The sequence below is a fragment of the Thalassospira sp. CA1 genome, from assembly GCF_059052855.1.
On record NZ_JBZCIA010000014.1, the window covers coordinates 57672 to 109220 of the forward strand.

General features: G+C 55.7%; 43 protein-coding genes (1 of these 43 cut by a window edge). 30 read left to right on the forward strand and 13 right to left on the reverse strand.

Annotated elements, in window-relative coordinates:
• Positions 1-827, reverse strand: the 5' portion of a protein-coding gene (locus tag AC5Q5A_RS18770) for an O-antigen ligase family protein (protein ID WP_493896224.1). Its footprint begins 259 nt before the window's first position; the window shows 827 of its 1086 coding nt (coding positions 1-827); the start codon lies at positions 825-827; its stop codon lies off the left edge, out of view.
• A gap of 89 nt (positions 828-916) precedes the next feature.
• On the opposite strand from AC5Q5A_RS18770, the gene AC5Q5A_RS18775 reads away from it, so the two are divergent.
• A complete protein-coding gene (locus AC5Q5A_RS18775) occupies positions 917-2239 on the forward strand; it encodes an O-antigen ligase family protein (protein WP_493896254.1) in 1323 nt (440 codons plus the stop codon).
• Positions 2240-2500: 261 nt separating this feature from the next.
• Here the strand turns inward: AC5Q5A_RS18775 and AC5Q5A_RS18780 are convergent, their stop codons facing one another.
• Together AC5Q5A_RS18780 and AC5Q5A_RS18785 are read right to left on the reverse strand one after the other, a co-directional pair.
• On the reverse strand, positions 2501-4621 hold the full coding sequence (locus AC5Q5A_RS18780; RefSeq protein ID WP_493896225.1) for a GumC family protein: 2121 nt from the start codon (positions 4619-4621) through the stop codon (positions 2501-2503).
• On the reverse strand, positions 4618-6081 hold the full coding sequence (locus AC5Q5A_RS18785; RefSeq protein ID WP_493896226.1) for a WecB/TagA/CpsF family glycosyltransferase: 1464 nt from the start codon (positions 6079-6081) through the stop codon (positions 4618-4620). The genes AC5Q5A_RS18780 and AC5Q5A_RS18785 overlap by 4 nt, the downstream gene beginning before the upstream one ends.
• Before the next feature lie 176 nt (positions 6082-6257).
• Between AC5Q5A_RS18785 and AC5Q5A_RS18790 the strand changes: the two genes are divergently transcribed.
• The 9 genes from AC5Q5A_RS18790 to AC5Q5A_RS18830 all read left to right on the forward strand — a co-directional run bounded on the left by AC5Q5A_RS18790 (position 6258) and on the right by AC5Q5A_RS18830 (position 15281).
• Positions 6258-7382, forward strand: coding sequence for a glycosyltransferase family 4 protein (locus AC5Q5A_RS18790; RefSeq protein ID WP_493896227.1), 1125 nt, complete (start codon positions 6258-6260; stop codon positions 7380-7382).
• A complete protein-coding gene (locus AC5Q5A_RS18795; protein WP_493896228.1) occupies positions 7379-8587 on the forward strand; it encodes a glycosyltransferase family 4 protein in 1209 nt (402 codons plus the stop codon). The genes AC5Q5A_RS18790 and AC5Q5A_RS18795 overlap by 4 nt, the downstream gene beginning before the upstream one ends.
• Before the next feature lie 43 nt (positions 8588-8630).
• Positions 8631-9734 carry a hypothetical protein gene (locus AC5Q5A_RS18800; RefSeq protein WP_493896229.1) on the forward strand — a complete coding sequence of 368 codons (1104 nt, stop codon included), beginning with the start codon at positions 8631-8633 and terminating at the stop codon, positions 9732-9734.
• Positions 9731-10474 carry a hypothetical protein gene (locus AC5Q5A_RS18805; protein ID WP_493896230.1) on the forward strand — a complete coding sequence of 248 codons (744 nt, stop codon included), beginning with the start codon at positions 9731-9733 and terminating at the stop codon, positions 10472-10474. Before AC5Q5A_RS18800 ends, AC5Q5A_RS18805 begins: the two co-directional genes overlap by 4 nt.
• The gene (locus AC5Q5A_RS18810; protein ID WP_493896231.1) at positions 10459-11976 is read left to right on the forward strand and encodes a hypothetical protein; all 1518 of its coding nucleotides are present in this window, start codon (positions 10459-10461) and stop codon (positions 11974-11976) included. Before AC5Q5A_RS18805 ends, AC5Q5A_RS18810 begins: the two co-directional genes overlap by 16 nt.
• Positions 11969-12721, forward strand: a complete 753-nt coding sequence (locus AC5Q5A_RS18815) for a glycosyltransferase (RefSeq protein WP_493896232.1) — start codon at positions 11969-11971, stop codon at positions 12719-12721. Before AC5Q5A_RS18810 ends, AC5Q5A_RS18815 begins: the two co-directional genes overlap by 8 nt.
• On the forward strand, positions 12718-13818 hold the full coding sequence (locus tag AC5Q5A_RS18820; protein WP_493896233.1) for a glycosyltransferase family 4 protein: 1101 nt from the start codon (positions 12718-12720) through the stop codon (positions 13816-13818). The genes AC5Q5A_RS18815 and AC5Q5A_RS18820 overlap by 4 nt, the downstream gene beginning before the upstream one ends.
• A 62-nt stretch (positions 13819-13880) precedes the next feature.
• Positions 13881-14249: an MmcQ/YjbR family DNA-binding protein gene (locus tag AC5Q5A_RS18825; protein WP_493896234.1), complete on the forward strand. Its 369-nt coding sequence runs from the start codon at positions 13881-13883 to the stop codon at positions 14247-14249.
• Positions 14250-14501: 252 nt separating this feature from the next.
• On the forward strand, positions 14502-15281 hold the full coding sequence (locus tag AC5Q5A_RS18830; RefSeq protein ID WP_493896235.1) for a substrate-binding periplasmic protein: 780 nt from the start codon (positions 14502-14504) through the stop codon (positions 15279-15281).
• Between the two features lie 74 nt (positions 15282-15355).
• On the opposite strand, the gene leuS is transcribed toward AC5Q5A_RS18830, so the two are convergent.
• Positions 15356-18358, reverse strand: coding sequence for a leucine--tRNA ligase (gene leuS / locus AC5Q5A_RS18835; protein WP_493896236.1), 3003 nt, complete (start codon positions 18356-18358; stop codon positions 15356-15358).
• A gap of 424 nt (positions 18359-18782) precedes the next feature.
• Between leuS and AC5Q5A_RS18840 the strand changes: the two genes are divergently transcribed.
• Entirely contained in the window at positions 18783-19457 is a 675-nt protein-coding gene (locus AC5Q5A_RS18840) for a DUF5610 domain-containing protein (protein ID WP_493896237.1), read from the forward strand.
• Positions 19458-19523: 66 nt separating this feature from the next.
• On the opposite strand, the gene AC5Q5A_RS18845 is transcribed toward AC5Q5A_RS18840, so the two are convergent.
• Positions 19524-21008: a hypothetical protein gene (locus tag AC5Q5A_RS18845; RefSeq protein WP_493896238.1), complete on the reverse strand. Its 1485-nt coding sequence runs from the start codon at positions 21006-21008 to the stop codon at positions 19524-19526.
• 303 nt (positions 21009-21311) lie between these two features.
• Between AC5Q5A_RS18845 and AC5Q5A_RS18850 the strand changes: the two genes are divergently transcribed.
• From AC5Q5A_RS18850 to AC5Q5A_RS18875, 6 genes are all read left to right on the forward strand, one after another.
• Positions 21312-22649: a flagellin N-terminal helical domain-containing protein gene (locus AC5Q5A_RS18850; protein ID WP_493896239.1), complete on the forward strand. Its 1338-nt coding sequence runs from the start codon at positions 21312-21314 to the stop codon at positions 22647-22649.
• A gap of 141 nt (positions 22650-22790) precedes the next feature.
• Positions 22791-23705, forward strand: coding sequence for a class I SAM-dependent methyltransferase (locus AC5Q5A_RS18855; RefSeq protein WP_296993045.1), 915 nt, complete (start codon positions 22791-22793; stop codon positions 23703-23705).
• Between the two features lie 183 nt (positions 23706-23888).
• Positions 23889-24632 carry a 7-cyano-7-deazaguanine synthase QueC gene (queC, locus tag AC5Q5A_RS18860; RefSeq protein WP_296993047.1) on the forward strand — a complete coding sequence of 248 codons (744 nt, stop codon included), beginning with the start codon at positions 23889-23891 and terminating at the stop codon, positions 24630-24632.
• 135 nt (positions 24633-24767) lie between these two features.
• Complete coding sequence (gene queD / locus AC5Q5A_RS18865; RefSeq protein WP_296993049.1) at positions 24768-25148, forward strand: 6-carboxytetrahydropterin synthase QueD; 381 nt, start codon at positions 24768-24770, stop codon at positions 25146-25148.
• Positions 25145-25927 carry a 7-carboxy-7-deazaguanine synthase QueE gene (gene queE / locus AC5Q5A_RS18870; protein WP_296993051.1) on the forward strand — a complete coding sequence of 261 codons (783 nt, stop codon included), beginning with the start codon at positions 25145-25147 and terminating at the stop codon, positions 25925-25927. Before queD ends, queE begins: the two co-directional genes overlap by 4 nt.
• Positions 25928-26231: 304 nt before the next feature.
• A complete protein-coding gene (locus AC5Q5A_RS18875; protein WP_493896240.1) occupies positions 26232-26564 on the forward strand; it encodes a hypothetical protein in 333 nt (110 codons plus the stop codon).
• Positions 26565-26655: 91 nt separating this feature from the next.
• Here AC5Q5A_RS18875 and AC5Q5A_RS18880 read toward each other — a convergent pair whose 3' ends face one another.
• Together AC5Q5A_RS18880 and AC5Q5A_RS18885 are read right to left on the reverse strand one after the other, a co-directional pair.
• A complete protein-coding gene (locus tag AC5Q5A_RS18880) occupies positions 26656-27327 on the reverse strand; it encodes a methyltransferase family protein (RefSeq protein WP_493896241.1) in 672 nt (223 codons plus the stop codon).
• Positions 27328-27366: 39 nt separating this feature from the next.
• On the reverse strand, positions 27367-28662 hold the full coding sequence (locus tag AC5Q5A_RS18885) for a helix-turn-helix domain-containing protein (protein ID WP_493896242.1): 1296 nt from the start codon (positions 28660-28662) through the stop codon (positions 27367-27369).
• 398 nt (positions 28663-29060) lie between these two features.
• Between AC5Q5A_RS18885 and AC5Q5A_RS18890 the strand changes: the two genes are divergently transcribed.
• The 4 genes from AC5Q5A_RS18890 (at position 29061) to AC5Q5A_RS18905 (ending at position 35357) form a co-directional block, all read left to right on the forward strand.
• Complete coding sequence (locus AC5Q5A_RS18890) at positions 29061-29645, forward strand: PadR family transcriptional regulator (RefSeq protein ID WP_197146942.1); 585 nt, start codon at positions 29061-29063, stop codon at positions 29643-29645.
• A gap of 84 nt (positions 29646-29729) precedes the next feature.
• A complete protein-coding gene (locus tag AC5Q5A_RS18895) occupies positions 29730-30905 on the forward strand; it encodes an efflux RND transporter periplasmic adaptor subunit (protein WP_493896243.1) in 1176 nt (391 codons plus the stop codon).
• A 23-nt stretch (positions 30906-30928) separates the two neighbouring features.
• Positions 30929-34138, forward strand: coding sequence for an efflux RND transporter permease subunit (locus tag AC5Q5A_RS18900; RefSeq protein ID WP_493896244.1), 3210 nt, complete (start codon positions 30929-30931; stop codon positions 34136-34138).
• 382 nt (positions 34139-34520) lie between these two features.
• Entirely contained in the window at positions 34521-35357 is an 837-nt protein-coding gene (locus tag AC5Q5A_RS18905; protein WP_336233427.1) for a transporter substrate-binding domain-containing protein, read from the forward strand.
• Positions 35358-35401: 44 nt separating this feature from the next.
• On the opposite strand, the gene pssA is transcribed toward AC5Q5A_RS18905, so the two are convergent.
• The 4 genes from pssA to AC5Q5A_RS18925 all read right to left on the reverse strand — a co-directional run bounded on the left by pssA (position 35402) and on the right by AC5Q5A_RS18925 (position 39451).
• On the reverse strand, positions 35402-36262 hold the full coding sequence (gene pssA, locus AC5Q5A_RS18910; protein ID WP_064788528.1) for a CDP-diacylglycerol--serine O-phosphatidyltransferase: 861 nt from the start codon (positions 36260-36262) through the stop codon (positions 35402-35404).
• The gene (locus AC5Q5A_RS18915; RefSeq protein WP_083952836.1) at positions 36262-36990 is read right to left on the reverse strand and encodes a phosphatidylserine decarboxylase; all 729 of its coding nucleotides are present in this window, start codon (positions 36988-36990) and stop codon (positions 36262-36264) included. The genes pssA and AC5Q5A_RS18915 overlap by 1 nt, the downstream gene beginning before the upstream one ends.
• 148 nt (positions 36991-37138) lie before the next feature.
• Entirely contained in the window at positions 37139-38254 is a 1116-nt protein-coding gene (locus tag AC5Q5A_RS18920) for an Ig-like domain-containing protein (protein WP_493896245.1), read from the reverse strand.
• Positions 38255-38473: 219 nt separating this feature from the next.
• Positions 38474-39451: a hypothetical protein gene (locus AC5Q5A_RS18925; protein WP_493896246.1), complete on the reverse strand. Its 978-nt coding sequence runs from the start codon at positions 39449-39451 to the stop codon at positions 38474-38476.
• A gap of 339 nt (positions 39452-39790) precedes the next feature.
• Here AC5Q5A_RS18925 and AC5Q5A_RS18930 point away from each other — a divergent pair, with 339 nt between their 5' ends.
• Positions 39791-40375, forward strand: coding sequence for an LOG family protein (locus AC5Q5A_RS18930; protein ID WP_493896247.1), 585 nt, complete (start codon positions 39791-39793; stop codon positions 40373-40375).
• A gap of 106 nt (positions 40376-40481) precedes the next feature.
• On the opposite strand, the gene AC5Q5A_RS18935 is transcribed toward AC5Q5A_RS18930, so the two are convergent.
• Complete coding sequence (locus AC5Q5A_RS18935; protein ID WP_008890312.1) at positions 40482-40940, reverse strand: Rrf2 family transcriptional regulator; 459 nt, start codon at positions 40938-40940, stop codon at positions 40482-40484.
• 151 nt (positions 40941-41091) lie between these two features.
• Here AC5Q5A_RS18935 and AC5Q5A_RS18940 point away from each other — a divergent pair, with 151 nt between their 5' ends.
• The 6 genes from AC5Q5A_RS18940 to AC5Q5A_RS18965 all read left to right on the forward strand — a co-directional run bounded on the left by AC5Q5A_RS18940 (position 41092) and on the right by AC5Q5A_RS18965 (position 47345).
• A complete protein-coding gene (locus AC5Q5A_RS18940) occupies positions 41092-42054 on the forward strand; it encodes an NAD(P)/FAD-dependent oxidoreductase (protein ID WP_493896248.1) in 963 nt (320 codons plus the stop codon).
• Between the two features lie 262 nt (positions 42055-42316).
• A complete protein-coding gene (locus tag AC5Q5A_RS18945) occupies positions 42317-43102 on the forward strand; it encodes a DeoR/GlpR family DNA-binding transcription regulator (protein ID WP_338178669.1) in 786 nt (261 codons plus the stop codon).
• Positions 43099-44223, forward strand: a complete 1125-nt coding sequence (locus tag AC5Q5A_RS18950; protein ID WP_493896249.1) for an ABC transporter ATP-binding protein — start codon at positions 43099-43101, stop codon at positions 44221-44223. Before AC5Q5A_RS18945 ends, AC5Q5A_RS18950 begins: the two co-directional genes overlap by 4 nt.
• Before the next feature lie 16 nt (positions 44224-44239).
• Positions 44240-45505 (forward strand): ABC transporter substrate-binding protein, encoded by a 1266-nt coding sequence (locus AC5Q5A_RS18955; RefSeq protein WP_493896250.1) that lies wholly within the window; start codon positions 44240-44242, stop codon positions 45503-45505.
• A 101-nt stretch (positions 45506-45606) separates the two neighbouring features.
• On the forward strand, positions 45607-46500 hold the full coding sequence (locus tag AC5Q5A_RS18960) for a carbohydrate ABC transporter permease (RefSeq protein WP_064781728.1): 894 nt from the start codon (positions 45607-45609) through the stop codon (positions 46498-46500).
• Positions 46497-47345, forward strand: a complete 849-nt coding sequence (locus AC5Q5A_RS18965) for a carbohydrate ABC transporter permease (protein ID WP_493896251.1) — start codon at positions 46497-46499, stop codon at positions 47343-47345. The genes AC5Q5A_RS18960 and AC5Q5A_RS18965 overlap by 4 nt, the downstream gene beginning before the upstream one ends.
• A gap of 18 nt (positions 47346-47363) precedes the next feature.
• Here AC5Q5A_RS18965 and AC5Q5A_RS18970 read toward each other — a convergent pair whose 3' ends face one another.
• Positions 47364-48275: a LysR family transcriptional regulator gene (locus AC5Q5A_RS18970; RefSeq protein ID WP_493896252.1), complete on the reverse strand. Its 912-nt coding sequence runs from the start codon at positions 48273-48275 to the stop codon at positions 47364-47366.
• 215 nt (positions 48276-48490) lie between these two features.
• Here AC5Q5A_RS18970 and AC5Q5A_RS18975 point away from each other — a divergent pair, with 215 nt between their 5' ends.
• Together AC5Q5A_RS18975 and AC5Q5A_RS18980 are read left to right on the forward strand one after the other, a co-directional pair.
• Complete coding sequence (locus tag AC5Q5A_RS18975; protein WP_493896253.1) at positions 48491-50155, forward strand: GMC family oxidoreductase; 1665 nt, start codon at positions 48491-48493, stop codon at positions 50153-50155.
• A gap of 151 nt (positions 50156-50306) precedes the next feature.
• Positions 50307-51284, forward strand: coding sequence for an EamA family transporter (locus tag AC5Q5A_RS18980; RefSeq protein WP_064788539.1), 978 nt, complete (start codon positions 50307-50309; stop codon positions 51282-51284).
• The last annotated feature ends 265 nt before the right edge of the window (positions 51285-51549 follow it).

Below are 51549 nucleotides of genomic sequence, written 5' to 3' on the forward strand. Positions count from 1 at the left end.
TGATAGCCGGACAGGATTTCCTCCACCGAACCGGCCCCGAAACCAAGCCATCTTTGCCCGACAGAGCCGCCCTGCCACATCTCCCAGAAGTCCTGCCAGAACGCCAACCGCCCGCTGCCATGGGTCAGAAACAGGCGCGGTAGATGGGACATCGCAAACCAGCCAGCCACGGCCAACGCGGCCATACCAACAATCCACGTCATCGCCCGCGAAAACCGGATCATCCCGATCAGATTGACCAACATCGCCAACACCGCAATCCGCGTTTGACTGAGCAACACCGCCAAGGCCGATCCCGCGGCAAGCAGCCGACAGCCCCGCCACCGGGCCACCGAACAGAGCGCAAAAAGCCCCAGAAACAAGAACGGTTGATTAAGGCGCATGCCTTCATGGGTCATCTGAAACGAACTAAACAGCAGCAGATAAACCACCAGAACCGGCATCATCACCCGAAGGCTGTCCCGACCAATCACAAGCCCGACCAACAGCCCAACGGGCAGCATCAAAAGGTTACCGATCAGACGGAGTTTTTCGAGGCTTGCCCCATTGCCAGTGGCAATGACACCAATCAGCCCGGCAAAAAACAAACTGCCCACAAGCAAACCCGGCGTAATTCGAACCGGACGGGCGTAAGCGCACAGCATCACAATCCAGAAACCAAGCAGAATAAGCTTGGCGGCCATCCCGCCCGCTGCAATCAGCCAGAGAGAAGTGCCCATTAAAAGATTACCCGCAAGCACCAGCCAGATCGGCAGTAATACTGCTTGGCTGGCGGTTCCCTGCCCCTGCCCGGCGTATTGCACAACCCCAGACTCAATAGCATTCATCACTCAACCCCCTGCGCAAGCAGCGCGACAGGGTGCGAAAATTCGGCTAGGCTGAAGCTCTTGATTTCAAAGCAGATTGGCTGACCTTGATGCTCTGGCTGGCGCAAACCTGTCTGATGGTGCAGATCATTCTGGCCCCGCTGTTGCTCGGCGGATTGCGGCCATGGGCGCTTGCCCTTCTGTCGATCCTGACCGGTATCGGCATGCTTGCGATTTCCCTGCGCCCCGGTCCCGTGCAAATCGGCAAGTACCTGCTTTATCTTTGGATCGGGATCGCTGCCCTGATTGGTTGGGCGATCCTGCAAAGCCTGCCGATCTGGCCAGTTCAAGTTTATCCGTTCAATGCACCGCACATCGCACTTGCCCCGTATGGTTGGCTGAATATCGCGGCGTATCTGATCTGGATGGGCGGTGTTGCGAGCCTGACAGCACTTTTGGCGCGCCTTAACAACCATCTGAATATCACGATCGCCCGCACCATTGTCATCACATGTGCGCTTCAAGTGGCGCTTGCAGCAGGTGCCGATGTGATGGGATGGCAGACGACATTCTGGTTTGCCAAACAGGCCCATCTTGGCGACAGGTCCGGCAGCTTCGCCAATCGTACAGCGTTCGGAACTCTGATGGGGTTGGGTATTCTGGCCTGCCTGTTTTTGTATGATCAAAGCCGGGTACTGAACACGGCCAAGCGCCTTGATCAGGCGGGTGGCTGGCTGGCGATTGCTGTGTTGTTTGCAGCGGCCATTATCGAAAGCCATTCGCGGCTGGCCTTTGTCATGGCGCTGGTTGGCGGGGCACTGTTTATCATCCTGAACCCGCGCGAAAACGTGCAAAGCCTTAAACGGCTGATTGTGATCGCGCTTGGCATTATCGCGGCCATCACCATCGCAATCATCGCATCGCCGGAACTTTTCGACCGCTTCACCAACCTTGCCCGCAGTGATCTGATCCAGCGCGATGATTTGTGGATCACCGCCCTGCACGCGATTGCAGAACGACCATTGACCGGATGGGGTGCCGACAGCATTGGACTGGTCATTGCTCATTTCGCCACCCCGGACCTGAACGCCCATGCCCACTGGTTTAGCAGCCATAACCTGTGGCTTGATGGCGCAATCATGTTTGGTGTTCCGGTCATGCTGATCCTCGCAACAGCACTTATACTCGCGATCAAAACGGTGCTTGCCACCTGCCAGCAACCCGACACGCGCGCGCTTTTGATCTCCCTTTTTGCGGTGGCAATGCTTGGCAGCATGGGTGATTGGGTCATGCTCATGCCGGCCCTTATTCTGCCGATGGTGATGCTGGGAATGGCAAGCTTTGAAGCCGCATTTGCAGCCCATCGCGCAATGCCTGCACGCGGGGATCACGCGGGGCAATCGCCTGCGCCTGATCGAGAAGCTTTGCGCTAAGCACCAAATCATCCGCGGCCACTATTCCCGCCTTCAGCCCCAGCAAAACCGGATCAAACGGCCAATCGATCAGCCGCTGTTTAAGCTGTTCGTCAAGCGCTGTGCCATCGTCCACCATCGCATCACGCTCTGCACCAAAGCCGTCTCCGTTGGCAAAGGCTGCACGTTTGTTTTCAAGCTGCGATAGCGCCCCGCCTTCCGAAACCAGGGTCACGCCGCCGGAGCCAAGTAACAGCAGGGCAATCACAATCAGGGCAGCCTTCATGACGTCGCCCCCTCGGTTGCCAGTGCCGTCTGTGGCTTGCCATAGGCGGCACGCGGCTTGGCACCGTTCAAAACAATACCCTCCGGCACAATATTGGCTGCACGCAGTTGCGACAGGGCCTGGGTGATATCGCGGCGCTTGCTGTGGCCGCAGCGCAGGGCAAACAGCCTGACATCGGCCAGTCCCAGCGCAATCACACCATCGGCAACCGACAGAATAGGCGGCGTATCAATAATCACATGATCAAACCGGGTGCGCAGGTGTTTGATCAAATCGGACAATTGCCCGTCAATCATGCCTGTTGCGATATTTCCCGGCACTCGCATACGCGCACCAAGATATCGATACCCCTCGCCGTTCTCTGCTCCGCTAAGGGCGGCATCCAGATCCACAATCCCCGACATCACATCTGTCAGATCGGCAGTCAGTTCACCGTCATGCCACGTTTGGGGTGGCGGTGCCGGGTCATGCAAATCCGCATCGAGAACCATCACTGATGCCCCCAGGCCGGCCAGCTTTTCAGCCAGCGCATGAACGATGTGACTTTTGCCATCGCCCGAGAGTGCTGAGCCAATTGCAACCACCTGCCCGTCCTTGTGATGTTGATTTGCGACATCCCTGCCCTGCACCATGATCCGCATCAGAACTGCCAGATGGCCTGCGGCCTCGTCATGGGCTGAGGTGGTGGCGGCCTTGGTCGCCCTCGAACGTTCCGGAATACGGGCAAATAACGGGATGCCCAACGTCGTCTGAGGATCAAAGTCGTCATCAATGCTTTGATCGAAATAGTGACGCAGCATTGCCGCGACAACAGCGGCAAACACCGCCATCATGACCGCCAGCATGGCAAGATCGCGCTTGGCCGGAAATTCGGTTGTCGCTGGCAAAGTAGGCGCACGCAGGATCGCAGCATCCCCCTGAAAGGCCGCCATTTCGCGCCGCAAGGCTTGCACCTGCTGGCCCAGTTCCTGAACATTGGCGCGCGCCATGGCGACAGATCGCACCAAGGCTGCCTGACCCTGAACGCTTGTATTGCGGAGCGCCATACGTTCCTGCCAGCGATCCCGTTGGGCCGTAATCAGACGCAGCTTTTCTTCCGCGCCGGCAAGGGTCATATCCATTTGACCAGCGATGTTGCTGGCAACTGCCGTCAGTTGGTTATGCAGATCATCCAGTTCTTGCTGCTTGCCCTGCATGGTCGGATGCTTGGGGCCGTAACGCTGATCAAGCCTGACAAATTCCTGTTTTGTCGTCTCGAACTGGGCCGAGATTTGCCGCACCATTGGGTGGCTTGCCACATCGTCAATCGCCAGCAGTTCATCAAGGTTTGCCGCCTCATTGCGGCTTTGGCGCGCAAGCCTGAGGCTGACAACCTCCTGCCCCAGTTTTTCAGCCTGCTCATCGAGTGCATAGATGCGATCCAGCATCCGCGCATTCTCATCCGGGTCCAGAATACCGGCGCTGTTTTGCAAGCTGGCCAGATCCCCTTCCAGACCATCCAAGTCAGTTTGTGCAGTTTGAAATTGCGCCTCCGCCTCGGCAAGTTGTCTTCGAATGGCTGCTTTTTGCCGGTCTTCACGCTGCCACAGATAACTTTCAACAACGGCCATTAACGCCTTTTGCGCTGTTTCCGGCTGGCTTGCGGTGAACGCCAATTCAATCACCGCCGCATTGCCAACCCGGGCGGTTTCCAAAGCATTGCGAAGATGAGAGATCCCGTCTGTTTCGAGATCACTGGATATGGGCGTATCCGTCAGCGAGACACCCTCTCCGCGCAAAACCGAAAGTGCGGTGGAAAGTGTTCCTTGCCCTTTGATTTCGGCGATTGCCGTTTCGATTTCCTGGGCGGTCACAACGCGCCGGTCACTGTTGAATGCCGCTGGCATCTGGCGTTCCGCGATTTCCACATTCGCAGAAAGCCCGATTTCGGTGACTGATCGATAATCCCCCTGCCAATTGGCGATCCCGCTCAGAAGCGCGATCAGGACCACAACAAAGGTCAGTGCCACAACCCCGCGCCGTTGCCAAAGAATGCTCAACAAATCGCGCAGGGACGGATCAAACCGTTCTTGCGCGACGCTGGTAATCGCGACGGGATGGTTGGGATGCTCTGTCATCTCGGGCTTGCATCCTCAAGCTCTGGAATTCCAATTGGTTCCTGATAATCCTCAACACCCCAATAGCTATCGACGACGGGGTTTCGCGGGCCACCAACGAAAAGAAGCGAATAACGCAGCGCCCGTTCGGTTTCAGGTAGTCGCACCGAACCGACAACACGCGGTGCTACTTCGGGCTCGATGCTTGCGGTAAATGATTGCTGTTCGCCTGCGAATATCCGTGCTTGATTGGCATTGCGTTCAAACAGGCGCTCTGCCAAATCCGAAGAATTACCCCGGACGATTTCCGAAAGGCGCCCCGGGTCGGGATGAAGATCAAGCAGACGCAGGACCACCCCACCCAGCACGGTCTCTAGCAAAAAACGGCTACTACCACCGCCCAGAACCACATCAAACAGACCAAGCAGCACTTTAAGGCTTGCCTCCGCCACCTGCCAATTGATGTCAGATTGTTGGTTGGTGCGATCCTCTGACAGCACAGCTCCGACAAGTGCGTCAATCAATTTGGCCACGTCTTCGGTGGCTTCGACCTTCGCGATTTCGGCTTCAATCCAACTGATCGCCGCCTGCCGGTTTTCTAAATCAAATGCTGCTGTGGTTGTCGGCTGCGCCTGTAAATCGGCGGCCGTTGTCAGCATCATAAAGATGACCGAAATGGTTGCCGCTTTCTGCAATGCACGCCAAATGCGCCGGATTTGAGAACTCACAATCCTTGGCCCGACAAGGCGGGCAAATGCCCAAAGCCCGCGCCCATAGCGCGGGATCATGTAACGTGGCTGACACAAGACACGCCAAAGGAACTCCAACCCGCACCGCTGCCAGACAACCGGGGCGCGTCGGACATTCCCAGCCAGAACATCAAACGCCCCGCCAACACCCATGGCAAAACGGCATCCGGTCTTGGCCGCATACTGATCAACGAACAGCTCCTTGCGCGGGGATGGCAAGGCGACAAAAACGGCATCTGGTCTGGCCTGCGCAACACAATCGGCCAACTTTTCATCATCGGGCTCATAACCGTGATGGGTACCCGCGATGATCAAACCGGGGAAACGTGCAGGCAATGTCCCCTGCAACTGATCCAACACATCCTGACGCGCCCCCAACAGGAAAACCCGCGTGCCATCCTGAGCGAACTGCGCCAGAAGATCGGCCATAAGATCAATGCCCGTCACACGCTCGGCAACCCTGATCCCCAACAGGCGGGCTACCCACACAATCCCCATGCCATCCGCCGACAGGCAATCTGCGCGCGAAAGTGCTGCAAACAACTGATCATCGCGCACGGCTGCGGGCAGTTTGGTCGCATTCAGGCACTGATGACGAAAACAGGCTTGGTTGGCAGTCGCCGTACCTTCGCGAAGCCTCAAGGCGATATCGGCACAGACGAGACGGCGTCGTCTCGTATCGAGCGGCAACCCGAAGAAGGCAGCTTTGTGCCCTTTGAGTTCGTCACGCATGTGCCACCCCTGTCACCCCGGCCGGACACTTGAAAACGGCAGAAACACAAAGTTCCTGCTGTTGGCATCCGTCTTTCGCCGCCGTCAACGATTTAAGTCACGGCTAATTGGTTGAATTGAATGGTAACTTATGATTGAGTTGCAGGCAATATTAGCATCTCAAGGTGATCGCCGCGGTGAGGGTGACTTTACTGACAAACCTTGTGCCACCCTACCGATCTGATGCCTATAACGCGCTTCATCATCGCGCGGCGGCCGCAGGCGGAGGTTTGCGTGTACTATGTACCCAACATCGCGAACCACAACGCAACTGGTCAATCACAACACCCGCATTTGACTATATGACCTTGCCGGGCGTGCGAATTCCCCTTGGTGAAAACCGAACCCTATCACTTCCGTTTGGCGTCACACGGGCTGTTTGCCGGGAACCAAGTGATGCGTTGATTTTGAACGGTTTTGGCATCGCGCAATGGCAGGCGCAAAACCAAGCGCTGAAACACCGAGTTCCAACCGTTCTGCAATTCGATGGCTGGGCAGGCTCCGATGCCACCTATGACAATCCGCTTCGGCGCAGATTACGCCGGGTCATGATCGCCCGTGCCGACAGCTTTGTCGCCGCAAGTTCGCGCGGTGCGGCGTGGTTCGAAGGCCATGCCGCATCGCCTGATCATATTTGGATCGCCCCCATCCCACCGTCATTTCCCTTGCCCGATATTTCCGCCAATCAAAACTTGGCGGAACGACAATACGACATCATCTGGTGTGGTCGCACGACAGTCTCAAAGGGCTTTGACGTCTTCATGCGGATCGCATCAGAACTGTCTCAAGCAGGCATTGCAAAACGCATCGCCATCGTTGGCAGTACCAACATTAAAAACACCACAAGGCTCACACAGTCTTCCGGCCTTGGTGACCCGGTGGATGTATTCGGACAACTTCCCGCCGATCAACTCCCAGCCATTCTGACCAACAGCAAGATCGCCCTTTTCCCAAGCCGAAATGATGCCTATGGCGTTGGTGTAATTGATGCGATTGCCTGTGGTGCGGTGGCGCTGGCAAGTTCACTCATCGGGTGCGCCCCGGATATTTTGCGCGGCCCCGAAATCCTGCCGATCGATAATTCACAAGATTGGATCACGGCCTGCAAACACCTTCTTGATGCTCCGCAACTTCTGGAGGACACGCGCCTGCATCAAGCAAGGGCAATTGCCAATAACACCCCCGCCCATCACAGCGACACCATGTGGCAGGCAGTTCATCAGGCGGTTAATCATAACCCGGACATGCGGCGGTGGGGATGATCACGCCAAACCGCAATCGCAGCTTGAAATCCGAACCTTCGGTCTGGATGATCAGCCGTGTCGATCAGGCCAGAATTCTGGCCAAGCACCTCGCCGATCAGGATCGGCTGGTGCGTTGGGACAGTTTTTGGCGCCATGACGGTACGGGTCTTATCCGCCCGCCATCACGCCATGTTGACACTGCACTTTGCAATATCCCCGGCCGCCACCTTCTGCCCGATCTGCTTGGCAAAACGGCCCAAAAGCTTCGGTTACCGGCGTGCAATCTTTATTCTGATATTCCCCTATCGCTGCTGGCTGCCTTTAACATGCCGAACGCTGACATCCTGCATGGGCAGGGCAATTACAGCCTGCCTGCGATGCGTCGCGCAAAGGCACGCAATATGATCACGATTTCCGATGTCACCGGCCAACTGGCTGAAACCCGCCATGTTCAGCTTGTCGGCGAATATGCATCCCACGGCCGCACCCACCGCGAGATATCCGCCTTCCTTGCCGGTCGACGCACGGCCGAAGCCCGATTTGCCGATGCGGTATTTGCGCCCTCGGATACGGTCGCGGACGGTCTGCAAAGAACTGGCATAGCACCTGACAAGATATATCTGGTCCCCTTCACATCACCCCATTGTCAGGCGCTATTGGATCGGAAACGTTTCGCGCGCGATGATACGGTCATTAGGCTTCTTTATGTTGGCAACATGTCGCTTGCCAAGGGCACAGCCCATCTTCTGGCGGCTTGGAAAACCATCCGCCGCCAGTTCCGCTTAAGGGTCGAGCTTACCCTGATCGGCGCGGCACAATCCTGTGCCAAGGGCCTGCTTTCAAATATGCCCGACGGCGTGAAGTGGTTTGGGCCTCTGCCGCACGATCAGGTTGCCAATCACATGTTGTCTTCCGACATCTTTGTCTTTCCCAGCCTGACGGAGGGCAGCAGCCTTGCCACCATGGAGGCGATGGCAGCCGGTTGTGCCGTCATCACCACGTTCGATGCCGGAAGTCCGGTCATCAATCATCAAAGCGGCCTTATCATCCCGCCAAGGGATCAGGATGCGCTTGTAACAGCCGCGTCCACACTGATCACCCTGGCCGAGATGCGCCGAACCATCGGCCAAACGGCGCGTGATCAAATCGCCCGCGATCTTCGCCACGCTTATGGCACGCGGGTTGATCATGCATATGAAACCATTCTGTCGCGCCATGGTTAGATGGTCAGCCCTACTAAAATCAGCGGGTTTTCGGCTATATCCAGTGTGGATGATCGGCGCCAATATGATTGCGCGGCTGGGCGGTATGGCAATCCTTGTTCTGATCGGTCATGCCTATTCAGAGGCCGATCTTGGCACCTATTTCCAATTGCTCGCCATGGTCGGTCTTGCGGTTACGGCAACACAGGCTGGCAGTGGTCCGCTTCTGGTGCGACTGGCACAAAATGCGGCCTTTGGACTGGCCATGCATGTTGTCGGAACAAGGTTCCTGATTTCAGGGTTCGCCTCGATCCTGATCGTCGCGACAACCAGCGTTCCGCTTGCGCAATATTGGCCACTAATCCTGATACCGGTTGCTGCGGCCCTTTCGCCCGACTGGATGATTGCAGCCAAAACCCGCTTTTCACGGCTTGGCATGATTGCGGTTATTGGCCAGGCATGCGGGATAATGGTGGCGGTTTGGGCATCGCTCAACCATTCAGATGTAGCACTTTACCTCATTTCACCTGCGGTTTCTCTGGCAAGCCTTGCCCTCGCAACAGCATTTGCATTTGAACAAACGCCAAGTCATTCCACCAACGCCGAGCCTGCCCGCAAGTCCAGCGCATTCGGCCTTGTCGGCTTTACCCTGCTCGCCGGGTTCCTGCCAAACCTCGACTTTGTCCTGTTGGGCACAGACAACGATCCGCTGTTTCTGGCCCAGCGCGTTTTCCTGTTTTGCGCCGGGCTGATTGCGGCCATTACCTCAACCCTGTTTGCCAAAAACGAGGTGGGCCAAATACGTGACATCTGGCTTTTGGCACCAATGGTATTGATCGCAGGCCTGCTGTTGTTCCTGCCAGGCAAATTGGCCGATCTTTTTTATACCAGCCCGTCAGATGATCTGATCACGGTCCTTCAGTTTGGTGCAGCCTGGCCGGTATTGATGGCTTTCATCGCCCGACAAATCCTGATCTTGCAGGAAATCTCATCGGTGAAATGGCTGGGTTGGGGATGCCTTGCACTGATGATCATCTCGTCATCGGCCATGCCGACCAGCGAACTCGCACCCGACATTATGATGCTGATCGAATTTCGCCTGGCCTGTCTGGTTCTGATCCTGCTGGCCTGCCAAAAAGTCGCAACAAGACGGCAGGTCATGGCATGACGAAACCGACCGTCACCATCACAAATAATAAGCTGATCAGCGGCCAATATGGTGACATCACCTTTGGCCCGTGGGGGCTGGAATGTTCGGACCAGCATTCCTTCGTGACACTCACCGACCAACCGCGAAACGCCAAACAGGTCGGCGACATCTGGCACCTTTCTGGGGGGCGAATACGTATCGCGTACGAAACCCGTAAGCCCACCTCAAACACAGTCGGGCTTAAGCTACGCATTCAGGCACTAGACGACATCCTGCTGCAAGACGCCGTCATCCGGCTGGTTTTTGACAAAACCGCCATCAGACACGGGCGCATCGCAGACAAAACAGTTCAACACACCAACAGCGACAAATACCGTCTTTATCCGACCAATGAGGCCGAACTGATCGGGCAGGATGGCGCAACAATTTCCGTGACACTGGATCACGTCGATGGGGTGGGCCGGTTTGATCCCTACATGTATCTGCGCGATCGCGACGATCACTGGATCATCCATGCCCGCCTGCTGCCCCATGATCCGGTTGATCAGGTCTGGCTGCGCTGGGCAAACCGATTTTTCACGCTATCGGCACCGGGTTGGTTTTCAGCTTTGCTCTGGCGTATGCCGGCTTTCAAAAGGCTGATCTGGCGTTTGCGCGAACGCATGGGCCGTCACTGCCCTGAAATTCAGGCCGTACCCCTGAACTGCCTCAAAGCAGGCCAGTCCCTGTCGATGGAGGTGACATGTCACTTTCAGTAACCCATGACGCGCTTCGCAAAAGCTGCCTCAATCTGGCCAAGCGGATTGCAGACGATCTTGCAACACGTCAACTGACGACTGGGCATTTTGAACACCCGGACTTTTACGCCAAGGCCTTCGCCGTCAATCTCTGGCACCGGATTGATCCTGTTAAATTTGGCCCCAATATCGACCGCGCCCTTGATGCCTTGCGATCAGAGCCGCGCGATAAAACCTGGCACCGCGAATTCATCGAATATGCGTTGCTGGATACGCCTGGCCTGTCATCGGATACCATCACCGACATCCTTCGGGGTACGAAACCGCAACGTCCCGATGTCGCCAACTGGCAGATACTTGGGCTGATCAAGCGACAGAAACGAAATGCTGGACTAACCGCGAAGCTCCTCAACCACGCCCATTTCGGGTTCATCTTGCTTCGCTATTGGCGTGCACCAGTTTTGATGGATCGACCAGACTGCTTCTCCGCACAATACCATGCCTTTTGCACAGCACTTCTGTCTGACAGCCCCCATAAACACCATCGACGGATTGCCAACCGGGCCACCGAAATGCTGGCACAACTTGCTGGGACCCATGGATTTGTCAATCTGCTCGGACGTGGTGCTGGGCAAAGTTTTGGCGCGGCCTGCGCGCTTTATGTGTTGCTAAAAACCGGATACCGCGACGAAGCAGAGGCAATCCTGCATCGGTTGGAAGAGGTACTTCTTAAAGCCGGACAACTGCCACTGAACCTAATGGCACCTGCCCCGTTGCCCGAAAATCCCGGCCCCGAAAATCCACAAACACCGGGATGGTACAGCTATAACCGCCACGATGATTACCTCGCCTTTGCAGGTTATTGGCTACTGAAGGCTTCACAACTGCCAGCGCCAAAACACATCCGTTCACCCGCATCGGAAACCACCTCGACCAAATTAGTCGCGCAGTTTTCATCCTCTTACTATCACGCGCAAATGACGCTTTGTGGCAGACAAAATTTTGATGTCTCTGGCGCGCCCGTCATTGTTTCGGGCCAAGGAAAATCTGTCCGCATCTTCCTTCCACCAACCGGCGGCGAACAGGATGCATCCAGCCTTTATGACGAAGCCTCACAGCCGCTTCCCGCCATTGGCGAGACCGAATTCTCCCGCTTTCTTCAAACCCGCCAGATATCTGAGAACAAGATTGATGTAAGCTTCGAGCTTGCAGGTATTGTTGGTCATCGAGCAATCGAGTTTCAAAACGCCCGCGTCATCATCTCTGATCAGATTCCCGACTGCGCAGCTAACGAAGTCGAACTCTTCCGAATTCTGATTGATGGCAACATCGGCCTGACTCAGATCGCGAAAGACACCATCATCTGTCCAGAACTCGGAATAAAGCTGACCTCGAACGCCCAGCTACACATGATCCCACAAGCGACATTCAGCGCTGCTGGTCCGGCAACACGGATTAGTACGAAGACAGGACAAGAGAGTTGCGCCACCCTGACCATCTCTTGGGGAGATTCTGATGCGTGATCCAATCACCATCATCACAACTGTGCGCGATGGCGACGCCCATCGGGATCGCTATTTTAGCAATCTGCGACAGATACTCGGTCTTGGTGATCATGCGGTGATTGTCGATGATGGGTCCACACCCCCGCTTGCCATACCAACGGACTGGCAACACGATCCGCGACTGATCATCCTTTATCCCGGCAAAATTGGACGGGGGGCCGCGCTTAACCTCGCGATTGAAAACAGCTCGACCGATCTGATTGCCATTCAGGATATCGATGACATTTCCTTGGCCAGTCGACTGGATCGGCAAGTTGATGTGCTTTCCAATAACCACAATCAACTTGTCTTCGCGCGCGCCATGTCCGATCCGTGGCGACCGACTTTGGCGGCCATACAGCATTTTTCACCCGCACGGCTTTACTTCAGCAACCCACTGCATCATTCCTCACTTGCCATGCATCGCTCTGTCTGGACCAGCGCGGGTGGTTATGTCACGGATTTACCCTGTTGCATTGATCTGGATTTCTATCTGCGCGCCTGCTGCGTTGCCAAGGCCCGCATCAGCCGGCTAAGCCTGCCCCTGATCGAACGCACCCTTGATCCGGGCACCCGCCATTTCGCAAGGATACCGGACGCGCTCTATCAGAAAACGCGCGCTTCCGTTCTTTCGCGTTACCAACCTGACCTGCCTTGGTCGATCTGGCTGGCGGCTGCCAAACTTCGCGAGTTGCAATTGTTTTCGGCAAAGGACGTTCGATGACCAGCCGCCCGAAAGTCATCGCCATGGTTCAGTTGCCGCCGCCCATGCACGGGGCGGCCCAAATGAACCGGATTGCCATCAACGCCTTGGCAAAAGAGTTCGATTTGCATGTCATTGAAATGCGCTTCGCCCGAACAGTGACCGAGGTCAATCGATTTTCGGTGCGCAAGATCGGGTTGGCGGTTTGGTTGTGGCTGCGACTGATCCGGGCATTACCACGCGCCAAGGCGCTTTATATCTGCTTTGCGCCGAGTGGTTTCGCCTATTACCGCGATTGCCTGTATGTGCTTCTGGCCAAGCTTTTTCATGTGCATTCAATCCTGCACCTGCATGGTCGCGGTCTTGCCGAAATGCGAAGATCAAAATGGTCTCAATTACTTCAGAAGACGGTTTTCAAAGGGCAAGCCGTCATCCTGCTCGGCAAGAGCTTGCGCACAGAAATCGAAGGCCTTGATTGCAAGTCTGCCATCATCGCCAACTGCCTGGATGATAGAGCCTTCGTCGGCCCAGCCACCAAACAATGGGTGCCCCATGATCCGATCCGGCTTTTATGGCTGTCCAACCTGTTTCATGCCAAAGGCATCGAAACCCTGCTTGCCGCCTGTGCAATCCTGCGCGCGCAAGGCATCATTTGCCATTTGACGGTTGCCGGGGCCGAAGGCGACATCAGTAAAGCCGAGCTCGCCACATTACTTGAAAAATATCAGATGCATGCGGCAGCAACATATTTGGGGCCGGTTTCCGATCCTGAACGGCAGGGAGCCTTTGAAAACTCCGACCTCTTCATCTTTCCCAGCCACTACCCCAACGAAGCCCAACCGCTTGTCGTGCTCGAAGCGATGACAGCCAATGTGCCGGTGATCACAAGTAACATCGCAACCCTGCCCGAATTTGTCCGGGACGGCGAAACCGGGCGACTGTCCCCGCCACAAGCCCCTGAAGAACTGGCTAATGCGATCAGCGCAGCAATCGGTTCACCGGAGAAAACAACCGCAATGCGCGATGCAGCTTATCAGATGTGCCGACAGAACTTCCACCAAGACAGGTTTGCCGAAAAACTGCGCCAACGGGTTCACAGCATTGTCGAAAATCACTGACGTTCCGTAGATGATTGCGTACCATCAAAACCGACGGCAAACGCATGAACAGGATGGCCAGAATGGATCGGGACGAATTCAACGCCTTTTGCAAATCCCTGCCACAGACAACCCACGTTGTTCAGTGGGGGGGCGCGGATGTCTGGAAGGTCGGCGGCAAGGTGTTCGCGATTGGCGGCTGGGCCACAAAAGAGACATTGGGTGTCACATTCAAGACATCCGAAATCGGCTATGAAGTCTTGAAAGATATGCCCGGCCTGCGCCCGGCCCCCTATCTGGCATCGCGCGGCATGAAGTGGATACAACACTACGATGCGCCGGGCTTAAGCGATGATGACCTGAAGGATCATTTAAAAAGCTCGCACCGAATTGTCGCCAAAGGTTTGACGAAAAAACTGCAGCGCGAGCTTGATCTTTATCAGGACGAATAAAGTTGACTGTGGCCAATTAGTGTTCATCGACGTCAACGGCCTTCCAATGTCCCTATTTAAGATGGAATATCTGTCTCTAAATGACATCAAACGTAAACATGCGGCCATAAGATATGCCAAATGCAATCGCCACCAAAGGAGACACTGCCGCTTGTGCCGCCTCCCGGAACGTGGTCTAGTTTCCATTACAGCCTCACAACACATGTACCTTATTATATGCGTCTTCTTTCCGCCGCCCTCGGCTGCCTTCTAATGTTCACCGGACACGTATTGGCCGCGCCATCAACGTCACCGATCCGGGTGGTTTTTCCCTATATTCCGTTGATGGCGGAAAGCAAGGATCAAGGCGTTTTCATCGATATGTATGCGGAAATAGCAAGGCGGTCGGACACTGACGTCGTCATTGACATTCTGCCGGTACGGCGCGCGGTACAGGACTTCATAAGCGGTAAATATGATGCGCTAGGCGCATATCCGTCACTTTCTGAAATTCCGGTCTCGCTGGCCTCTGTCCCGTTTTATCGTCGCGAAAATCTGATTTTTTACAGCACTGATCAATTTGGTCATGGCAATGTTACCAAGCTCGAAGACCTTGATGGCACACGCGTTGGGCTGGCCGCCTATCATTACCCTGACTACATTCTCGATCGCGAAGAACTCAGCCTTGAGCGCGTGCCCGACGATGCGTTTTTGTTGCGCATGATTGCCAGCAACCGCCTCGATGCCGCCATCATCGAACGTTTTTCGGGCAACCATGTCCTAAAGTTGCTTGGCCTTGAAGACACGATCTCTGTCAGCGAGGATCCGGTCACCAGCGAAAATGTCCTGATCCTGTTCAAGGCCGATCTTGCCGGGATTGAGAACCGCAAGGCCTTTAACAAGGCAATCTATGAAATGCTGTGCGACGGGAGCCTGGCAAAACTGTTTGGCCGCGCAAGCCTCCTGCCAGATCAAAAGATCATTGAACGCGATTTGCCGGCCTCCGCAATCATCAGCGATTGCGACCCCAAAGCCATCTTTGCCGACCGCTAACCCGCGCCAATAGAAAAGGGCACGCTGCCGAAGCAACATGCCCTTCTCGTAAAATCCATCCTCGCGGTCTGGGCTTAGCCCTTTACCACGATATTGACCAGTTTCGGGGTCGGCTTGGCGACATAGATCACCTTGACGATCTGCATGCCTTCAAGATGGCGGGCCACATTCGGGTCGGCCTTGGCAAGTGCCTCGACCGTGGCCTGATCGGCATCGGCCGCGACCATCACGGAACCACGCTTCTTGCCATTGACCTGAACCGGCACTTCGAACTCGTCATCCTTGGCCTTTTCGGCATCAAACTCCGGCCAGTCGAACTTGATCACCGATTTCTTGGCACCGAATTCATCAGCTGCCATCCGGCTCATCAGCTCTTCACCCAGATGCGGGGCAAACGGTGCGACCATGAGTGCAAGCGCCTTGGCATGGTCATCATGCACCGCATTCTGCTTGGTCAATGCATTGGTGAGTTCGATCAAGGCTGCAATCGCGGTATTCAAACGCAAATCGGCAATATCGCCGGTCACCTTGGCAATCGTCTTGTGCAGAAGCGTTTCGATCTTGCCATCCACACTATCGGTCCGCTCCATCTGGGTCGTGACTTTCCAGACGTTGGACAAGAAGCGCATCATGCCGACAATCGCATCCGACTGCCACGGTTTGGAGCTATCAAGCGGCCCCATATACATCTCGTACGTTCTGAACGTATCGATGGTGTACTGATCGCAGATTTCCTCGGGCGGGATACCGTTTTTATAACGCTTGCCCATCTTGCCCGGCACGGTAATCAGCTGCTCATCCGTTTTGGCGTTGAACGGCACCTTCTTGCCATCGACATCGCGCATTTCAACATCATGGATGTCGACATAAACACCACGCGCATCGGTATAGGCATCGGCCGTGATCATACCCTGGTTAAACAGCTTCTGGAACGGTTCCGGCGTTGCGACATAACCAAGGTCAAACAGGACCTTGTGCCAGAAACGCGAATACAGCAGATGCAGCACCGCGTGCTCCGCGCCGCCGACATAAAGGTCAACCGCACCCGGAAGGGCATTGCCATCCTTGTCCGAGCTGTTTGCCCAATAGGCCGCGGCATCATCGGATGCAAACTTGGCATCATTCTTGGCATCGAAATAGCGCAGGTAATACCAGCAAGACCCCGCCCAGTTCGGCATGGAGTTGGCATCGCGTTTAAACGCGCGCACTTCATATTCCGCACCCTCATGGGTGTGTTTGGTGCCAACTTCTGCATCGACCGGCAAAACCGCCCCATCGGAAAGGACAATCCCGGTGACTTCCATCCAGTCCTTGGCGCGTGCAAGCGGCGGTTCCGGCTCGGAATTCGGGTCTTCGTTTGATTTCGGTTTGAAATCGGTCATTTCCGGCAGAACGACCGGAAGGGCCGCCTCGGCAATGCCGTGAACCTGATCGGTTTCCTGATCGAACAGAACCGGGAACGGCTCCCCCCAATAGCGCTGACGCGAGAACAGCCAGTCACGCAGCTTATACTGCACGCGACCACGGCCAATGCCCTTGCCTTCCATCCATTCGATGATTTTGGCCTTGGCATCCGGGGTCGAAAGCCCGTTGATTGAAACCTCGTCATTGGCGGAATTGATCGTCTCACCAACTTCGGTCTGGGCAAGTTTGAATGCACCCGGCTCTGCTTCATAGCGCGCCAGAAGCGTTGCCGCATCAGCATCCGCCGCATCTGCCGGTGCATTTTCCTTAAGCCAAGCGTCGGACGGCTTGGTCGTCGCCTTGATCGGCAGGCCAAATTTATGGGCAAATTCAAAGTCGCGCTGATCGCCAGCCGGCACCGCCATGATCGCCCCAGTGCCATACCCCATCAGGACATAGTCGGCAATCCAGACCGGGATTTCTTCACCGGTGACCGGGTTGGTCGCATGCGCGCCAATAAACACGCCGGTCTTTTCACGTTCGGCATCATCCTTGGCCGAAACAGCCTTAAGCTCGGACGCCTGCGCACGGTATGCCGCAACGTCGGCCTTTTTATCCGCCACGGTCAGTTTATCAACCAGCGGATGCTCAGGGGCGAGAACCATATAGGTCGCGCCAAAGATCGTATCCGGACGGGTGGTATAAACCGCAATCTTGTCGTCTGCACCGTCCACGGTTTTGACCGGGAAGTTCACCCGCGCACCGACAGAACGGCCGATCCAGCCTTTCTGCATCTCGACCACGCCATTTGGCCAATCAAGCCCTTCAAGGTCGGCGACCAGACGATCGGCATAATCGGTAATGCGCAACATCCACTGTTTCAGCGGACGTTTATAAACCGGGTAATCGCCACGTTCGGACTTGCCTTCGTTGGTGACTTCCTCGTTCGACAGAACCGTGCCCAGCATCGGGCACCAGTTGACCGGCACTTCATCGACATAGGCCAGACGCCCGCGATCAATCGCGCGGTCAATCTCTTTGCCTTCGGCTTTGGTGCCTTCGCCAATCACCGATTTCGGCTGCGGCACGCCATCTTCGTCAAGCAACCATTCACCGGATTCAAGCAACGGGCGCAGCTCGGCAATCGGGCGCGCACGACCATTGATCACCTGCCCCTGCGGGCCTTTCCATTCAACAGTCGGGTCATAGAAACTGTTAAACAGCTGCAGGAAGATCCACTGCGTCCATTTGTAATAATCGACATCGGTCGTGGCGAAACGGCGATGCGGATCATGGCCCAGGCCAATGACTTGCAGCTGACGCAGCATGTTTTCGATATTGGCTTCGGTCGTGATGCGCGGATGCTGGCCGGTCTGGATAGCGAACTGTTCTGCTGGCAGGCCAAAGGCATCAAAGCCCATGGAATGCAGAACGTTTTTGCCGCGCATGCGCTCGAACCGCGCCTTTACATCGGTCGCGATATAGCCCAGCGGATGCCCGATATGCAGGCCAACCCCGCTTGGATAGGGGAACATGTCCAGGATGACGCTTTTCTTTTTGCTTGCGTCGAAATCGGCATCGCCGGGATTTGGCGTGCGATAGGTATCGTTTTCCCGCCAGTAATCCTGCCAGCGCTTTTCAAATTCCCGCGCACTTTCCTGATAGTTCGCCACGCTTAATCAACTCCTGCCTGTCCAACTCCGACCCTGGCGTCCGGCGCCGCCCAAATGGCGCGCCTCCCCCGGATCGGGTTCCAAAATATTCTTAAGCTGTGTTCATAAGCGCGCTTTGATCGACGTGCAACATCAGATAACGAGATTTCTGGCGAAAACCCGACGATTTTTCCAAACATTCGCCCCCCGCCGCCAACCGCCCGCACCAACCGGGCGGAATGCATACGCCCGTGTCCCACCATCAACCCGAACTTGCACATCAGCCCTGATACAACAACACTGGATTTTCCCGGCTATCCATGCCATATTAAAAGGTGAAATTTGCCAAGTCTTTGTTCGCGCGCGAAGCTGTCGCGCAAGCTTGCTTGGAAAAGTGCTGATTGGCAGCACAGCTCTCAAAGCTCTCCGTCCAGGGAGGACGATTATGGATATCACCATTGGTGGTCTGTCATCCCAACAATCCGGCGCGTCTACGCGTTCGGCACAATCCTATTTGCCGGGCCAGGGCGATACTGAAAAAGCTGGCAACAATAATGGCACGTCCGCCTTTGCCGCTGCGACGTCTGTTTCGCTGTCTTCTGCATCGGCGAACCGCCTGTCGGCGGACAATATCGTTGCCGCAATCAATGAAAGCCTGCAATCCACCGGCCTGTCGATCCAGGGTGTTAATCCCGACGATTACACGCCAGAAGGCGTTGCTGACCGCATTCTCGCCCGTGTTGGCGATCTGATTGCATCGAACGCAAGTTCCGAGGCCGAAGCACGCGAAATCTTTGATCAGGCAAGCCGTGGCATTCAGGCCGGTCTTGAAGACGCCCGCGCCATCCTTGACGGACTGGGCGCGCTCAATGACGAAATCAACGGCAATATCAACGAGACCGAAGAACGCCTGAATGAAGGCCTGCAAAGCATCGAGCAGCGCCTGACCGAGCTGTTTAACAGCAGCGCGTCAGAAGAAGCCGCCGAAGCCGCAACGCCGGAACGCGATGAACAGGTCCTGCAATCGCAGGTCACCCAGACCGCACAGGCAAGCCAAGCCTACGCCGAAGCTGGCAGCAATGCCCAGCGCAACGCGCCGCGCTACGGCACCAACGGCTAACGCTCCAAACATCTCGTTCGCACAAATTAAAACCGGCTCCCTTGGGGCCGGTTTTTCTTTTGCCGGTTACGACCCCCGCCCAACACCCTGACCTAGATCATGATCATCAGTAACCCGAAACAGTTTTTGCCCCGCAGCTTGAATGCGGGCAAAAGCGTCTTCGGCCATAAAGCCCGACACAAAAGCCATGAAGGTCACGAGAAACGGGCTGATGTCGATTTGACCTGATCCGTCGGGTCCGCCCTGGCTGACCATCAGCACACCTGCCTCTGTGCACAGGAAGATGGCCATGGCGGCAGCGATCCCTTCCCCGGTCATGACGAGCAGCCTTGCGGCAGGTTTCAGGCTTTTGCCAAGCTGTGCCCATCCCTGAAGCCGCGGCGTCGTTTCGGCCTGCGGCGCTGGTACTGCGTCCGGCGCGGTTTGATCCATGGCTTTTTGATCTGCGGCGTTGTCATCCGTGGCATTTTCATCGGGTGGTGTTTTGGGCAGTATTTTGGGCAGTATTTTGGGCGGGGGCGGCTGGCCGAAATTCTGTCTGGTAAAGGCAACCACCGCGCCCAATCCGCCCGCCGCGACGGTGACCAACAAGGTCAGCATGATGGTGGGCAACTGGATCAAATAGGACAGCATATGGCCTACGGGATGTTGAAACAGGGCGACCAGCGAAACCGTATCCTCGCCAAACTCTTCGTCCTGACGCCTGATCTCTGCCTCGATCTCGGCCAGCTCATTTTGCAAGCTCGTTCTAAGCTTGGCGGCGTGCTGGTTTTCGGCGCGGATATTGGCCCATTCGATCTGGGCGCGGGCGTTTTTCTCATCAAACCGGATCATGGAGCTTCGGATGGCATCGACTTGCTGGCGGGCGCGATCCATCAGGGTTTCCGGGGCTTTGTCGGTGAATTTCGGGTGATCAAGCAGGGCGTGAAGCCGGGTCATGATTTCAATGCCGTCTGCGCGACGTTTCCTGTCCGCATCGCTTTCCCCGAAGGGCACATCAAGCATTGGCGATCCGGCGCGGCCAAGGGTTGAACCGCCCCCACCGACCATACCGGTTGGCGGATCAAACAGCCCGTCGGTCGGCATGGCGGTTTGCTGGCTTGTCACGAATTGATGCGCCGCATTCAGCGCGCTTAGGAACGCGCCTGCGAAGTCGGGGTCAAATGCATCGCGATTGCTGGCAACCGTTGCGCCAAGCTGAGAATAGCTGCCAAACGCGTCCCACCATGCGGCAATCGCATCCTTGCGCAGGGCCAATCCATTCCGGGTCTCTTCAAGGGATCTGGTATCAAGTGCTCGCATATCATCGCGCAAAGTGCCTGCCTCTTCGCGCAAGGCGGCTTCGTGAAAGGCTTGCAGGACCAGTCGTTCCAACATGCCAGGCGATGACACACCGAGTTCACGCAGCAGGGAATCGCGCTGAATATCGGCGGTAAATCCGGCGAAAAGCGTAATCACAAACCCGAAATAAAGCACGCAGGTCAATCCGGCCAAGATGGATGCCCCCGCCAGCCGCCAGATGTTCAGGCCTTGTTGTGTTTCTTGCTCCATCGGGCACCTTCATGGGTTACGTCCCCTGTCGACGTGGAGCGAAAATGCCTGTGAGGGCGCGCGTTATCGCGGGTTTAAGTTAACAGCCGCAAAACGGCTGTTTTCCATCCGTATGAGACACCCCCTCTTTCGCGTAGGTCGGCATATTTTTTATATTTTTCAGATAGTTACTATTAAGAAGATTCTAATATTAGATATTGCCATTTAAGTTTTATCTAATTAACATTGCCTTCAGCCGATCTCAGGAGGAGGTCGTCCACGCCGCCACCCTTTATCTTTGCTTGTTCAGGTAGGAACTGCGTTATGGCGTTAAATATCATATCCGACCACGCGGCCAATCTGGCGCACCGCAATCTGGCGCGCGCCGAGGAGGCCGCGAACAGGTCGCTTGCCAAGCTGTCATCGGGGAAACGTGTGGTCTCTGCCCGCGATGATGCGGCATCAATGGCCATCGGGTCGCGGCTGAACTCGACGGCCACTTCCTTGACAGCGGGGATTGTCAATATCGGTCAGGGCAATTCCATGCTGCAAATTGCCGACGGGGCCATGGTCACCATCGACGATGTGCTGGTGCGCATGAACACCCTGGCCGTTCAGGCCGCATCGGAAAACCTGTCAGACACGGAACGCGGATTTCTCAATGACGAATTCGTCGCCCTGCGCACCGAGATCAATCGCATTGCGGCCGCAACCAATTTCAACGGCATCCAGTTGCTCGGCGATGGCAGTGATGTGTCCCTTGATTATTCGGATTTGCAGGCTGGCGGCTCTGCCGAGGTTCTTTCGGTTGCCAATGGCTTTTCAAATTTCACCATCACCGATGACAATTACTGGGCTCGTGACGCCAACGATAACGGATCGGCGGATAATCAGCTTCGCTTTGATCTGCTCAAAACCGGGGATCGCATTTTGCTGAGTGCGATATCCGAAATCGATGGCACCAGTCCGCACCGGACCCAAAGCATCGATATCACCGATTATGCCTCCGGCGGCAGCAAGGCGCTTAATGCCGGTCAAACACAGACACTCGATTTCGAGGATGTCGGTGTGAACGTGAACCTGAACTTCAATATTGCGACCACCATCACCAACGCCCTGGCCCAGGGCTCCGATGGTGCCGGTGCCGATGGATCGGCCACAGCACAGATTTTTGGCGCCAGCGCGGTTTTCTCGGTTCTTGAGGATCAGGGCAACAAACTGCCTGACAAGATCTATTTCCAGCTTGGCGGCGGCAATACCGGCGGTGCGCAGCTTTCGATCCCGACGACCGCGGTTGATGGTGCCGCCCTTGGTACGGGCAAAAACGGCACGGAGACAAGCCTTGATGAGCTGGGCAGCAATGCGATTGCCACATCCGCCAAGGCCCAAACTGCGATCGAGGCTGTGGCGCGCGCGATTGATGATCTGCAACGCGCACGGGCCAATATCGGCACCAACCAGAACCGTCTGGATGCTGCCAGCGAAAGCCTTGCCTCGACGCTTGAAAACGTCAAGGAGGCGCGCTCAAGCCTGCTTGATCTCGACGTTGCGATGGAAATGACCAACTACGCATCGAAACAAATCCTGATCAAATCAAGTGTCGCGATGTTGGCCCGCGTCAGTGAAATGCGCCAGAACCTGATACGCTTGCTGGCAGGTTGAAGAGCCACCTCTCAGCGAGTGTAGGAAGCCCCGCGCCCCCGCGCGGGGCTTCTGACCCTCATTGCGCTGCAAAACATCCTTTAAACGGCATGGGGTTTAAGTCTATGGTCTTTGCGGAACGCAAAGGGATACATATCGACCATGACCACCCCGACATCCGACAACACATCCGACACCGCCGCCGACAAATCATCCCAGACCTGGCAAAACCTTTCGACCGACTGGATCACCTGGGCAGAACGCCTGGCACCGGCGGCCGAGAAGATCAACCGCCACATGATCGAGGCGGCCGATCTTCCGGGGCTTGCAGCTTTGCGTAATGGCGCGCCGCTTGAGGTGCTTGATCTGGCATCCGGGGTGGGCGAACCGGCCTTTTCCTTTGCCCGTGCCTTGGGCGGCGGCACGGATGATAGCGCTAACATCCCCGGAATTGCGGGACATGTAACTGCGTCCGACATTGTTTCTGACATGTGCGATGCGCTGATGGAACGCGCCGCCGAAGAAGAAATTTCCAACATCAAGGCTGTTCCGGCCAATATGGAAAAACTGCCGTTCGAGGATCAGAGCTTTGACGTGGTGTCGTGCCGTTTCGGCGTGATGTTTTGCGAGGATCCGGACAAGGCGCTTCTCGAGGCATTCCGCGTTCTGCGCCCCGGTGGCAAGGCGGTGTTTATGGTCTGGGCGCCGCTTGTGGATAATCCGCTGTTTGCCGCAATGGATGCGGTTCTTGGCAACATCCTTGGCATCGGGTTTGATGCCGCCGGGCTCGACCCGTTCTGCTTTGGCGATGCCGATCAATCCATGATGCGCTTTGAGAAAGCAGGCTTTACCGGGATTGAAGCGACAACCCACAGCCCGGCTGGCCGTATTCCCGAAAACGCCCCGTTCTGGAAACCGCAAATGGATATGCTGTTTGGCAATGTTCTGCGCAAATCATCGGACATGGAAGTCGGCGCGATCAATGCCGCGATGTTTGAAACATTGGCGCCCTATATCGAAGACGGCCATTTTCAGGTCCCGATTTGTTTTCATGTACTTAGCGCAAAGCGCGCCTGATCCGGCCACTCCGTCTGATCGCTGATTTCGTGTAAAACCCAAGCATTCCTGCGCATCACGCATGGCCGCATGCGTGGATTTGTGCTTGCGTTTTGGCAACCGGCATGGCAAACCCCGCCCCCTTGGAAGGATGATCCTTCCCCTGTCGTAGCACCAGGTTAAAAACACGAAAGACTGATCATTATGAAGACGATTGTCGTCTGCTCTGGCGGGCTGGATTCCGTCACGCTGGCCTATAAGGTCGCGGTTGAGCACAAGCTCCATTCCCTGATTTCGTTTGATTATGGCCAGCGCCATAAAAAGGAACTCGATTTCGCCGCCCGTGCGGCGCGTAATCTTGGCGTCAAACACCACATCGTTGATCTGACCCCGGTCGGTGCCCTTTTGACCGGATCGTCGCTGACCAGTGATGATATCGATGTGCCCGATGGCCATTACGCCGAAGAAACCATGCGCATCACCGTGGTGCCAAACCGCAATGCGATCATGCTGGCTGTGGCCTTTGGGGCGGCGGCCAGTGCCGGGGCCGATGCGGTTGCCGCGGCCGTGCATGGCGGGGATCATTTCATCTATCCCGATTGCCGTCCCGATTTCATCAAATCGTTCCAGACCATGCAGGACCACGCCCTTGAGGGTGTCAAGGACGTCAAGCTGTATACCCCGTTTGTAAATGTCTCGAAGGCCGATATCGCGCTTGAGGCAGGGCGTCTGGGCGTGCCGGTCGATCTGACATGGTCATGTTACAAGGGCGGGGAAACCCATTGCGGGCGGTGCGGCACCTGTGTCGAGCGGCGCGAGGCGCTTGAACTGGCGCGCGTCAAGGATCCGACCGTTTATGTCGATCGCGATTACTGGAAACAGGCCCGTGCCGACCATATGGCGCGCAAATTCGGCCCCTTGCCCACCACCGATTGCGCAGCAAAGTAATCCTCATACAATTAAAATTTGCACCTTGGATGCCCGCCGAAGCTAGCATGACGGATCGACCGCAGACCTGCTTGATTTGGCACTGTTATCCCCACGAAGGCGGGGACCTCGATCCGCATGCTCATGGGGGCAGAAATGGACGACACCGAAAGAAAACCGATGTTCACCATCACCAAACAATTTGCCTTTTCTGCAAGCCACCAACTCAGCGGCCTTGAAGAAGACCACCCGTGCGCGCGCCTGCATGGCCATAACTATATCGTCGAGGTGGAGCTTAAGGGTGCCGCCATTGATCAACGTGGCTTTGTCCGTGATTACCGCGAATTGGGCCCGCTCAAACGGCTGATTGATGACGAGTTTGATCACCGTCACCTTAATGAGGTTCTTGGTCACGATCACCCGACCGCCGAACGGCTTGCGCTGTTCTTTTATGAATGGGCACATCATCGCTGGCCGGAAGTATCGGCGGTGCGCGTCTCGGAAACGCCGAAAACCTGGGCGGAATATCGTCCATGACGGTGCACGATCCCAACCTTGCCGACATTTCCGAGGGACGTGGTAAAATCCGCATTTCGGAAATCTTTGGCCCGACCGTGCAAGGCGAAGGTGCCCTGATTGGCATGCCGACGGTGTTTGTCCGCACCGGGGGCTGTGATTTTCGCTGTTCGTGGTGCGACACGCTTTATGCGGTTGATCCGGCCTTTCGGGCGGACTGGAAACCGATGTCCGCGACCGAGGTTCTGGACGAAGTCAAAAAGCTTTCCGGTGGCAAACCGATCCTGATTACACTGTCGGGCGGCAACCCGGCGATCCAACCACTGGGCGACCTGATTACCATGGGCAAGGACGAAGGTTTTACCTTTGCGATTGAAACCCAGGGCAGCATCGCCAAGGACTGGTTTGCCGACCTCAATTTCCTGACGATCAGCCCAAAACCACCAAGTTCCTCGACCAGTTTTGATAAGGAAGCGCTTGCTGCCTGTATCGAAGCAGCCCAGTCCGATGGCATTCTGAATGGTCCGGCCATTACCTTGAAATTCCCGGTGCGCGATGCCGCCGACCTGATGTTTGCCGATTATGTGAGGAACCTTCACATTGGCATTCCGGTCTGTTTGCAGCCGGTCAATACAACGCCTGCCGAGCCGCATCCGGATGGCGCAGACGGTGTTGATATCGATGGCCTGACCGAACGGTATCGCTGGCTGGTCGATGAAGTGGCAAAGCGCAAATGGTTTGATGTGCGCGTGCTACCGCAATGGCATGTGCATGTCTGGGGCAGTTTACGCGGGGTTTAAGCTTGGGCCAAAACTGCCGCAGGCCCCCGAAAATCTTGCGTTTTGCCCCGACAATGCCCATCTTAATACTATGTGTTCAGTGTCGGCCCAGGCCAGCACTGACTCAAAATGGCGCTTTGTGGCCGTACCACGCACGACTTTCTTGGGGATTGAGCAAACCCGTCTAAGGCGCCAGAACAACCTGCCGGAAGAAAGCGGGCCGGACGATACCGCCCGCCACACCGCCGATAGGTGCATATTCACAACAAAAACCAGATCAGCACCTTTATAGGCCATCTTCCGGATGCTCGAAGGAGCCATGATCATGAGCATAACCCGCACAACCCATCGTACGGTGACGTTCTTTCATCCGTTCCACTTGCCCGGCCATCCCGGGTTGCTTTCGCCTGGCGAGTATGAAGTCGACACCCTTGAAAAGCTTGATCCTGATGCTGCGATGCGCAGCTACATCAAGCTGGAATGTCATGTCCATCTCTGGGCGAAGGTGGATATGAAGGACGGTATTGACGTCCTGATGGTCGAACCGCAGGTGGTTGAAGCCGCCCTTGCCCTTGATTCCGATCCGCTGCGTGAAGATGAACGCAATCAGATGATCAAATCCTTTGGCGGCAGGCCAACGGATAACGCCGCCGCCTGACGGCGTGCAAAGCCGAAAGGGAGCAGCCCGGGCAGAGAACGTTATCAACTGATCGCGTCCCAACATCTCTGCCCTGCATATGATCATGGATTTATGGCAGCCAGAATACCGGTTTCAGCCACCCGTGATCTTGCAGGATTTTGACACCTTCCAACACAGGAATGGCAATCCAGAACCACATCGCATCGCGGGTGGTGGCCAAAAACAGGGCTGGTCGGCACAAAATCTCTTTCTCATCACGCCAGCGGAACCATGTCGGGCGAAAACGCGGAACTGTATTCACATAGCGTTTGAATGCCCGGCCAAACCGGTCCGCCAGCATGGCTTCCTCGCGCAGAACCACATGCCGGAACACCGCCCAGCATAAAACAGCCGAGACCAACCCGATGGCAATACTGCCGGTCTGGGCACCGGCACCAAATGCACCAATGAAGCTGAAAACATAAAGCGGGTTTCGACACATCGAATAAGGGCCGGACGTCACCAGTTCGGTCTTTTTGCGCCCGCCAATATAAAGTGAACACCAGCCCCGCCCCACGATGCAGACCATGATTGCCATCATCCCGATAACCTGGATGGTGTGGTGCCAAACACTGTTGCGATCAAATCCTGCACGGGTAAAACAAACCAATGCCAAAAGCAGCACAACGCCGACGCGAAGCGTCCATTTTCGGTAGCGCTGAATGCGCTGTAGATCTTTTGCCGCGTGCGCGTCTGTCGCAGAATTGAAATTGGGTTGAATGATAAAGCGTGGTTGCAGCATGTATGCCCCCTTGGGAAAAAGAGGCCACAGCATCCGCAATCACCCGATCTTTGGCGTCCAATGCTGTTGATCCGGTCCTACGATTGGCGGTTCGGACGTCACCGACGCGGACAACACTTCCCGTCTTGCTGCCTCGCGCACCGCACTGGGTGTTTCACCCGTGATTTTCTTGAAGGCAAGATTAAAGGTCGATTTCGAATTGAAGCCGACACTTAGCGCGATATCAAGAATGGTACGATCGGGCTCAAGCACCAGAACCGATCGGGCTTCGCGTATACGCGCAGCATTGACGAAATCAAAGAAGCTTTTGCCGACATGATGATTAAGCACATAGGACAGCTGATTGGGTGTTATGCCAACCGCACGCGCCAGTTTCGGCAAGGACACCAGCGGGTCGAGAAGAATATCCCCCCGCGCCTGAATGTCCTTAAGGCGTGCCAACGCCCGGTCGACACCATCGGGATCAAGCAACGGACGCGGGGCAACAGCATCCGGCGCGCCATCATCGACCACGGGTGCTTTCGGGGGCAAATTTCCATCTGTTGAAGGGGCGCGTTTGCTCTGCAACTCATCTGCTTCATCCACGTCATCAGACATATCGTCGGATGGCCAATCGGGCATCACAAACAGCGCCGGCTGAGTTGCAATTTCATAGCTCATCGCGAACAGAACCAATACCAGGGCGATCTCGCTGCCAAATAGTTCCGGGTTTTCTGGCAGGTAAAGACCAACGATCTTCCCGACGGCAACCGTGATGAAAACAAATGTCAGCCCGCCCAGCACAACACAGATCCAGCGCTGCATCACCTTGCGATCCGCGCCAAGCTGTTCTTCGGCTTGGCGCTGATAGCGCCATGCAATGCGCCACAACAGCACCAGATAAATCGCGATCTGCACAAAGATCGCCACCCAGCAAAAAGCTTCAACCAGTTCACCTGTGGTATATGCGCCGCTGCCAAGAACCGCGCCGCCGCCGCCATGGATCACAACCCAGGCAGTCAGGTTAAACACCACCAGCAGCAAAACAAAATGGCCCCACGGACGGCGGGACGGATTACCGGAAATCTCGCGGAAGTACAGATAGATTGCTGGTCCAATGGCGAAATTGATTGGTTTGAAAAGCAGTTCAAAGAAGCCGTTAAAATCGGCCGACACAAGCGGATCGGCGACATCTTCGATCAGGTTAAGCGCAACACCGGCAATAAACAGCATCATCCATCGGTTGGCCCCAAAGGCACGCGAACCTTCGGACCGCAGGATCAAACACAGGAACACCGCCTGCACCACGCCAACGGCTGCGACCACAACACTTACATAATGCGTCCAACCGGTCATTCCGGCGTACTCCTGATTTTTCAGATGGATCTTCAGACGGCGAACAATGTCCAGCCCGATCGACTATATCGTTTCAATAGACACAATCGGACACTATCGGCGTCCGATTATGCACAGGCGGACGCCGCCCGGGATCGAGTTTGCGAAAGTGATCACCCGATGGCCAACGATACCCCGACCCCGTGGCCGATCATCACAACAATCATGTTGTAACACGAACCAAACATGCTTCGTCCAGATTGAAGGGCTGTCACAAAAGGTTCCATCATATTTATTTGACTATATCGAATTGATATATGATAGTTCGATATATATCGGATTGATATAGTCGTTTTGGCACCTTCCCCCGCCGCGGCATACTCAGTCCCGGATGCGTAAACAAGGATACAGAACACAAGATGGACGTACGTACTTTATGTCTGGGTGCCCTGATGGGCGGCGAGGCAACAGGATATGAAATCCGCAAGATGTTTGAAGATGGCACATTCAGCCATTTTCAAATCGCGTCCCTTGGTTCGATCTATCCGGCCCTGACCAAACTGACTCAGGACGGTCTGGTGACATTTGTTGAACATGAACAGGAAAACCGACCGGACAAGAAGATCTATCAACTGACATCCGAAGGACGTCGCACATTTCTGCGCACGTTGTTGCAGACCAGACCGGCCGAGGATCGTTATCGTTCCGACATTTTGTTCATGCTGACCTTTGCCGAAGAAATGCCGATTGAGCTGACCGAGGCGCTGATTGATGAATTTGCCGCCCGTCATGAATTGATGAGCCAACAGATTGATCCGGAAAACACTGACAAACCGGCGCATCAAAAATCAAATGCCCGCGATGAAAACGGCGAACTCAGACCAGGATGCTGTTTTGTTGCCGGACTGGGACAGGCCATGTGCAATGCAACGCTGAAGTTTATTCGCGAAAACAAGCAGGGCCTGCTTGACGAGTTGAAGACGCGCAAGGCCAACAAGTCCTAGGACGCAACCGAACGCTGTGCGCAAGACGTGCCCAACAGAGCCACTGACGCATTCCGATAGCGGAATATTTGAGGGAACAGAACAATGAATGCTTCACGCCTGATCGCCATTCTTTTGGTCGTTGGGACCGTTGTATGGATCGGCAGCGCCTATTTGACGGGTGGTGATGAGACAACGGAACAAACCAGCGCCTCAGATGCTACCACTGAAAACAAGGCCGCAAAAACAACGGCGAGTGTACGCACCATCACCAGCCACGCTGTGGATCACGTCGATCATTTGCGCATCACCGGCCGTACCGAAGCGGTCATTTCTGTTGAAATCAGTGCCGAGACCGAAGCACGCGTGATTGAAGTTGGCGCGATCAAGGGTCAGGCCGTTCAAAAAGGCGATCTGATCGTACGCCTTGATACCGGTGATCGTCAGGCCCGTGTTGCCAAGGCGCGCGCGCTGGTCGCACAGCGTGAACTTGAACATTCCGCCGCCGAAAGTCTGGCGCAAAAGAATTATCGGTCCAAAACCGGTGTGGCACAGACCCTTGCCCTGCTTGAAGAAGCGCGCGCTGATCTGATGATTGCGCGCACCGAGCTTGGCAATACCGAAATCCGCGCCCCGTTTGACGGCATTGTCGAAGAACGGCCGGCCGAGATCGGTGACCTTTTGTCAATTGGGGATCGGGTCGCAACCCTGATGCAGGGTGACCCGATGCTGGTCGTTGCCCATGTTCCCGAACATTCAATCAGCGCGATTGATCTTGGCCAACTGGCAAGCGTTACGCTTTTTGACGGCAGCACCCATGACGGCATCGTCCGTTACACAGCCCGGGCATCTGACAATGACACCCGCACCTTCCGGGTCGAGGTTGAAATTGATAATCCCGATCTGCGCATTCCTGATGGCATGACCGCCGAACTTGAAATTCCGGTCGGCATCAAACGGGCCCATCAGGTAAGGCCGTCGGTCCTGACGCTCAATGACGAGGGTGAACTTGGCGTCCGCGCCATTGTCGATGACAACAAGGTCGAATTCCTGCCTGTCGAATTGCAGGGCGGCAATCGTGATCGGATCTGGATCGGTGGTCTGCCCGATACGTTTGAATTGATCGTTGTCGGCCATGACTGGGTCAAGGAAGGGGCAACTGTTGAGGTTGTCCACCTTGAAACCGACAAGGATGGTCTTCCGATCATGCAGGATGACGAAGCACCTTCGACGGCGTCTGACGATACCGGCCCGACCCTTTCGGAAAACTCCGCGCAATAGCGCGTATCATGAGGAGATAAAAAATGTCCCTGATTGATCACGCGCTCAATCGATCGCGCACCGTCATTCTGGTTTTGATCCTGCTGCTTCTGGCTGGCTCGGTTGGCTATAACGCCATCCCCAAGGAAGCCGACCCGGATGTTCAGATCCCGGTTCTGTATGTCACCATGCATCATGACGGCGTATCGCCGGAAGATGCCGAACGCCTTCTTTTGCGGCCGATGGAACAGGAATTGCGATCCATCGAAGGTGTCAAGGAAATGAGCTCCCAGTCCTATCAGGACGGGGCATCGGTGACGCTTGAATTTTACTCCGACGTCGATATCGACGAAGCCCTTGCCGATGTGCGCGAACGCGTTGACATCGCCAAATCCGAACTACCTGAAGACACCGACGACCCCGAAGTCCACGAGGTCAACCTGTCGCTGTTCCCGGTTCTGGTGGTAACCCTTTCGGGTGACGTGCCCGAACGTGCGCTTCTGCGCATGGCGCGCGATCTGAAAGACGCCATCGAAGGCCTGCCTGCGGTGCTTGAAGCCAAACTTGCCGGTGATCGCGAAGAACTGGTCGAATTCATCATCGACCCGATGAAGATCGAGGCCTATCGCCTGAATGGCATCGACATCGTCAGTCTTGTGCGCAATTCCAATGCGCTGGTGGCGGCCGGTGCGATCGATACCGGTACGGGGCGCTTTAACATCAAAGTACCCGGCCTGTTTGAAAGCATAAATGACATTCTTGATATGCCGCTGATCGTTGATGGCGATTCCGTCATTCGGTTCCGCGACATCGGCGACGTCCGCCGGACCTTCAAGGACGCAAAAAGCTTTGCGCGTCTTAACGGCGAACCGGCCATCGCGATTGAAGTGTCCAAACGTGTCGGCGAAAACATCATCGAAGTCATTGATGCGATCAAGGCGGTCACCGCCGAGGCACAGGAAGCATTTCCGCCGAACCTGACAATCAGCTATTCACAGGACAAGTCATCTGACATCCGCACCATGCTGACCGATCTTCAGAACAGCGTGATCCTTGCGATCCTGCTGGTGATGGTGGTTGTCATCTGGGCGCTGGGCTGGCGGTCGGGTCTTCTGGTCGGGCTTGCCATTCCGGGCTCGTTCCTGACGGCGATCCTGATCCTTTGGGCGCTGGGCATGACGGTCAATATCGTCGTTCTGTTCAGTCTGATCCTGGCCGTTGGGATGCTGGTCGATGGCGCAATTGTTGTGACTGAATATGCCGACCGCAAAATGATCGATGGCCTGCATCGCAGCAAGGCCTATCCGCTGGCGGCAAAACGCATGGCGCTTCCGATTATTGCGTCAACCGCAACCACGCTTGCAGCCTTCCTGCCGCTGGCCTTCTGGCCTGATATCGTCGGCGAGTTCATGAAATTCCTGCCGATTACGGTTCTGTTCACGCTTACCGCGTCGCTTGCCATGGCGCTGATCTTTGTGCCGACCGTGGGCGCATGGTTTGGCAAACCGGGCAGTGAAAGCAACGAAAGCCTTGAGGCCATCGCCGCCGATCATGGTGATGACATCCACAAGGTCAAAGGTGGAACCGGGCTTTATGTCCGTATCCTCAGTGGATCGCTTCGCTTCTACTGGCTGGTTATCCCGGCGGCGTTCATCATTCTGATTTCGGTCTGGGTGGCGTTTGGCAAGCTTGGCAAGGGTGTTGAATTCTTCCCGGCGGTTGAACCGGAAGTCGCCGTGGTTCAGGTCCGTGCACGCGGCAACCTGTCCTATTACGAACAGGATTCCCTGCTTAAAGAGGTCGAGGACCGCATTCTTGCCCTTGATGCCCGTCACGAAGGCGAACACTGGTTTGATACGGTCTATGCCCGTTCCGGCGATGGTGCCGGTGGCAACGAAGCATCCGAGGACGTGATCGGCACGGTTCAGCTTGAATATGCCGATTGGCAAATGCGCCCGCCCGCAAGCGAGATTGAAAAACGTATCCTTGCCGACACAGCCGATCTTGCGGGTATTCACGTCGAGGTCCGCGCCGAAGAAGCCGGTCCGCCGCAGGGCAAGGATATCCAGATCCAGCTTCGTTCATACTATCCTGAGCTTCTTGATGAAACGGCGACCATTCTGGTCAACGGTCTTCAGGAAATGGGCGGGATGTACAACTTCGAAGACGGCAAGTCGCCCCCGGGCATTGACTGGGAATACACAGTCGACCGCGCCCAGGCTTTGAAATTCGGTGCTGATATCAACCAGATTGGCAATGTCGTCAAACTGGTGACCAACGGGATCAATTTCACGACCTATCGTCCCGATGACTCAACCGAGGAAATCGATATTGTCGGGCGTTACCCGGCCAAGTATCGTTCCCTCGACGAGCTCGAAAATCTGCAGATCGTGACCGATAAGGGTCTGGTGCCGATGTCGAATTTCATCACGCGCACCCCCAAACCCAAAACCGGTACGCTGACCCGCGTAGACAGCCGCCGCGCCCTGACCGTCAAGGCCGACGTGCAGGAAGGCGTTCTGGTCGACACCAAGCTTGGCGAGGTCAAGGCATGGATGCAAACCCTTGATATCGATCCGCGCATATCGGTCGAATTCAAGGGTCAGGATGAAGAACAGCAGAAATCGGCAGACTTCCTGATGAACGCCTTTACGGTGGCCCTTTTCATCATGTTCATCATTCTGGTCACCCAGTTCAACAGCATCTCGAGCTCGCTTCTGATCATGATCGCCATCATCATGTCGACGGCGGGTGTGTTCCTTGGTCTTATGATCACCGGGCAGGCTTTCTCGATCGTCATGAACGGCATCGGTGTTGTCGCACTGGCCGGGATCGTTGTGAACAACAACATCGTTTTGATCGATACCTTTGACCGGCTCAAACACACCGCCAGCAGCATCGAGGCCGCCATCCTGCAAACCGGTGCGCAGCGTCTGCGTCCGGTGATGCTGACCACGGTGACGACCATTCTTGGTCTGGTGCCGATGGTCATGCAGATCAATATCGACTTCACGTCTCGTGAAGTCACGGTCGGGGCACCATCCACCCAGTGGTGGGTACAGCTTTCGACCTCGATCGCGTTTGGTTTGGCCTTTGCAACGGCCTTGACCCTGATCTTTACGCCTTGTGCGCTGATGATGCGCCACAAGATTGCCAACCGTCTGCGCAAGACATCAGTTGGCAATCGACTGAAATCGCTTGTCTCCTCGCGGTTTGGACGTAACAGGACAAAGCCATCAGGCCCGACTGCATAATCGATCCCTTTAACCCAATAGCCGCGCGACTTTTCCCCCGACCCCGCCGTGCGGTTATACCGGCCCCCTCCCCGGGGGCCGGTTACTTTTTTCTTCAATCGGGGTGATCAAAACCGTTTGGTTTAATTGCGATGTAACCTTTTGCATTCAAACATCATAACCATTTAATTTTTCGCCTCTTTCTACGTCTGCGAAGGCCGGAATACACACTTTCCTAATGTTTCCGGGCGTATTTTTAGAATGGTTATCGAGAACTGTTTTCCGGCGGAACCAAAGGATCTGTATGGTATGGGCTGTTTGGCATAAAGCGCGATCACAGGTATTTGGACTTGTCTGCGCGTTAGGCGCGTTTGCCCCCCATTGGGCGACGGCGGAAAATGCCGTGTCCGACCAATCCCTGATCTGGGCGGTGCCTTCCTTTGCGCCGGCATTCATCAAAGATTACGGCGAACTCAGCGGCTATGCCGCCGATACCCAGAACTGGTTCGCCGCCAGGCTTTCACAGTATCAGCACCGCATTATGCATGTGCCCCTGGCCCGGCTTCTGGCGGAAATGAAAAGTGGCGATGGTGAATTACGCTGCTCAACCACGCTGATCCCGACGCCGGAACGGCGCACCTATATTACGTTTGCCAAAACCATTCTGCTGCATTTGCCAATCTCGATCGTTATCCGCGCCGAGGATGAGGCCCGTTTTGCGCCCTATCTCAACGAAGAAGGCCACATCAGGATCGAGGACCTCCTCAAAGACGAGGAACTTGCAACCGCGGTTCGAATTGGGCGCGCTTACGGGACCCTGGTTGACGGACAGTTGAACCGGTATCGCAATACAGACCGCATCATGGAGGTCGCCGAAGATACCAAGTTCGTGCGGATGCTTGATCTCAAACGGATTGACTGGACACTCTATTTCCCGTCCGAGGCGGAATTTTACCGTCGGTCCCAGACGCCCGACCTTTTGATAAAGGCCCTGCCAATTGCCGGAAACACCACCTTGCTTGAGGCCACCATTGGCTGTGCAAAAACACCGGCGGGCAAAAAGGCCATTGAAGCCATCAATGCCATTGTCGATGCACATCCGACCATGCCCTGGACCGACTATTATGCCGACTGGCTTGGCGCGAGTGACCGTGAATGGTTCTATGCCGCACGCGATCAATATATCCATGCAGAGCATTTCGAAACCCGTCTGGAATACCGCCCGTCATCGGCGCAATAACAAAAAAGCCGGCAAAGATGCCGGCTTTTGTTTTGATCTGATGATCAGTTCTGGTGGACGCGGTTCAGTCCCTCGTCGGGATCATCATCGGGTTCGCCATCATCATCTTCCTCGTCCGCTTTATCCTGTTCTTGCTGGTTCTCGACGCCCATACGGCGATAGGAACGATAGGACAGCGGGAAGGTAATGAAATAGATCCCGGCAATCACCGAAAGTGTCAGCCACGGCGAGGACACCAGAAACGCAACCGACGCCCCGAAGGCCAGCATCAAGGGCAGCACCCAGGCACGCGGCACCTTGACCTTCTTGAAGCTGAAGGTCGGCAAACGCGACACCATCAGACCGGCAATGATCACGCCATAGGGTGCGACGATATACGGGCTGTCAAAGATGCCTTCGCCAAACTGGAAGGTCAGGACAATCGGCCACATCGCAAGGGCGGCCGCCGCCGGGGCCGGAACCCCGGTAAAGAACCGATAGGCCCATGTCGGCAATTCCGGTTCGCCCAGCATCTGGGTGTTGAAGCGCGCCAGACGCAGCATCATGCAAACGGCAAACAGCAGCGACAACGCCCAGCCAATGCCGCCAAATTCATGCAGCGACCAGAAATACAGCATCATCGCCGGTGCGACGCCAAAGCAGACAAAGTCCGACAGGCTGTCGAGTTCACCGCCAAAGCGGCTGGATGCGTTCAGCATGCGGGCCAGACGGCCATCAAGACCGTCAATGATCCCGGCAATCAGAATGGCGGCAACGGCGGCCTCCCAGCGATCCTGCATCGCAAAGCGGATCGAAGTCAGACCGGCACACATGCCCATTATCGTTGCCACATTGGGCACCAGCCGTGTCAGCGACAACGCCTTGAAGCGACGGGGACGACGAATGGGATCGATGCCGCCTGCCATTAGCGGATCTCCCCGACCGCGGCTTCCTTGCCCTTGGCCGACACATCGGCAAGAACAGTTTCACCGGCAATCGTGGTTTGACCGACAATCACGTTCGGTGACACACCTTCGGGCAGGTAAACATCCACGCGCGAGCCAAAGCGGATCAGACCGAAACGCTCACCCGCCTTAAGCTGCGACCCGGTGCCGACATCACACAGGATACGGCGTGCAACAAGACCGGCGATCTGGACAACGCCAAACTCGCGGCCTTCCTTGTCACGCACCAGCAGGATCTGGCGTTCGTTGTTTTCCGATGCCTTGTCGAGTTCCGCATTGACGAACTTGCCGGGCACATAGGCCTCGCCAACGATCTCGCCATTGACCGGGCAGCGGTTCACATGAACGTTGAACACATTCATGAAGATAGACACACGCGTCCGCGGGGTTTTGTCGTCAAGTTCAAGTTCCTTGGGCAGCGGTGCCTGCGAAATCATGCAAACACGGCCATCTGCCGGGGAAATCACCAGATTTTCATCGGTCGGGGTAATGCGATCCGGGTCGCGGAAGAAGTACGCGCACCAAAGTGTCAGGATCACCCCGATCCAGCCCAGCGGTTCCGCAATCAGGAACAAGCCCACAGTGATCGCCGCAAAGATTGCAACGAATTTCCAGCCTTCGGGATTGATCGGCACAAGAACGGATTTCAAAGTCTTTATTCCCTGGTTGCCATGGTTGGGCGTATCAATTTGGTACGCATGGTACCGTGCGGGCGCTTTCCTACCATCTAGTGATGACAATGGGCAACGCAACCCGCGTTCAACTGTTTGGCCCCAAACTTAAAAGGGGCAAAACACACTTACCATGTGCTTTGCCCCTCGCAAAGAAAAGTGATGCTTATTGCTGATTTTCTTCGTTCGGCAGTGCGAAAATCTGCCCCGGATAAATCAGATCAGGATCGCGGATCTGGTTGCGGTTCTGATGATAGATCACCCAGTATTTCAGGCCTTCGCCATAAGTACTGCGCGCAATCCGCCACAGGCTGTTGCCCGGCTGAACGACATAACGTGAACCCGGCTCAAGAATTTGGTCTGGCCGCGCACGTTCAAACGGAATTTCAACGCGTGCGGTCACCTTGCCGGAACTGTCAAGCTGATCAGCGCGCAGCGTGTAATTACCCGGCTCAATCGGCTGCCCGATGGTCAGTGCCCAGTTGCCGTTTTCATCGGCCGGCGCGGTGCCAACATGGTTGTTATCAAGGTAAACCCGAACTGTGTGATTAAGGTCGGCCTTGCCCGACATTGCAACGCGGCCCTCGGTATCGTAGTCGACAACATCAATCGACAGACGCGGAAGGGTCGCATCTTGCGTATCAGAACCTTCTTCCTGTTTCGTCGCGGCCTCGGGTGCCGGTCCCTGCATTACGGTAACGGCACCGTCACCATCAGATGGCACCTTAAGCGCGATCACAGGCTGCTTTTCGCCTGCCGGTTCGCTGTCGGCCGCCTCTGTGGTCTCGCTGGTTTCACCGCTTTGTTCACTGGTGGCTGCCGGTGCCTTTTCGTCTGGAATCAGGACAACAACCTTGTCATCTGCCTTGGAAACACTCCCGGTAGCGTCTTCGGCTTCAAGCGACAATTCCCGGTCACCACTGGCCAACGGTTTGTTTGGCAGAACGACCCATTCTCCGCGTTCGTCGGCCGTGGCTTCGCCAATCACTTCTTCACCCTCGCGGATGCGAACCGTGCTGTTGGGTTCGGCGCGGCCTGCAATGACGGCATTTCCGTCCGGGCCGATGCGCACGACATCAAAGCTTGGATTGGTGATCGCAGGCGCGTCAGTGGCCGGTTCAGACGCCGGTTCGTTTGGCGTCGTCTCGGTGGTAACCGCAGGCGCCTGTGTTACTGCCGGTACGGTTTCTTCGTCCGCACTCTTGGTCAGCATGTAATTCAGCGCAATCGCTGCAATGATCAGTACAACGCCGACAATGACGAGGATATAGGGTCGCTTCACCGGAAATATCCTTGAACGATGTTTATGTTTATAACTCTTATGCTCAAGACACTGAAATTGCTTGCCATATTCCCCTCAAACAACCCGTGTGAGCACGTTAATTAGAAACTTGTACTACTTTGTACGTGCAGTTTCCATAACGTAACCTACAAACGATACATCGCAACCGTTAGGCAAAGATGAAGAGAGCGATACCGCGCGCAGCAAACCCCCTTGAGGTCAAAGGCTTCTGGTCGCCATCTCCGCCCCGACATAGGCCACAAGGGCGGCCATGATCAGTGGCAGGGCCAGAACACCGACCCGGATCATCATTCCCAAAAGTGCGGCCTGTGCCGGGTTATCGCTGGGCAGATGCGCCGCCAGCCTGGCTGAGGCCTGACGCGCTGAAACCACCAGAAGCAACACCGCAAAGGCAAGGCAGGATGCGGGCACCATGATCATCGCACTTGCAGCCCCCGACATCAGCGCACCAACAACGCCAAGCCACACCGCCAACCGGTATTGCGGGGCCGCCTTTTCAGAAACCAGCGCGACAAACAGTGCCACCGTCAGTGCGGCCTGAAACACAACATGATCGGCAAGGCCAAACAGATGAACAATGATCCCCTGCCCCAGGGCCAGGGTCATTAAAACCGCAATCGGGCCGGGTTTCGAGATTGTTTCCACGTCGCCTTTGGCATCCGTCGTCGACTTGCCGGATTTTGATTTGGTGCTTTTGGCTTTCCTGCCCTTGGCGGGTTTTGCCCCGTTATCGTCATCCTCAGTGAAATCCGGGCGCGTCACCCACAGGAAACAGCCGCCGACAATCAGAAACGCCAGCCATGCAAAAATCTGGATCGCGCCGGGATGGTATGACAGCCCCCGAATTGGTGCAGCCAACACCAACCAACCGCCCAAAAGCAGGGTCAACCCGGCAACGCCCAGCGATATGCGTTCCGACAGTCGCGAAATATCAATGATCGCGCCACAGACACCGCCAAGCACCAACATCAAAAGTGCTGCGCCCACGCCACCGCGCGCGGTTTCAGGCAGTCCGATGGCTGCTGGCACGGCCACGGCAACCGCCGGAATGATCGCGCCCAGAACAAGGCGACGCGCGATGGAACGTTCTAACCCCAGCCACAAGGCCAGCATCAGAACGGCGGCGATAATGCCCGATATCACAATGGCGAGAATGAATGGACTATCGACAAACACGTTGGGCGGTCCTGCCTTCTTCTTATGAATATGCTTAACGCAGTTTCCTGCTGTGAGAATTACCCATCCCACAATCAGGTTCAGAACTTGTTAACCCTGCGACAAAAAGCGCGCAATTTGCGGCCTTCCAGAGCCTGGCCGTCAATGCCATAGCCAATTGGCAAGATTACGGCCAAAGGCGAACAAATCACGGCACGATCGATAAATTTCAGATGCTGCTATGCGGAAATTACTGCCACAGATGCGATCGGATCGGTTAAGGTCCCTTTCCGTACGGGGTTTCGTTCAGAAATGCGTGGCCCCGCTACCTGCGAAACAAGAAACACAAGGCAGGTCGCCATGACAAAAGTAAAATCAATCTGTGTCTTTTGCGGTGCTTCGGATGGCAAGAATCCGCAACACATGGAAAATGCCATCGCCTTTGGCAAAATGATGGCCGAACGCGGCATCACGCTGATTTATGGCGGCGGCCGGATCGGCCTGATGGGCGCTGTGGCAGATGGCGTTATGCAAAATGGCGGATCGGTCGTGGGCATCATCCCGGCCCATCTTGACAATATCGAAGTCGGCCATACCGGTCTTTCCGAACTGATCGTTTGCAAGTCGATGCATGAACGCAAGGTCGAGATGTTCCGTCGCTCGGACGCGTTTGTCACCCTTGCGGGTGGGCTTGGCAGCCTTGATGAGGCGTTCGAAGCCATGACGCTTCGCCAGCTTGGCATTCATGACAAGCCGATGGTGTTCCTTAATGCGCTTGGTTATTGGGACAAGTGCTTTGACATGATTGACGCCATCATCGACGAAGGCTTTGCCCGCCCCAGCCACAAGAACCTCTATACTGTGGCCAACACGCTCGATGAAATCTTTGAACAGCTTGCCGCCGAACCGGCCCCGCGCTTCGACCCGCGCGAAAAGCTTTTCTGATCTCGGCAAAATAGCCTGACCAAAGCCCGGCCAGCCTCACCTGACCGGGCTTTTTTTTGCTGCAACCACGCCACTGGAAGAACCGATACTTCAGTTCGAATGAAGATTAACGGGAAAGCTCGCAGGTTGGTTTATCGGCAATCTTTGCCATGCGCTGATCAAATTCATCGGCCAGATCGGCCAATGTGACAGAGGCAAATTTTTCGATCAGCAGTTTTTCAGCAGCCTCGAACGCACTGCCAAGTGCCGAATTAACCGCCTGTTCAACAAGGCATTCCGGATGATCGACGGCAACTCCAACGGCAAAGAAAGCGGGATTGCCAATGGCGCGATGTATATCGAGCATTGTGATTTCCGATAAGGGCCTGGTCAAAACCCAGCCACCACCGTGACCTTTTTCCGAATGCACATACCCATCATCGCGAAGCCCCGCCATGGTTCGTCGCACCACCACCGGATTTGTCCCAAGCATCTGCGCAATTTGATCAGACGTCGCAGCACCGTCTATCCGGTCCATATGAATAAGAACATGCAGCATGCGCGAAAGTCGGCTGTCACGGCGCATTGCGAACTCCTGATGCGGGTTTGATTTCCAGCAATTCGTAGCACTTGGCACATCTCGCAACAACAAAAGTTTCGAATTCCTTTGACTCACTCATATCACGATACTTATAAAGTTACATGAAACACATCCATATGTTTGACGAGGAAATGCAATGTCACCAAATGTCCCTTCTGCTGCCCAATCAACCACGGCAAGCAAGAAACAATATGACGTCGCCGTTATCGGGGCCGGGTTCGCTGGGCTTTCGGCAGCGATGCAGCTTGCGCGCGCCCGGTGCGATATATGTGTGATTGATGCCGGAGAGCCCCGTAACCGTTTTGCAACCACCGCCCACGGAGTTCTGGGTCATGACGGCAAAACCCCGGCCGAAATTCGCACTACCGCCATTGATCAGCTTTGTCGCTATGAAACTGTTGATTTTCGTCGCGGGCTGGTCACCGACGCCATGGCCTGCACGCTTCGCGATGCATCCGATCCGCTGTTTGGACTGAAACTTGCTGATGGTGGGGCCCTTGAAGCCCGGCGTATCATTCTGGCCACCGGCGTACGCGATAGCCTGCCCGATATTCCCGGCCTTGCCGAACGCTGGGGCAAAACGGTTTTGCATTGCCCATATTGCCATGGCTATGAAGTGCGCGATAGCCAGATCGGTGTCATCGCGACCATGCCAGCATCAAGCCATCAAGCAATGATGTTGCCTGACTGGGGACCGACCACCTATTTCAGCCAGTCTGAACATATGCCCGATGACGACATGGTCCTGGCCATGCGTAATCGTGGCATCACCATCGAACATTCGCCAATTGTCGAAATTCTGGGCAAGGCACCGGTCATTGATGGTGTTCGGTTGGCGGACGGGCGCACCTTGCATATTCAAACCATTTTCGCCGGTCCGACCGTGTCCATGCCAAACCCGGTTGCCGAGATGCTGGGATGCAGATTTGATGAAGGACCGCAGGGTCCGTTCATTGCTGTTGATCCCAGTCAGGAAACCAGTGTGCCGGGGGTATTTGCCGCCGGTGATGCCGCAACTGCACGTCACAATGCAACGTTGGCGTCGGCCGCCGGTGTCATGGCCGGGTTTGGCGCGCACCAATCACTAGTGTTTCGATAAGATCGTAAACCAGGGACAAACTTCAATCATATCCGAACAAGCACCGCCACGCATACCGCGCGGCGGTGCTTTTGTTACACGCCCGTGCAAAATGGATGATCCGGGAACGGTGTTCATTTGATCATCGCCCTAAAACCCCATAATTTCCGGGCGGTTCGCAACCGTCTGAATATTCATATGAATGTCACGCTTCTGAAATCTTAGTGACAACGAAGCCGCGTATGATCGCTTCAATGTTCAAAACAACAAATTGAACGATCAAATGAATATTTCTACGCGACAGCGCGACATCATCGACATCCTGCGCCGTGACAGCTTCGTCTCCATCGACAAGCTGGCCGAACATTTTGACGTTACCCCGCAAACCGTGCGGCGCGACGTCAATATGCTCAGCGACGCCAATCTGGTGCGCCGTCGCCATGGCGGGGTTGAATATGCCGGCGAACCGGGCATGAACCTGTCCTATGACAGTCGTCAGGTCACCAATATCGCCGCCAAACATGCCATATCGCTGCATGTCGCGAGCCTGATCCCCGACGGGGCATCGATCCTGATCGGGATTGGCAGCACGCTTGAACTGGTTGCGCTTAATCTGGTCGATCATCGCCATCTGACCGTGATCACCAACAACATGAATGCCGCCATGGCGCTGGGCAACAACACCAGCAACCGGATTGTCATTCCGGGTGGCACGCTGCGCCTGCCCGATCGCGACGTCATCAGTCCCGAAGCGGAGGCCATGTTTAACAAATACAAGGTCGACTATGGCCTGTTTGGCGTCGGCGGTGTTGAGCCCGACGGGACGCTTACCGATTTCGACCATCGCGAAGTCTCACTGCGTCAGGCGATTGCCGCCAATTGCCGCAGATCCATCCTTGTTGCCGATCAATCGAAATTCGGCCGTCCGGCCCCGGCCAAGGGCGGCCATCTGACCGACCCCGACCTGATTGTGGTTGATGGCGTGCCCGGCGGCGTTTTCGATCCGTTGTTTGACCGTCAGGACGTTCGCGCGCGTCTGCAAATTGCCAAAAGCGAAAGTTACGAATGACCAACCAGCCCCCCTTTATTCGCATCCATTCTGTGTCGCGCGTGTTTAACGGCGGCAATGGCGTGCATGACCTGTCACTCGACATTCCGCGCGGAAGCTTTGTCGTTCTGCTGGGGCCATCGGGCTGTGGCAAGTCGACAACCCTGCGTCTGATTGCCGGCCTTGAAACGGCTGATCAGGGGTCGATTGCGATTGATGGCAAGGATGTCACAAGTGCGCCGCCTTCCAAGCGCGGCCTGTCGATGGTGTTTCAGTCCTATGCCCTGTTCCCGCACTTAAGCGTTGCCGAAAACATTGTCTTTGGCCTCAAGGTCCGCAAAACCAAAAAGGACGAAATCAAGACCCGCCTTGAAGATGCCCTGCGTGTGACCGGCCTTGAGGGGTATGAAGACCGCAAACCCGCCCAGCTTTCCGGTGGGCAGCGTCAACGTGTGGCACTGGCGCGCGCGATTGTTGCCGGTCATCCGCTATGCCTGATGGACGAGCCACTCTCAAACCTTGATGCCAAATTGCGCCATGCCGTGCGCAAGGATATCCGCGACCTGCAACAACGCCTTGGCATCACGGTTGTCTATGTCACCCATGATCAGACCGAAGCCATGAGCATGGCCGACATCGTCATTCTGATGAAAGATGGCCGGATCGAGCAGGTCGGTGATCCGGCCGACCTTTACCTTAAACCCGCCACCGCCTTTGCCGCCGGATTTGTCGGAAGCCCGCCGATGACGCTAATCCCGGCCAATGCCCTGCCAACCTCAGTCATCCCGGATGGGTTTGATGCCAACAATCTGACCTTTGGCATCCGCCCCGAAGATCTGATCCTGTCGACCGGGCAGAACGATCATCCATGGGGCATCCCGGCGACCGTTACCGGCAGCGAGTTTTTGGGGGCCGAGACATTTGTATTTGTTGCGATCCCGGGAACGGATGGGGCCACCGCCCGCCTGCCCGGTCGCGTTGAAATTTCGCCCAGGACAGAAGTCTCGCTCAGTTGGGCTGGCGCTGCGGCCCACTGGTTTGATGGCGAACACGGTCATCGTCTGACACCGACGGTACCGGGCACATCAGCGCAAGATACCAAGATCACCTCTCAACCTGACACTGCAACTTCGACACTTTAACAGGGAACTTTTGTTCATGCGTAACATCGTAACCAGTGCTGCATTTGCGGCCGGACTGATGGCAACGGCGGCGAGCCCGGCCTTTGCTGCCACTGAACTGACCATGTATTATCCCGTCGCTGTTGGCGGCCCGCTGACCAGCGTGATTGACGGCATGATCGAAGGCTTTGAAGCCGAAAACCCGGATGTCAAAGTCAACGCCATCTATGCCGGCAACTATGACGACACCCGCCTGCGCGCTGTTTCGGCAATCAAAAGCGGCGATCCGGCACAGCTTTCTGTCATGTTCTCGATCGACGTCTATGACTTGATCGAACAGGATCTGATTGTTCCGTTTGATGATGTTGTCAAAACCGCCGAAGACAAGGAATGGCTGAAGTCATTCTATCCGGCACTGATGGCCAATGGCGAAGTCGATGGCAAAACCTGGGGCATCCCGTTCCAGCGTTCGACCATTGTCATGTACTACAACAAGGACATGTTCCGCGAAGCCGGTCTTGATCCGGAAATGCCGCCCCAGACCTGGGAAGAACTGGTAACGACCGGCAAGGCACTTTCGAAAGACGGCAAATGGGGCCTGATGGTACCCTCAACCGGTTATCCGTACTGGATGTTCCAGTGCTTTGCCATCCAGAATGGCAAGGAACTGATGAGTGCCGATGGCACCGAGACCTATTTCAACGATCCGGCTGTTGTCGAGGCACTTGAATTCTGGCGTGGCCTTGCGACCGAAGAAAAAATCATGCCCGAAGGCACCATTGAATGGGGCACGCTCCGTCAGGCCTTCGTTCAGGGTCAGACCGCAATGATGTGGCATTCAACCGGCAACCTGTCGGCGGTCAAACGCGAAGCACAGTTTGATTTCGGCGTTGCCATGCTGCCGAAACACAAACAGCCGGGCTCGCCCACGGGTGGTGGCAACTTCTATCTGTTCAAGGACTCAACCGATGAGCAGAAAGAAGCATCGCTGGCGCTGATCAAATACATGACCGCACCGGAACGTGCGGCAGAATGGTCGATTGCCACCGGTTATGTTGGTGTTACACCGGCGGCCTACGAAACCGACGCGCTTAAGGCCTATGTTGCGGACTTCCCGCCGGCACTGGTCGCGCGTGATCAGCTTGAAGTTTCGGTTGCTGAATTTTCCACCTACGACACCGCACGTGTCCGCGAAGGTCTGAACAACGCCATTCAGGCGGCCCTGACCGGTGAAAAAACCCCGGAAGAAGCCCTTGGCGATGCCCAGTCCGAAGCAGAACGTCTTCTGCGGGCCTTCCACTAAGAGCGCCCGATCTGCACGCCGAAGCGGGATATATTCCCCGCTTCGGCACCTTATTCTTTGATGATTTTGATTAATTGATTTCTTCGCAGGACGTGCCGACCATGAATGAAATGGCCCGACTTCAAAAACGCAGGCTTGCGCTTTATGGCTGGATGCTGGCCGCACCGGCATTGGCCCTGATGAGCCTGTTTGCCTTTTATCCGGCCATTGCGACCTTTTGGCACAGCCTGTTTAGCCGCGGCACATCACGCCGCCCGTCGGTGTTTGCCGGGTTTGAAAATTATGGCGATCTGTTTGCTGATCCAACCTTCTGGACGGTTGCGACCAACAACCTGATTTATGCCGGGGTGACCATCCCGGTTTCGATCATCTTTGCGCTCGTCATGGCGCTTTGGGCCAATGCCCATATCCCGGCACGATCCTTTGTGCGCAGTGCCTATTTCACGCCGACCATTTTGCCGATGATTGCCGCGGCCAATTTGTGGCTGTTTTTCTATACCCCCGATCTTGGGGTGATTGACCAGATTACCGGCTTTTTCGGCGCATCGCCAACCAACTGGCTGGGTCAGCCGGAAACCGCGCTGGCGTCCGTGATCATCGTGACGATCTGGAAGGAAGCCGGGTTCTTCATGATCTTTTATCTGGCGGCCCTTCAGACCATCCCGCCGGATCTGCGCGAAGCCGCCCGGATCGAAGGCGCTGGTCGCTGGACCTATACACGCCGCGTCTTGTTGCCGCTTTTGATGCCGACCACGATCTTTGTCTTCGTCAATGCGATGATCAACTCGGTCAAGCTGATCGACCATCTGTTCATCCTGACCAAGGGCGGGCCGAACAATGCGTCCAAGCTGATCCTGTACTGGATCTGGGAAATGGCATTTGCCTATTTCGACAGCCCGCATGCGGCCGCCATGACCATCCTTGTCTTGCTGGCCCTTGGCCTTGTTGCCGTCGCGCAGTTCCGACTGGTTGAAAAACGGACCCACTACCGATGAAAACAGATACCGTCACTGCCAACACTACACTCAAACTGCCTGATCTCTACAAGGTACTGGATGCGCTTGGTGCGTGGGTTCTCGCAATCGTCTGGATCTCACCTTTGCTGTTTGCCGCCTGGGCGGCATTGCAACCATCGGGCACGGCCCTTGGTCTGGATTTCTCCAATCCGCTGACCTTCGAGAACTTTGTCTATGTCTGGGGTGCTGTGCCGTGGGGTGGGTATTTTACCAATACCGTGGTGCTTGTGACGCTGATCCTTGCGGGGCAATTGGTGCTGTGCACATTGGCCGGGTTCGCCTTTGCCCGGTTTGAATTCAAGGGGCGTGATACGGTCTTTATCCTGGTCCTTCTGCAGCTTTTCATTCTGCCGGAAGTACTGATTGTCGAAAACTACGCCATCGTGTCCAAGCTGGGTCTGTTTGACACCGCCCTTGGCATCGGTCTGCCTTACATGGCCAGTGCATTTGGCATTTTCCTGTTAAGGCAAGCATTCAAATCCGTACCGATCGAGCTTGAAGAAGCCGCCCGGATTGAAGGATGCAGTTGGATGGGCGTTCTGTGGAAGGTCTATGTACCTGCGGCCAAGCCGGTCTATCTGGCCTATGCGCTGGTATCCATCGCGACCCACTGGAACAACTTCCTGTGGCCGTTGATTGTGACCAACTCGCCAGAAACACGGCCGCTGACGGTGGGACTGTCGCTGTTTGGTGCGCCGGAAACCGGGGTGGATATTTCGGCGATCAGTGCCGCAACCATCATGACCATTGCGCCGCTTTTAATGGCGTTTCTGATCTTCCAGGGGCAATTCATTCAGGCATTCCTGCGCGCTGGCATTCGATAGAAACCGGCAACCCGGTATTCACCAGGTTGCTTCAAGAACCTCGAACAGCGCCGATATCATCGGCAATTCCTTGCGCCGTTCGGTTGTGATCAGGCTCAGGCAGGCCGGAATGGAAACGGTGTTGCACACGGCAAGGCCGAAGGTCTGCTTTTCATGCAGTGCGATGGAATCACGACATAAGCTTAACCCTACGCCGGATCGAACCATTTCCAGCATCGAGGCTTCCTGATCAACGCGCGCGACGCAATTTTGTGTGCAGTCATACTGATCAAAAATCCGCCTCAGCAGCCTTGAATGCACCGATGCGTCTGTCGTTCCGATCCATGGAAGCTTTGCCAGTGTCGTCCAGTCGGCGTTTGCGACTTCTTTTTCCCAACCGACCGGGGCAATCACCCGATAGTTAAAATCGGCAAGTTTGATTGCGTGGATTTCTTCAGACGAGATGGCGGCAATATCAGCATCGACATCCGGCCCGCTCAGATAAAACCCGGCATCGATCTGATTGCGGCAAACCCGTGTCAACATCTCCCCACTAACGCCATGCACCAGTTCCGTTTCGATATCGGGGTAATCGGTGCGCATCTGGCTAAGCATCCGGCCAAGACGGATGAATTCCGGATCAACGATGGTTCCGATCCGAAGCTTCCCCCCCACACGCCCGGCACGCTTGCGCGCACTTCTGCGAAACTCGTCCATCGCATCGAGCACAAGCTCGGCCTTCTTGAGCATCGCCTGTCCATCGGGCGTGATTTGCAGGCCGGTTGATGTCCGCTTAAACAGCGAAATGCCGGTTTCCTCACCAAGACGCTTGATCTGGTGACTGATCGCCGGTTGCGTCAGGTTAAGCACCGATGCGGCACGCGAAACGCTTCCTTCGCGCGCGACAGTGACAAAAGCCAGCAACATGTTGATGTTCGAAAAACGAGTCATATAAATAACACTAATATTGCTATTCGGATTTTGTCATTAGATTTATGCGACGCTTGCCCGCTTAATACACATTCGGTGTTCGCACCAAATGAAGACCGCTTGCAGATCAAAAGAACAAGCGGCCATCGGAATTGCCTTTGCAGGCCTTTGGTTGCGCGGCCCTTTGGGCCGACAGCCAAACCGATAGAAACCAACAGGGAAGGCGCGTCACAACGATGACAACCACAGAAAACTTCGACTATGTGATCATCGGAGCCGGTTCTGCCGGCAGTTTGCTTGCCAATCGGCTGAGCGCTGATGCCAGGAACAAGGTGCTGCTGCTTGAGGCCGGCAAGGCAGATAACTATGTATGGATCCACATCCCGGTTGGCTACCTTTATTGTATTGGCAATCCGCGCACCGACTGGATGTATCAAACCGAACCGGACAAGGGCCTGAATGGCCGTGTCTTGCGCTATCCGCGTGGCAAGGCGCTGGGTGGGTGTTCATCGATCAATGGCATGATCTATATGCGCGGTCAGGCCCGTGACTATGACAACTGGGCCAGGATCACCGGCGAAGAAGCCTGGGATTGGCAGCATTCCCTGGCCGATTTCAAGCGCCATGAAGATCACTACAAGCTTGATCACGGCAACAAACCCACGACACAAAGCGGCAAACCGTTTTCCGAGATGCATGGTCATGGCGGTGAATGGCGCATTGAAAAACAACGGCTTCGCTGGGACATTCTTGACAGCTTCATCGAGGCTGCCGGTCAAACCGGGATCGAGCCGACCGATGATTTCAACGACGGCGACAATACCGGCATCGGATACTTTGAAGTCAACCAACGGTCCGGCTGGCGCTGGAACACGTCAAAGGCCTTTATCCGCCCGATCAAGTCGCGCCCGAACCTGACAGTCTGGACCGAGGCACAGGTCGAAAAACTGACCTTTGCGACCAATGCCGACGGCCAAACGGTGTGCACCGGGGCAATCGTCAACAAGGCGGGAAAGTCACTTGACGTTACGGCCAGCAAGGAAGTCGTCCTGTCTGCCGGGGCTGTAAACACGCCGCAAATCCTGCAACTTTCCGGCATTGGTCCGGCAGCACTCCTTAAGCAAAATGGCATCGACGTCGTGCTTGATGCGCCCGGTGTCGGACAAAACTTGCAAGACCATTTGCAAATTCGCGCGATCTATAAGGTGCATGGGGCGCGCACGCTCAACACCCTTGCCAACAGCCTGATCGGCAAGGCGCAAATCGGCCTGCAATATTTGCTGAGCCGTTCAGGCCCGATGAGCATGGCCCCCAGCCAATTGGGCGCCTTCACACGGTCGGATCCATCGCGGCAATATTCAAATCTTGAATATCACGTCCAGCCACTCAGCCTTGAGGCCTTTGGCGGTGATCTTCATGACTTTCCTGCGGTCACGGTGTCGGTCTGTAACCTGAACCCGACCAGCCGCGGCAGCATTCAGATCAAATCTGCGGACTTCCGAGACGCGCCGCAAATTGCGCCCAATTACCTTGATACCGACGAAGACCGCAAAGTCGCCGCCGACAGCCTGCGACAGGTCCGCGACATCATGTCGCAACCGGCCATGGCAAAGTACCAGCCCGACGAATTCAAACCGGGCGTGCAATATCAAAGCGATGAAGAGCTCGCCAAGCTGGCCGGCGACATTGCCACGACCATTTTCCACCCGGTCGGTACCGTCAAGATGGGCCGCAAGGATGACACATCAGCCGTGCTCGACCCGCATCTGCGCCTTAAGGGCGTTGCTGGGCTTCGCGTTGTCGATGCGTCCGTGATGCCCGAAATCACCAGCGGCAACACCAATTCGCCGACCCTGATGATTGCCGAAAAGGCCGCTGGATGGATCCTGTCTGACCAGTAAGTGCGATCTGCGTACGGCCTTTGAAAACAACTGAGAACCACACTTTTGTTTTCATGAAATAAATTCAGATATTGATACCCAAATTCCTGTCGCGCTTTTATCGTGTTTGGTGCAACATGGCAGAAGATCATAACTTTTAAAAATTCTTCATATGCCCGTATTGCTCCTGCTTTTTAGCACCACCCTCGTCTGGGCCCTGATGTTGGTCAGCAACCGCATTGCGCTGACCAGCTTTGCGGTTGATGCCTATGCCATGACCTGCTGGCAGCTTGTCTTTGGCGGGATGGCGCTTGTCCTGATTGCACCGGGGCGCCGCATTCCGTGGCGGCAATTCGCCCTTCCGATCAACTGGGCCTATGGGTTCCTGCGTGTATTGACCGGGGTCAGTTGGACCGCATCCCTTTTATATATCAGCGCACCTGAAAGCGGCATTCTGTCGCAAACCGGCATGCCGATGGCAGCCCTTGCCGCGACCTTCATCCTTGGGCGCGCACCGGGGCGTTCGGAATGGCTTGGCCATGCGATCCTGATATCCGGTGCCCTGTGGCTGGCCTGGCATTTGCCCGGCGGGTTTGCCAACCCGGCCGTGCTTTTGATGCTGGCATCCGAAGTCACGGCAATTTCATCCTCGGTTCTGGCGGAACTTCATCCTGATAATCAGGTCAAGGACACCTGGGCGCATCTGCGCTTTACCGGGGTGTTGTTGTTGATCACGGCCTCGGTCTTTTTGATTGCCCCGCCGGTGGTCGAATTCATAAGTCCGGTTGCGATCCCCTATATCTCGACCGATGGCCTGTTTGGCACCGAAACCCTGATTGCCGGACTTTTGATCGGCATTCTGTTCCGCGGGCCGGCAATGGTTTTAACCCTTCGATCCATCAAGATTGCCGGGGTCGAGAAATACATCCTGTCGACAAGCATCCTGCCCTTTGTCCTTTTGGGTCTTGAGATGCTGGCTGCCAAATTCGACCTCACACCGACACCAACCCATGACAGTGTGTTCTGGATCTCTTCCCTTTTGGTGATGATCGGGATTATCCAGATAACAGCTTCAAAACACCGCCACGCTGCAAAGACCAAACGGATTGCTGCGACGGCAAATACGCCCGCAACCCAAAGCACGACCTGACCACAGAACACAAGACCACGATCTCCCTGCAGGATGCATCTCTCCCCTCCATCGGAGAGAACATATGACCTTCCCCGGTCGCTATGTCCCCCGGCATCTTGCGCCTTTCGGTGTCCCCCCGAAAGGCTGAAACGCCCGGGCCTCCCACCCGGGCGTTTTCTTTGTTCCTGCACGGATCACCAAGGCACATTTGCGAATTCTCATTATTGGAATTTAATTTCCACCATTGATATCAAACGTTATTTAACTAACAAGTTGATGTATG

Coding starts and splice junctions, on each gene's coding strand:
- AC5Q5A_RS18820 (WP_493896233.1), top strand. CDS start 12,718: ATGACCAGCCGCCCGAAAGTCATCGCCATGGTTCAGTTGCCGCCGCCC.
- AC5Q5A_RS18805 (WP_493896230.1), top strand. CDS start 9,731: ATGACGAAACCGACCGTCACCATCACAAATAATAAGCTGATCAGCGGC.
- AC5Q5A_RS18940 (WP_493896248.1), top strand. CDS start 41,092: ATGTCACCAAATGTCCCTTCTGCTGCCCAATCAACCACGGCAAGCAAG.
- queE (WP_296993051.1), top strand. CDS start 25,145: ATGACGGTGCACGATCCCAACCTTGCCGACATTTCCGAGGGACGTGGT.
- AC5Q5A_RS18780 (WP_493896225.1), bottom strand. CDS start 4,621: ATGACAGAGCATCCCAACCATCCCGTCGCGATTACCAGCGTCGCGCAA.
- AC5Q5A_RS18970 (WP_493896252.1), bottom strand. CDS start 48,275: ATGACTCGTTTTTCGAACATCAACATGTTGCTGGCTTTTGTCACTGTC.
- AC5Q5A_RS18840 (WP_493896237.1), top strand. CDS start 18,783: ATGGATATCACCATTGGTGGTCTGTCATCCCAACAATCCGGCGCGTCT.
- AC5Q5A_RS18845 (WP_493896238.1), bottom strand. CDS start 21,008: ATGGAGCAAGAAACACAACAAGGCCTGAACATCTGGCGGCTGGCGGGG.
- AC5Q5A_RS18880 (WP_493896241.1), bottom strand. CDS start 27,327: ATGCTGCAACCACGCTTTATCATTCAACCCAATTTCAATTCTGCGACA.
- AC5Q5A_RS18980 (WP_064788539.1), top strand. CDS start 50,307: ATGCCCGTATTGCTCCTGCTTTTTAGCACCACCCTCGTCTGGGCCCTG.
- AC5Q5A_RS18810 (WP_493896231.1), top strand. CDS start 10,459: ATGTCACTTTCAGTAACCCATGACGCGCTTCGCAAAAGCTGCCTCAAT.
- AC5Q5A_RS18935 (WP_008890312.1), bottom strand. CDS start 40,940: ATGCGCCGTGACAGCCGACTTTCGCGCATGCTGCATGTTCTTATTCAT.
- AC5Q5A_RS18975 (WP_493896253.1), top strand. CDS start 48,491: ATGACAACCACAGAAAACTTCGACTATGTGATCATCGGAGCCGGTTCT.
- AC5Q5A_RS18785 (WP_493896226.1), bottom strand. CDS start 6,081: ATGCGTGACGAACTCAAAGGGCACAAAGCTGCCTTCTTCGGGTTGCCG.
- AC5Q5A_RS18795 (WP_493896228.1), top strand. CDS start 7,379: ATGATCACGCCAAACCGCAATCGCAGCTTGAAATCCGAACCTTCGGTC.
- AC5Q5A_RS18945 (WP_338178669.1), top strand. CDS start 42,317: ATGAATATTTCTACGCGACAGCGCGACATCATCGACATCCTGCGCCGT.
- AC5Q5A_RS18875 (WP_493896240.1), top strand. CDS start 26,232: ATGAGCATAACCCGCACAACCCATCGTACGGTGACGTTCTTTCATCCG.
- AC5Q5A_RS18850 (WP_493896239.1), top strand. CDS start 21,312: ATGGCGTTAAATATCATATCCGACCACGCGGCCAATCTGGCGCACCGC.
- AC5Q5A_RS18830 (WP_493896235.1), top strand. CDS start 14,502: ATGTTCACCGGACACGTATTGGCCGCGCCATCAACGTCACCGATCCGG.
- AC5Q5A_RS18965 (WP_493896251.1), top strand. CDS start 46,497: ATGAAAACAGATACCGTCACTGCCAACACTACACTCAAACTGCCTGAT.
- AC5Q5A_RS18960 (WP_064781728.1), top strand. CDS start 45,607: ATGAATGAAATGGCCCGACTTCAAAAACGCAGGCTTGCGCTTTATGGC.
- queD (WP_296993049.1), top strand. CDS start 24,768: ATGGACGACACCGAAAGAAAACCGATGTTCACCATCACCAAACAATTT.
- AC5Q5A_RS18950 (WP_493896249.1), top strand. CDS start 43,099: ATGACCAACCAGCCCCCCTTTATTCGCATCCATTCTGTGTCGCGCGTG.
- pssA (WP_064788528.1), bottom strand. CDS start 36,262: ATGGCAGGCGGCATCGATCCCATTCGTCGTCCCCGTCGCTTCAAGGCG.
- AC5Q5A_RS18900 (WP_493896244.1), top strand. CDS start 30,929: ATGTCCCTGATTGATCACGCGCTCAATCGATCGCGCACCGTCATTCTG.
- AC5Q5A_RS18855 (WP_296993045.1), top strand. CDS start 22,791: ATGACCACCCCGACATCCGACAACACATCCGACACCGCCGCCGACAAA.
- queC (WP_296993047.1), top strand. CDS start 23,889: ATGAAGACGATTGTCGTCTGCTCTGGCGGGCTGGATTCCGTCACGCTG.
- AC5Q5A_RS18775 (WP_493896254.1), top strand. CDS start 917: ATGCTCTGGCTGGCGCAAACCTGTCTGATGGTGCAGATCATTCTGGCC.
- AC5Q5A_RS18955 (WP_493896250.1), top strand. CDS start 44,240: ATGCGTAACATCGTAACCAGTGCTGCATTTGCGGCCGGACTGATGGCA.
- AC5Q5A_RS18815 (WP_493896232.1), top strand. CDS start 11,969: ATGCGTGATCCAATCACCATCATCACAACTGTGCGCGATGGCGACGCC.
- AC5Q5A_RS18890 (WP_197146942.1), top strand. CDS start 29,061: ATGGACGTACGTACTTTATGTCTGGGTGCCCTGATGGGCGGCGAGGCA.
- AC5Q5A_RS18825 (WP_493896234.1), top strand. CDS start 13,881: ATGGATCGGGACGAATTCAACGCCTTTTGCAAATCCCTGCCACAGACA.
- AC5Q5A_RS18930 (WP_493896247.1), top strand. CDS start 39,791: ATGACAAAAGTAAAATCAATCTGTGTCTTTTGCGGTGCTTCGGATGGC.
- AC5Q5A_RS18885 (WP_493896242.1), bottom strand. CDS start 28,662: ATGACCGGTTGGACGCATTATGTAAGTGTTGTGGTCGCAGCCGTTGGC.
- AC5Q5A_RS18895 (WP_493896243.1), top strand. CDS start 29,730: ATGAATGCTTCACGCCTGATCGCCATTCTTTTGGTCGTTGGGACCGTT.